General features: G+C 69.9%; 54 protein-coding genes and 6 pseudogenes (2 of these 60 running past the window's edge). 37 read left to right on the top strand and 23 right to left on the bottom strand.

Annotated features, from left to right (window positions below; genetic code table 11):
* A protein-coding gene (locus QEG98_RS37880; protein ID WP_316564789.1) for a hypothetical protein crosses the window boundary here: on the bottom strand, positions 1–84 show its start. 819 nt of this gene lie to the left of the window's left edge; the window shows 84 of its 903 coding nt (coding positions 1–84); it begins with the start codon at positions 82–84; its stop codon lies off the left edge, out of view.
* A gap of 102 nt (positions 85–186) precedes the next feature.
* On the opposite strand from QEG98_RS37880, the gene QEG98_RS37875 reads away from it, so the two are divergent.
* Positions 187–372, top strand: a complete 186-nt coding sequence (locus QEG98_RS37875; protein WP_316564788.1) for a hypothetical protein — start codon at positions 187–189, stop codon at positions 370–372.
* Positions 372–3158 carry a DUF4105 domain-containing protein gene (locus tag QEG98_RS37870; RefSeq protein ID WP_316564787.1) on the top strand — a complete coding sequence of 929 codons (2787 nt, stop codon included), beginning with the start codon at positions 372–374 and terminating at the stop codon, positions 3156–3158. Before QEG98_RS37875 ends, QEG98_RS37870 begins: the two co-directional genes overlap by 1 nt.
* Here the strand turns inward: QEG98_RS37870 and QEG98_RS37865 are convergent.
* Positions 3100–3624, bottom strand: a complete 525-nt coding sequence (locus QEG98_RS37865; RefSeq protein ID WP_316564786.1) for a hypothetical protein — start codon at positions 3622–3624, stop codon at positions 3100–3102. The genes QEG98_RS37870 and QEG98_RS37865 overlap by 59 nt on opposite strands.
* Before the next feature lie 266 nt (positions 3625–3890).
* Here QEG98_RS37865 and QEG98_RS37860 point away from each other — a divergent pair, with 266 nt between their 5' ends.
* The gene (locus tag QEG98_RS37860) at positions 3891–4361 is read left to right on the top strand and encodes a hypothetical protein (RefSeq protein WP_316564785.1); all 471 of its coding nucleotides are present in this window, start codon (positions 3891–3893) and stop codon (positions 4359–4361) included.
* A 25-nt stretch (positions 4362–4386) separates the two neighbouring features.
* Here QEG98_RS37860 and QEG98_RS37855 read toward each other — a convergent pair whose 3' ends face one another.
* The gene (locus tag QEG98_RS37855; RefSeq protein WP_316564784.1) at positions 4387–5061 is read right to left on the bottom strand and encodes a dienelactone hydrolase family protein; all 675 of its coding nucleotides are present in this window, start codon (positions 5059–5061) and stop codon (positions 4387–4389) included.
* Between the two features lie 105 nt (positions 5062–5166).
* On the opposite strand from QEG98_RS37855, the gene QEG98_RS37850 reads away from it, so the two are divergent.
* Complete coding sequence (locus QEG98_RS37850) at positions 5167–5670, top strand: GreA/GreB family elongation factor (RefSeq protein WP_090487671.1); 504 nt, start codon at positions 5167–5169, stop codon at positions 5668–5670.
* A gap of 7 nt (positions 5671–5677) precedes the next feature.
* Here the strand turns inward: QEG98_RS37850 and QEG98_RS37845 are convergent, their stop codons facing one another.
* Positions 5678–6394: a class I SAM-dependent methyltransferase gene (locus QEG98_RS37845; RefSeq protein WP_141588147.1), complete on the bottom strand. Its 717-nt coding sequence runs from the start codon at positions 6392–6394 to the stop codon at positions 5678–5680.
* 126 nt (positions 6395–6520) lie between these two features.
* Here QEG98_RS37845 and QEG98_RS37840 point away from each other — a divergent pair, with 126 nt between their 5' ends.
* The 5 genes from QEG98_RS37840 (at position 6521) to QEG98_RS37820 (ending at position 10233) form a co-directional block, all read left to right on the top strand.
* Positions 6521–6952, top strand: a complete 432-nt coding sequence (locus QEG98_RS37840) for a hypothetical protein (protein WP_228557537.1) — start codon at positions 6521–6523, stop codon at positions 6950–6952.
* Positions 6953–7073: 121 nt separating this feature from the next.
* Positions 7074–7799, top strand: a complete 726-nt coding sequence (locus tag QEG98_RS37835) for an SDR family oxidoreductase (RefSeq protein ID WP_140795766.1) — start codon at positions 7074–7076, stop codon at positions 7797–7799.
* The gene (locus QEG98_RS37830) at positions 7796–8635 is read left to right on the top strand and encodes a dihydroneopterin aldolase (RefSeq protein WP_090487686.1); all 840 of its coding nucleotides are present in this window, start codon (positions 7796–7798) and stop codon (positions 8633–8635) included. The genes QEG98_RS37835 and QEG98_RS37830 overlap by 4 nt, the downstream gene beginning before the upstream one ends.
* A 34-nt stretch (positions 8636–8669) precedes the next feature.
* Positions 8670–9443: an SDR family oxidoreductase gene (locus tag QEG98_RS37825; RefSeq protein ID WP_316564783.1), complete on the top strand. Its 774-nt coding sequence runs from the start codon at positions 8670–8672 to the stop codon at positions 9441–9443.
* Positions 9444–9483: 40 nt separating this feature from the next.
* Entirely contained in the window at positions 9484–10233 is a 750-nt protein-coding gene (locus QEG98_RS37820) for a queuosine precursor transporter (RefSeq protein WP_316564782.1), read from the top strand.
* A 19-nt stretch (positions 10234–10252) separates the two neighbouring features.
* Here QEG98_RS37820 and QEG98_RS37815 read toward each other — a convergent pair whose 3' ends face one another.
* The 4 genes and pseudogenes from QEG98_RS37815 to queD form a co-directional block, all read right to left on the bottom strand.
* Complete coding sequence (locus QEG98_RS37815) at positions 10253–11161, bottom strand: alpha/beta fold hydrolase (protein WP_090487692.1); 909 nt, start codon at positions 11159–11161, stop codon at positions 10253–10255.
* Positions 11158–12726, bottom strand: a complete 1569-nt coding sequence (locus QEG98_RS37810) for an alpha/beta fold hydrolase (protein WP_316564781.1) — start codon at positions 12724–12726, stop codon at positions 11158–11160. Before QEG98_RS37810 ends, QEG98_RS37815 begins: the two co-directional genes overlap by 4 nt.
* 140 nt (positions 12727–12866) lie before the next feature.
* Positions 12867–13615 (bottom strand): annotated as a pseudogene (gene ydfG / locus QEG98_RS37805) (bifunctional NADP-dependent 3-hydroxy acid dehydrogenase/3-hydroxypropionate dehydrogenase YdfG).
* A 42-nt stretch (positions 13616–13657) separates the two neighbouring features.
* The gene (queD, locus tag QEG98_RS37800) at positions 13658–14020 is read right to left on the bottom strand and encodes a 6-carboxytetrahydropterin synthase QueD (RefSeq protein WP_011556793.1); all 363 of its coding nucleotides are present in this window, start codon (positions 14018–14020) and stop codon (positions 13658–13660) included.
* 302 nt (positions 14021–14322) lie between these two features.
* Here queD and QEG98_RS37795 point away from each other — a divergent pair.
* The 3 genes and pseudogenes from QEG98_RS37795 (at position 14323) to QEG98_RS37785 (ending at position 20027) form a co-directional block, all read left to right on the top strand.
* Positions 14323–16085: pseudogene (locus QEG98_RS37795) on the top strand (nitrous oxide reductase family maturation protein NosD).
* An 18-nt stretch (positions 16086–16103) separates the two neighbouring features.
* Positions 16104–18121, top strand: a pseudogene (locus QEG98_RS37790) (PAS domain S-box protein).
* A complete protein-coding gene (locus QEG98_RS37785; protein WP_316564780.1) occupies positions 18111–20027 on the top strand; it encodes an ATP-binding protein in 1917 nt (638 codons plus the stop codon). The pseudogene QEG98_RS37790 and the gene QEG98_RS37785 overlap by 11 nt, the downstream one beginning before the upstream one ends.
* Before the next feature lie 8 nt (positions 20028–20035).
* On the opposite strand, the gene msrA is transcribed toward QEG98_RS37785, so the two are convergent.
* The 3 genes and pseudogenes from msrA to QEG98_RS37770 form a co-directional block, all read right to left on the bottom strand.
* Complete coding sequence (gene msrA / locus QEG98_RS37780) at positions 20036–20488, bottom strand: peptide-methionine (S)-S-oxide reductase MsrA (protein ID WP_316564779.1); 453 nt, start codon at positions 20486–20488, stop codon at positions 20036–20038.
* Positions 20489–20595: 107 nt separating this feature from the next.
* A pseudogene (gene msrB, locus QEG98_RS42515) lies at positions 20596–20994 on the bottom strand (peptide-methionine (R)-S-oxide reductase MsrB); the annotation flags it as partial.
* A gap of 288 nt (positions 20995–21282) precedes the next feature.
* The gene (locus tag QEG98_RS37770) at positions 21283–22173 is read right to left on the bottom strand and encodes a general secretion pathway protein GspE (RefSeq protein WP_090487709.1); all 891 of its coding nucleotides are present in this window, start codon (positions 22171–22173) and stop codon (positions 21283–21285) included.
* Positions 22174–22498: 325 nt separating this feature from the next.
* Between QEG98_RS37770 and QEG98_RS37765 the strand changes: the two genes are divergently transcribed.
* The 8 genes from QEG98_RS37765 to QEG98_RS37730 all read left to right on the top strand — a co-directional run bounded on the left by QEG98_RS37765 (position 22499) and on the right by QEG98_RS37730 (position 27683).
* Positions 22499–23236 (top strand): MotA/TolQ/ExbB proton channel family protein, encoded by a 738-nt coding sequence (locus QEG98_RS37765; RefSeq protein ID WP_011556787.1) that lies wholly within the window; start codon positions 22499–22501, stop codon positions 23234–23236.
* A 122-nt stretch (positions 23237–23358) separates the two neighbouring features.
* The gene (locus tag QEG98_RS37760) at positions 23359–23847 is read left to right on the top strand and encodes an ExbD/TolR family protein (protein WP_090487712.1); all 489 of its coding nucleotides are present in this window, start codon (positions 23359–23361) and stop codon (positions 23845–23847) included.
* A 25-nt stretch (positions 23848–23872) separates the two neighbouring features.
* Positions 23873–24457, top strand: coding sequence for an ExbD/TolR family protein (locus QEG98_RS37755; RefSeq protein WP_090487714.1), 585 nt, complete (start codon positions 23873–23875; stop codon positions 24455–24457).
* Between the two features lie 86 nt (positions 24458–24543).
* Complete coding sequence (locus QEG98_RS37750) at positions 24544–25251, top strand: HAD family hydrolase (RefSeq protein WP_316564777.1); 708 nt, start codon at positions 24544–24546, stop codon at positions 25249–25251.
* Between the two features lie 128 nt (positions 25252–25379).
* Positions 25380–25778 carry a hypothetical protein gene (locus QEG98_RS37745; protein WP_316564776.1) on the top strand — a complete coding sequence of 133 codons (399 nt, stop codon included), beginning with the start codon at positions 25380–25382 and terminating at the stop codon, positions 25776–25778.
* The gene (locus QEG98_RS37740; protein ID WP_316564775.1) at positions 25670–26437 is read left to right on the top strand and encodes a tetratricopeptide repeat protein; all 768 of its coding nucleotides are present in this window, start codon (positions 25670–25672) and stop codon (positions 26435–26437) included. Before QEG98_RS37745 ends, QEG98_RS37740 begins: the two co-directional genes overlap by 109 nt.
* A complete protein-coding gene (locus QEG98_RS37735) occupies positions 26425–26565 on the top strand; it encodes a hypothetical protein (protein ID WP_316564774.1) in 141 nt (46 codons plus the stop codon). The genes QEG98_RS37740 and QEG98_RS37735 overlap by 13 nt, the downstream gene beginning before the upstream one ends.
* Positions 26562–27683: a HupE/UreJ family protein gene (locus tag QEG98_RS37730; protein WP_141618260.1), complete on the top strand. Its 1122-nt coding sequence runs from the start codon at positions 26562–26564 to the stop codon at positions 27681–27683. The genes QEG98_RS37735 and QEG98_RS37730 overlap by 4 nt, the downstream gene beginning before the upstream one ends.
* A gap of 57 nt (positions 27684–27740) precedes the next feature.
* Here the strand turns inward: QEG98_RS37730 and QEG98_RS37725 are convergent, their stop codons facing one another.
* Positions 27741–27962, bottom strand: coding sequence for a hypothetical protein (locus QEG98_RS37725; protein WP_026114050.1), 222 nt, complete (start codon positions 27960–27962; stop codon positions 27741–27743).
* Between the two features lie 131 nt (positions 27963–28093).
* Between QEG98_RS37725 and QEG98_RS42510 the strand changes: the two are divergent.
* Both QEG98_RS42510 and QEG98_RS42505 read left to right on the top strand, forming a co-directional pair.
* Positions 28094–29361 (top strand): annotated as a pseudogene (locus tag QEG98_RS42510) (MASE1 domain-containing protein); the annotation flags it as partial.
* Between the two features lie 186 nt (positions 29362–29547).
* On the top strand, positions 29548–30621 hold the full coding sequence (locus tag QEG98_RS42505) for an ATP-binding protein (RefSeq protein WP_410478096.1): 1074 nt from the start codon (positions 29548–29550) through the stop codon (positions 30619–30621).
* Positions 30622–30651: 30 nt separating this feature from the next.
* On the opposite strand, the gene QEG98_RS37710 is transcribed toward QEG98_RS42505, so the two are convergent.
* Positions 30652–31641, bottom strand: coding sequence for an alpha/beta hydrolase family protein (locus QEG98_RS37710; RefSeq protein ID WP_316564772.1), 990 nt, complete (start codon positions 31639–31641; stop codon positions 30652–30654).
* 52 nt (positions 31642–31693) lie between these two features.
* On the opposite strand from QEG98_RS37710, the gene QEG98_RS37705 reads away from it, so the two are divergent.
* From QEG98_RS37705 to QEG98_RS37665, 9 genes and pseudogenes are all read left to right on the top strand, one after another.
* The gene (locus QEG98_RS37705) at positions 31694–32305 is read left to right on the top strand and encodes a hypothetical protein (protein ID WP_316564771.1); all 612 of its coding nucleotides are present in this window, start codon (positions 31694–31696) and stop codon (positions 32303–32305) included.
* A 46-nt stretch (positions 32306–32351) separates the two neighbouring features.
* The gene (locus QEG98_RS37700; RefSeq protein ID WP_026114049.1) at positions 32352–33008 is read left to right on the top strand and encodes an LON peptidase substrate-binding domain-containing protein; all 657 of its coding nucleotides are present in this window, start codon (positions 32352–32354) and stop codon (positions 33006–33008) included.
* A gap of 78 nt (positions 33009–33086) precedes the next feature.
* Positions 33087–34972: pseudogene (nadE, locus tag QEG98_RS37695) on the top strand (NAD(+) synthase).
* 171 nt (positions 34973–35143) lie between these two features.
* A complete protein-coding gene (locus QEG98_RS37690) occupies positions 35144–35782 on the top strand; it encodes a hypothetical protein (protein WP_316564770.1) in 639 nt (212 codons plus the stop codon).
* Positions 35731–36279, top strand: coding sequence for a hypothetical protein (locus QEG98_RS37685; RefSeq protein ID WP_316564769.1), 549 nt, complete (start codon positions 35731–35733; stop codon positions 36277–36279). Before QEG98_RS37690 ends, QEG98_RS37685 begins: the two co-directional genes overlap by 52 nt.
* A 150-nt stretch (positions 36280–36429) precedes the next feature.
* Positions 36430–36753, top strand: a complete 324-nt coding sequence (locus QEG98_RS37680) for an FKBP-type peptidyl-prolyl cis-trans isomerase (RefSeq protein ID WP_011556774.1) — start codon at positions 36430–36432, stop codon at positions 36751–36753.
* Positions 36754–36766: 13 nt separating this feature from the next.
* Positions 36767–37144 (top strand): thioredoxin, encoded by a 378-nt coding sequence (trxA, locus tag QEG98_RS37675; RefSeq protein WP_090487744.1) that lies wholly within the window; start codon positions 36767–36769, stop codon positions 37142–37144.
* Between the two features lie 195 nt (positions 37145–37339).
* Positions 37340–37900, top strand: a complete 561-nt coding sequence (locus QEG98_RS37670) for a PleD family two-component system response regulator (protein ID WP_316564768.1) — start codon at positions 37340–37342, stop codon at positions 37898–37900.
* Entirely contained in the window at positions 37894–38565 is a 672-nt protein-coding gene (locus QEG98_RS37665) for a HAMP domain-containing sensor histidine kinase (protein ID WP_316564767.1), read from the top strand. The genes QEG98_RS37670 and QEG98_RS37665 overlap by 7 nt, the downstream gene beginning before the upstream one ends.
* Positions 38566–38580: 15 nt before the next feature.
* Here the strand turns inward: QEG98_RS37665 and QEG98_RS37660 are convergent, their stop codons facing one another.
* Entirely contained in the window at positions 38581–39468 is an 888-nt protein-coding gene (locus QEG98_RS37660) for a hypothetical protein (protein ID WP_316564766.1), read from the bottom strand.
* A 116-nt stretch (positions 39469–39584) separates the two neighbouring features.
* Here QEG98_RS37660 and QEG98_RS37655 point away from each other — a divergent pair, with 116 nt between their 5' ends.
* The gene (locus QEG98_RS37655) at positions 39585–42215 is read left to right on the top strand and encodes a TonB family protein (RefSeq protein WP_316564765.1); all 2631 of its coding nucleotides are present in this window, start codon (positions 39585–39587) and stop codon (positions 42213–42215) included.
* The gene (locus tag QEG98_RS37650) at positions 42212–43051 is read left to right on the top strand and encodes a hypothetical protein (RefSeq protein ID WP_316564764.1); all 840 of its coding nucleotides are present in this window, start codon (positions 42212–42214) and stop codon (positions 43049–43051) included. Before QEG98_RS37655 ends, QEG98_RS37650 begins: the two co-directional genes overlap by 4 nt.
* A gap of 7 nt (positions 43052–43058) precedes the next feature.
* Here QEG98_RS37650 and QEG98_RS37645 read toward each other — a convergent pair whose 3' ends face one another.
* The gene (locus QEG98_RS37645) at positions 43059–44306 is read right to left on the bottom strand and encodes a sterol desaturase family protein (RefSeq protein ID WP_316564763.1); all 1248 of its coding nucleotides are present in this window, start codon (positions 44304–44306) and stop codon (positions 43059–43061) included.
* A gap of 65 nt (positions 44307–44371) precedes the next feature.
* Between QEG98_RS37645 and QEG98_RS37640 the strand changes: the two genes are divergently transcribed.
* Entirely contained in the window at positions 44372–44959 is a 588-nt protein-coding gene (locus QEG98_RS37640) for a Crp/Fnr family transcriptional regulator (protein ID WP_316564762.1), read from the top strand.
* Between the two features lie 42 nt (positions 44960–45001).
* Positions 45002–46321: an MFS transporter gene (locus QEG98_RS37635; RefSeq protein WP_316564761.1), complete on the top strand. Its 1320-nt coding sequence runs from the start codon at positions 45002–45004 to the stop codon at positions 46319–46321.
* Between the two features lies 1 nt (position 46322).
* Here QEG98_RS37635 and QEG98_RS37630 read toward each other — a convergent pair whose 3' ends face one another.
* The 5 genes from QEG98_RS37630 to QEG98_RS37610 all read right to left on the bottom strand — a co-directional run bounded on the left by QEG98_RS37630 (position 46323) and on the right by QEG98_RS37610 (position 50318).
* Positions 46323–47306 (bottom strand): Ig-like domain-containing protein, encoded by a 984-nt coding sequence (locus QEG98_RS37630; protein ID WP_410477898.1) that lies wholly within the window; start codon positions 47304–47306, stop codon positions 46323–46325.
* A 114-nt stretch (positions 47307–47420) separates the two neighbouring features.
* Positions 47421–48122 (bottom strand): hypothetical protein, encoded by a 702-nt coding sequence (locus tag QEG98_RS37625; RefSeq protein WP_316564759.1) that lies wholly within the window; start codon positions 48120–48122, stop codon positions 47421–47423.
* A 117-nt stretch (positions 48123–48239) separates the two neighbouring features.
* Entirely contained in the window at positions 48240–48887 is a 648-nt protein-coding gene (locus tag QEG98_RS37620; RefSeq protein ID WP_410477897.1) for a hypothetical protein, read from the bottom strand.
* A gap of 121 nt (positions 48888–49008) precedes the next feature.
* A complete protein-coding gene (locus QEG98_RS37615; protein WP_316564757.1) occupies positions 49009–49614 on the bottom strand; it encodes a hypothetical protein in 606 nt (201 codons plus the stop codon).
* 47 nt (positions 49615–49661) lie between these two features.
* Positions 49662–50318: a hypothetical protein gene (locus tag QEG98_RS37610; protein ID WP_316564756.1), complete on the bottom strand. Its 657-nt coding sequence runs from the start codon at positions 50316–50318 to the stop codon at positions 49662–49664.
* Between the two features lie 314 nt (positions 50319–50632).
* Here QEG98_RS37610 and QEG98_RS37605 point away from each other — a divergent pair, with 314 nt between their 5' ends.
* Both QEG98_RS37605 and QEG98_RS37600 read left to right on the top strand, forming a co-directional pair.
* Positions 50633–51496, top strand: a complete 864-nt coding sequence (locus tag QEG98_RS37605; RefSeq protein ID WP_316564755.1) for a deoxyribonuclease I — start codon at positions 50633–50635, stop codon at positions 51494–51496.
* A 43-nt stretch (positions 51497–51539) separates the two neighbouring features.
* Positions 51540–53213, top strand: a complete 1674-nt coding sequence (locus tag QEG98_RS37600; protein WP_316564754.1) for a carboxypeptidase-like regulatory domain-containing protein — start codon at positions 51540–51542, stop codon at positions 53211–53213.
* Positions 53214–53264: 51 nt separating this feature from the next.
* Here QEG98_RS37600 and QEG98_RS37595 read toward each other — a convergent pair whose 3' ends face one another.
* The 3 genes from QEG98_RS37595 to QEG98_RS37585 form a co-directional block, all read right to left on the bottom strand.
* Positions 53265–53849: a MarR family winged helix-turn-helix transcriptional regulator gene (locus QEG98_RS37595; RefSeq protein ID WP_141588111.1), complete on the bottom strand. Its 585-nt coding sequence runs from the start codon at positions 53847–53849 to the stop codon at positions 53265–53267.
* 159 nt (positions 53850–54008) lie between these two features.
* Positions 54009–54641, bottom strand: a complete 633-nt coding sequence (locus QEG98_RS37590) for an EcsC family protein (protein ID WP_090487784.1) — start codon at positions 54639–54641, stop codon at positions 54009–54011.
* A 3-nt stretch (positions 54642–54644) separates the two neighbouring features.
* On the bottom strand, positions 54645–55037 hold the 3' portion of the coding sequence (locus QEG98_RS37585; RefSeq protein ID WP_316564753.1) for a hypothetical protein. The gene runs 51 nt beyond the window's last position; the window shows 393 of its 444 coding nt (coding positions 52–444); the start codon falls outside the window, past its right edge — the gene reads right to left on this strand; it ends in the stop codon at positions 54645–54647.

Here is a 55037-nt window from a genome sequence, read left to right as displayed (position 1 = left end):
GGCGTATGCCGCGGCGGAGCGGCGCCGAGGGGTGTCTCCGAAAGAGGCGGGCCGCGCCGCCCAGGTGTACCTGCGGGCGCGCACGCACCAGCTTCGTGAGGACCTCGCCCTGGGCGCGGGGCCGACGGTGGAGGACCGGCGGCGGCGGCGCGCATCCGGCGGGAGCACCTGGGCCTCTTCGGGCGCGTGCTGCGCGCGAACCGGAAGGAGCTGCTCGAGATGGCCGAGGCGAACACCCTCACGCCGGACCGCGCGCTCGCGTGGCTGGAGCGGGTGGGAGAGCTGGCGCGGGCCGAGCCGCGGCTGGAGGAAGATCGCCGCGCGTTCCTCGCGGCACCGTCCCAGGAGGGCACCGCGACGGTGGCGCACTGATGCGCTGGCTGCGGCTGCTCGCGCTCGTCTTCGCGCTGCCGGTGCACGCCGACGATGCCCTGTCCGCGCGCGTCCACGCGCTCGAACAGGCGGGCGTGGTCCTGCGGGGCGCCGCGGCGGCCGACGCGGACCTGGTGACGGAGGTGGAGGCGGGGCTGGAGGCGCTGCCCCCGGCGATGCGGCGTCCGCCCGGTGGCCCCCTGGAATTGGTGCTGCACCCGGAGGCAGCGCCGCTGGGCCTGGGCGATGGCTCCCCCGAGCGTCCCGACTGGACGGAGGGCCGCGCGCGGTTCCACCTCTACCAGTACGTCCCATCGGAGGAACGCCGGGCCACGCTGCGTCTGTCTCGACTGACGGACGCGGAGGCGGAGCGGTTGTGGCGCCGGCGCGCGGTGGTGCACGCGGTGATGCAGCGCTGGGATGACGCGAAAGGCTGGAGCGGCACCCCGGCCTGGCGCCGGATATCGGGTTGGATGAAGCCCCTCGAGCGGCCCCTGGTGTGGAAGGAGGAGGTCCGCCTTCGCTACGCCGGAGCCTTCAGCCGCGCCATGGGGCAGCGCAGCGCCTCATTGGATTGGGTGACGTTCGCCGAGGAGCTGCTCGTGCCCGTGGAGTCCCTGCGCGCGGACGCGCTGCCGGTGGATGACCACGTCCGCTGCCAGGAGTTCTCCAAGGCCCGTGCGCTGACGGAGCAACTGGAAGCGTCGGGCCTGGGCACGCTGCCGCCGCGGGGTGACTGCCCCGCCTTTGAAGCCTGGGCGGAGCTGGAGTCCCTGTCGCACTTCGAGGTGCTGCTGGTGGCCTCCACGGGCCGTCAGCCAGAGTCCCTCTTCGGACACCTGCTGCTGCGCCCGGTGTGGAACGAGGGCGAGGTACCACGGGGGCCCACCTTCGAACGGGTGGTGCAACTGGTCGCGCTGACAGGGATGGAGTCCAAGGGCCTGGGCTACGTGGTGAAGGGAATGACGGGGGCCTACGACACCGTCTTCCTCACGGGGACGATGGGCGACCTGTCCCACGAGGCGCTGGAGCTGGAGCAGCGCTCCATCCGCCGCTTCCGCCTGCGCCTGAAGCCCGGCGAGGAAGCGCGGATGCTGGAGCGGGTGTGGGAGCTCGAGCGCCGCGGGTACATGGGCTACTACTTCTTCACGGACAACTGCGCGAGCGCGCTCGTCTTCCTGCTCAACGGCGCGCTGGAGGGGGGGCGGCAGCTGCGTCCTCCCGGCACGCTTTGGGTCCTGCCCACCGCCACGCTGGACACCCTGGCCCAGGTGCAGGTGGAGGAGCCAGGGGGCGAGACGTCCTCCCTCCTGGAGCACATCCCGGATGCATTCGAGTCCACCGGGGACCGCGCGGTGCGTGCGCACTCGGCACAGCAGGAGGCACTGGACGCGCTGGCCGGACATGTCGGCGCAGATGAGCTCGCGCGTCTCCGGGGCGTGCATGCCCGGTTGGAGTCGCCGGAGCCACAGGTCCGCGCCCCGGCCTATGACGAACTGCCCGGAGTGGTGGCCGCGCTGATGCACTCGGCGAAGACGGCGTCCCGGGACATGGTCCGCGCGCACCTGCATGCCTACGTGGCGCACGCGGTGCGAGTGGAGCGCGCCGCAGTGGACCGTGCCGACGGCGAGCGCCTGCGAATCGAGCGCGAGCGGATGCTCGCGATGAAGGTGTCGGTTGCGGGCTCGGCAAGGGCCGGCACGGCCGAGCGCCAACGCGTCTTCGAGACCGAGGACGCGCTCCAACGGAGGCTCGCGGTGTTGGACCGCGCCACCTTGCTGAAGGACGCGCTGGCCTCCGCGGAGCGCCGTCCACCCACGCCCGAGGAGCTGCGGACGCTGGTGTGGGCCGAGCGAACCGAGGCCACCTTCCACCGCGCCACCGACGTGCAGGGCGCGCTCAATGACGGCTTGCTGGCGACCGTGGACCCGGTGGCCTTCCTTCACGAGGACCGGCGCCGCAAGGTGGCGGCGGAGACGGCCTGGGCGGAAGGGGCGCTGCGGGAGTCCGGAGCGGGGCGCGTGATGGTGGCCCTGGGCGTGGACTTTCCCGAAGGGGCCGCGGCCCGGACCCTGGTGGGGCTGCGCACCGCGGGCATGGCCGAGGCGCTGGGCGATGCGCGGCTCCACGGCTTCCAGCCGAGCAGTGAGCTGCGGGTGCTCGATGGCGAGCTGTTTCTCCTGCCGCGCTGGGGGCTGCCGAAGGTGGTGGCCTCGGACCTGACGCTGTTGGGCTACCGCACGCTGCTGCGCGAGCTTCCCCAGTTCCGTGACTCCTTCTGGGATTCGCTCGGCTGGGGTGCCGAGGTCCGCGTGGCGTCGAGCGACGCGCGCCTGCTGCGCTATCGCGCGTCGGTGCAGGCGGAGGCGTTGATGGTGCTGGACGAGGACGCGCGCTTCTCGCGCTTCACCACGGTGGGCGTGGGCGGCACGGCCGCGGTGCACTGGAACCGGGATGTGCTGACGCCGGCGGCGGGGCCGCGCCTGTCACTGGCGCATCGGATGGGGCTGTTCGGCTCGGGTGCCAACGCGGTGCGGCTGGAGGCGGCCTACGCGCCCACCTGGAGGGTGGGGGACACACACTTCACCCACGAGGCGGGCGCGGCGCTCCAGTTGGAGGTGTGGCTGGGGCGCGCGGGGCCCTTCGGCGTGCTCCTCACGCCCCGCGCGCAGGTCCGGTGGGAGGGGGCGATATCGCCCACGCCCCATTGGGAAGCCCTGTCGCCGTCTACGTGGTTGGCCGGCTCGGCGGAGCGGCGTCTGGCACTCGGGTTCGAGGTGCGCTGACAGAGGCGGGCTCGCCGATTGTGTAGCTCGTCCAGAACGGGTGGCTGATGGCTCCCGTCACGGCGCCGATGAAGATGCCGATGACGTAGAGCGCCGTGTACCCCCAGAAGCCCAGGCCATAGAAGATGTGGCCCTGGGTCGCCGAGCCGATGAAGAGGAAGAAGGCGAGGGCGGCGGGCACCGCGACGGCGGAGAGGACGGCCGCGCCGAGCGCGCGGGGCATCCTTCGCGCGTGGAAGCCGCCGAAGGTGCCGGCCAGGAGCCCGTTGAACATGGGCAGGAAGAACAGGGCCAGGCTGATGAACGCCATCACCAGCGTGCTCACGATGAACCGGTTGTGGACCGGATTGATGGTGTCTGGCTTGAAGGTCAGGTCCGCGGGAATCTCCTGGCGGATGTACTCGTAGCGCGGCTTGGGAGCGGCAAGGGCCTTCTCCGGGTCCTGCGTCAGGATGCGCTCGGGCATGTCTGGCTACCTCCCTCGGGGGCAAATCAACGTGTGCCTGATGGCCATGAGTTTGTGACGCCAGCGGGTGTGCGGAAGGGCCGCTGGCCGCATCGGGGGGCGGGCCACCTGCCGGGCCCTGGAATTCTCCCTCCGGAATACTCGCGGAGTCCCTGGATACCCGAGTCGAGGGACCCGAAGATGCGCGCCGGACTTGGCGGACGGTGGCCTCCGGCTATGCTGCCGCGCCCGGCAGCACCTCCATCTCTGCCCGTACGGAATTTTCCATGAGCTTTCGCCGCAAACTGCTGACCCTTGCCCTTGCCTCTTCCTCCCTGCTGGCCGCCTGCGTCGTGCAGCGTCCGTTCTATCGCGACGTCGTCCAGCCCGCGGGCTCGTCGGTGACGGCCGGCACCCTGGTGGACCTCATCGTCCTGGACTCGGACACCAACCAGCCCGTGAAGGGCGCCAAGGTGCTCTGGGGCGAGGACTCCCGTTCGCGCGAGTCCTACGTCACGGACGAGGACGGCCGGGTGTCCTTCGACGTGACGCCGGCGCTGCTGAAGGAGAACCCGCTGGTGGAGGTCGTGCTGCCCAGGGGCGTTCGGAGCTACCGCCTGCAGGTGGTGCCTGCGACGGATGCCGCCGCGCCCGAGGCGTCGGAGGCCTCTGCTGCTCCCGTGACGCCCGAGGCTCCCGCCGTGCCGGAGACGCCGGCGGCGGAGGATTCCGCCGCGGCGCCTGAAACCGGCAACTGAGTCCGTTCTCTCTTCCGCGCGAGGCTCAGCCGAGCTTCGCGTGGAGGAAGTCCACGGTGCGCTGCCACGCCTTCGCGGCGTTGTCCGGTGAGTAGACCTCCGGACGCGTGTCATTGAAGAAGGCGTGCTGTGCGTCGTAGCGGTGAATCTCCATGGGGACGCCGCCGCCCTTCAGCTTCTTCTCCAACGCGTCCACTCGCTCCGGCGAGCACCATTCGTCATTGTTCGCGTAGTGCCCGAGCACCGGCGCGCGGATGCGTGACACGTCCGCGGCCTCCTCCGGGGGGATGCCGTAGAAGGGCACGACGGCGTCGAGCCCCGGCTCATTCGCGGCGGCCAGCAGCGCCAGCGCGCCGCCCATGCAGAAGCCCATGATGGCCACCTGGGTGCCGGGCTTTCGCGCGCGCAGCGCCTCCACCGCGGCGCGCAGGTCCGCCGTGGCCTTGTCCCAAGCCATCGCCTTCAGCATCGCGTTGGCCTCGTTGGCGTCCTTCGTCACGCGGCCTTCGTAGAGGTCCACCGCGAAGACGGTGAAGCCTTCTCGCGCCAGCCGGTCCGCCACGTCGCGCGTGTGCCCGTTGAGGCCCCAGTACTCGTGGATGAGCACCACCGCTCCGGGCGCATCGCCCTTCGGGGCTTCACTCAGATAGCCCGCCAGTGCCTGGCCCTGCTTGCCGATGAGCTGCGTCTGTCCTGTCATGGCTTCACCCTTGCGAGGTTGTGGAAGGGGGCGCAGCTTAACGGCCGATTCCGCGTACGCGCGCGCGAACCCGCCGCCGTGCCCGCTTGGCGACAGAGGACTGGCATGTCGAAGGCATTCACGAAGGAGGACTCGGGCGACGACAGCGTGATGCCCGTCCGTCCACGCGCGTCCTCCGGGGAGAAGCGCTACATCACCCCGGAGGGCTACCGGGCGCTCCAGGAGGAACTGGCGGCGGCGCAGGGGCCGGACCCCAAGGCGGGTGAGTTCACGGAGCTGGAGGCGGGCGTGCGCCGCAAGGAGCGCGAGCGGCGCGTACAGGAGCTGGCGGCGGTGCTGGAGGATGTGCGGGTGGTGGAGCCCGACGCCTCGCAGGCCGGCCGCGTCTTCTTCGGCGCCTGGGTGGAGCTGGAGGACGAGGACGGCGGCCCGGTGCGCTACCGCATCGTCGGGCCGGACGAGTCCGACGTGAAGGCGGGGCGGTTGAGCGTGGAGTCGCCCCTGGCCCGGGCCCTGCTGGGCAAGGAAGTGGGCGAGTCCGTGGTGGTGGAGCGCCCCCGCGGCCCCGTGGAGTACACGGTGACGGCCGTGGACTACGCCGCGTCCTGAGCCGGGCTCAGCGCCTGGTGGCGATGACGGTGCTCAGCACGGAGAAGGGCTCTGGCATCAGGCCGTCGCGCACCTCGACGGTGAAGCCTTCTGCTTCGAGCAGCGCGCGGGCCCGGGGCACCAGGAACGTCAGGTAGTACATGACGAAGGGCGGCTTCCACAGCGCGTTGCGCGCGCGCATGGCGGCGTTGAAGCCCTTGGCCATCCAGTAGCCCGGGCGGAGCTTCGACGGCGGGTGCGCGGTGACGAAGAGGAAGCGGCCCCCGGGGCGCAGCGCGCGGGCGATGCCTTTCACGAGCTTTGGCTCATCCTCTTCGAGGATGTGACCGAAGGCGCCGAAGCTGGTGACGACGTCGAACGCGCCGTCGAAGGGGAGCGCCAGTGCGTCGCCCTGGATGAACTCCAGCGCCGCGGTGCCCGGCGCCTGCGCGAGCTGCTGGCGCGCCTCGTCGAGCATGCCCTGGCTGAGGTCGAAGCCCACCACGCGCTCCCGCGCGAGCGGGCGCAAGAAGCGCATGGCCGCGCCGGTGCCGCAGCACACGTCCAGCGCGCTGCCGACGCTGCCGGGCGCACCCAGTTGGGCAATGGCGGCCTCGAGCACCGCGTCTGGCGTGCGAAAGGGCGTGTACTCGAACTTGGGCGCGAGCAGGTCGTAGCCGTGCTCGACGGACGTGAGGGCCTGCGCGGCCAGCTCCCGGAGGGTGGGGCCCTTGCGGTGGAACATGGTGTCTCGGGGTGTATCGCACCCACACCGGCCCCTCCCTCTGAAAATGCGGCCGGTATCGGGCATTGAATGTTCCGCGGGGTGCCCCGTCAGAAGGTTCAAGCAGGACGACGGAGGAGGACGACAATGGCGCTCAAGACGGGTTTCGCGGTGCTGGCTTTCGGAATGATGTTCCTCGGCTCCACGGCCGCGCATGCGAAGGACGACAACGAGAAGTCGCGGTTCTCCCAGCAGCACCGGCATGACGGCCGTGGCGGCAACTTCGGTGTCCACGTCGACGCCCGCCGCCACCCGGGACCCGCGCCGCTGCCGCCGCCGCACGCTCGGGGCCGCTACGAACTGCAGACGGTGAACCGCTGGGTGCAGGGCCGCTACGAGCAGGTGTGGGTCCCCGAGGTGTGCCGCGAGCGTCACAACCGCCGCTCGCGGGTGACCCGGTGCACCGGCGGCTTCTACGAGCAGCGCTGGGTGCCGGCCCGCTACGAGCCGGTCCAGGAGTGGGTGTGGGTGACCTACGCTCCGGGCCGGGTGCACATGGCCAGCGCCGGCCGCCGCTAGACGATTCGAATCACGGGGGACCGCGCCGCGGGCGCGCCGGGATACGGGGGTAACCCGGCGCGCCTCGCGGCAGCAGGTCCACAGTGCCTTTCCCCGCCGGGCCTGTTACTGAATGCGCCGCATGGCGACCGCATTCATCACCGGGGCTGGCATCCGCATTGGCAGCGCGGTGGCCCGGGCCCTTGGCCGCGCGGGTTATGACCTGGCGCTCCATGCGAACCGCTCCCTTGAGCCGCTGGAAGCACTGGCGGACGAACTCCGAGGCCTCGGCCGTCGCGTCACCCTGCACGCCGCCGACCTGAGCCGCCCGGAGGCAGTGGACTCCCTGGCCGCGCAAGTGCGTGAGGCGTGGCCCGCGCTGGACGTGGTGGTCCACAACGCGGGCCTCTTCGAGCGCACCGACTTCGCCGCCATCTCCCGCGACCAGTACCGCACCATGATGGCGGTGAACCTGGACGCGCCCTTCTTCCTCACCCAGGCCCTGCTCCCCGCGTTGCGCGCCGGCAAGGACCCGTTGGTGGTGCACCTCACCGACGTCGGTGGGGAGCGGCCGGTGAGCCACTACGCGCACTATTCGGTGAGCAAGGCGGGCCTCATCATGCTCACCCGCGCGCTGGCGGTGGAGCTGGCCCCGCACATCCGGGTCAACGCCGTGTCGCCCGGCACGGTGGCCTTCCCCGAGGACTTCGACGCCGAGGCCCGCGACGCGGTGCTGCGCCGCATCCCCATGGGGCGCGAGGGCAACGTCGAGGACATCGCCCGCACCGTCGTCTTCCTCGCCCGCGAGGCGCCGTACATCACCGGGCAGGTCATCGCCGTCGATGGCGGCAGGAGCGCGCAGCTATGAGCGCCGAACACGCATTCCATCCCCCTGTCGTCACGACGCCGGACGGCCGCCCGCTGGACGTCATCGAGCTGCGGGGCCTCACGGTGGACTGCATCGTGGGTATCTTCAACAGGGAGCGCATCGCGGCCCAGCCGCTGCGACTGGACGTGGCCCTGTTCCTGGACACCCGCGCCGCCGCGGTGGGAGGCAGGCTGGCGCACACGGTGAACTACGGCCGGCTCGCGGGGGAGTTGCGCTTCCTGCTGGAGGCCTGCCGCTTCGAGCTGCTGGAGTCCGCCGTCGAGACGGTGTGCCGCTACGTGCTGGCGCCGCCCACCGACGACGTCCCGCGCGCGCAGGTCCACGCGGCCACGGTGCGGGTGACGAAGCCGCTGGCGCTGGGCGGGTTGGCGGTGCCGTCGCTCCAGATTCACCGGACGGCCGCGGAGATGGTGTACGGCCGGGAGGAGAAGGGCTTTGGCCGTGTGGACATCATCCACGAGGGCGCGGGCTATGGCGTCTACCGGCTGCGGGTGAAGCCAGGAGGCTGCATCCCCACGCACGTGCACCAGCAGATGGAGGAGAGCGAACTGGTGCTGGGCTCGGGGTTGCTGCTGCAGTTCAAGCCGGTGGCCCGGGGCATGGCCTTCCACTGGCCGCGCGGCTTCCTGCACCGCTACGACAACCCTTCATCCACGGAGCAGACGGTGCTCTGTGTGGACAGGCCGGGCTTCATCCCGTCGGACGAGGTGGAGACCGAGCCGCCGCCGGAGGGGCTGCTGCCCGTCACCGGCCACTCTTATTACCCGCTGGATGAGCCCGCGGCGCCGGGCTCTCCCGCGGAGCACCAGCCGTGAGCGGGGCCGTGTCTTCAAGGAGCGCCTTTCATGAGTGAGGTGGGCACGCGCAAGGTGCTCGTCACTGGCGGTGGGACGGGCATTGGTCGCGCGGTGGCGGAGGCCCTGCTGCGCGCGGGGGCAGGTGGTGGTGTCGGGCCGGCGCGCGGAGGTGCTGGAGTCGCTGACGACAGCATGGCCGGGACAGGCCTTCGCGCTGCCGTGTGACCTGGCCTCGCTGGAAGCCCGCGAGGGGCTGCTTCGCCGTGCCGCCGGGTTGATGGGAGGGCTGGACGGTTTCGTCCACAGCGCGGGGCAGGTGGTGCACCAGCCGCCGGGCCACATCGGCGAGGACGCGCTTCGCGCGCAGCTCGAGGTCAACCTCATCGCGCCGCTGCGGCTGGGTGAGCAGGCACTGGAGGTGCTGGAGCCGGGTGGGGCGCAGGTCTTCATCGCGTCCACGCTGGCCACGAGGCCCGTCGTCACCAGCGCGGTGTACAGCGCGGCGAAGGCAGGACTCCTTCAGGTGATGAAGGTGCTGGCGTTGGCGGGTGCGGCGCGAGGCGTGCGTGCCAGCGCGGTGCTGCCGGGCGTGGTGGAGACGGACATGGTGCGCGAGGTGCGCCTGGCTCCCGGCGCGGAGCCGCTGTCCGAGCCCGAGTACACGCGGCGGCAGGAGGCGCAGCTGGCGGGCTTGCGGGCGCTGCATCCGCTCGGACGGCTGGGGCGCCCCGAGGACGTCGCCGAGGCGGTGCGCTACCTGCTGGGCGCGTCGTGGATTTCCGGTTCCGAGCTGGTGCTGGATGGAGGGCTCCTGCTGCGGGAGTGAGGCGCGGTATGAGGTGGCCTCGGCTCACGAGAACGATGAGATGCTCCTCGACAGACGGCTTCAGCTCTTCGTGGTGTTGGTGGGGGTGTTCGTCACCTCGCTGGTGGTGGGCGACATCATCAGCGTGAAGCTGTTCGAGGCGAAGGTGGGGCCGGTGGTGGCGGTGATGTCCATCGGCATCCTGCCCTTCCCGGTGACGTTCCTCCTCACGGATATCCTCAACGAGTTCTACGGGAAGAAGGCGGCCCGCTTCGTGACGTGGGTGGGCTTCTTCATGGCCATCTTCGCGGTCGTGGTGATTGCCATGGCCGTGCAGGTGCCGTGGGCGCCGCTGACGCGTGCGCCGGACTTCACGGGGACGGTGGAAGGCTCGTTCAACAACGTCTTCGTCGGCTCACAGCGCTTCCTCGTCGCGTCGATGATGGCGTACCTGGTGGGCCAGTTCTGCGACATCGCCATCTTCAACGGGCTCAAGCGACTGACGCGCAACCGGTTCTTGTGGGTGCGGGCGACGGGCTCCACGCTGGTGTCGCAGCTCCTCGACACGGTGGTGGTGCAGTACGTGGCGTGGACGGGCGTGCTGCCCAACGCCACCATCCTCAGCATCATCTACACGTCCTACGTGGTGAAGTTGCTGGTCGCGGTGGGCCTGACGCCCTTCATCTATCTGGGCCACGCCTTCGTCGAGCGCAAGCTGGGCATCGCGCCCGTGGTGCTGGGGGAGAACGGTGAACCCATTGCCCCGCCCGCGCCGCCCGTCACCCAGGAGGAGCAGCCCCGCGCCGCCTGAGCGCGTGGGGCTCAGTGGCTCAGCTTCCCTGCTGCACCAGCGGCGTGAGGATGTCCGTCCAGTGGGAGAAGATGGAGAAGTGCCCGCCGCCAGGGAAGAAGCGGGGCACCGCGCGCGGAATCCGGTTCGCGAGGTACCGTCCCATCTGCGGCGGGACGATGCTGTCTCCCTCCCAGTACCAGAGGTCCACCTCCGTCCGAATCTCCTCCAGGGGGACGTTCCACGGCTGCGCGAGGATGTGCGCCTCGCGCCGCATGCCCGCCACGCCCTTGCGCGTGGCCTCATACCGCCAGCCCTGCACCTGCGCGGCGATGCGCGGGTCCGCGAGCACCGCGCGGTCATCCGCCGACGCCTGGGAGCGCAGGCCCGCCAGCGCTCGCGCGGGATTGGCGCGCACCTGCCGGTCATGCATGGCCATCAATGGATGCAGTAGCCACTCCGGCCACGCGGCCATGCTGTACGCGTTGCGGTAGTCCCGGTTCACCCCCGCCATGGCGCCCGGCCGGGCCAGGGGCGCCGCGCCGGACACGAGCGCCGCGCGGGTGATGCGCTCGCCCAGCTTCCACGCGGACGCGGCGACGTAGGGCCCGCCCGCGGACACGCCGAAGAGGGCGAAGCGGCCAATCCTCAGCGCGTTGGCCAACTGCTCCAGGTCATCCGGGAAGTCGAGCAGCGTGCGCCCGGGCTGGTAGTCCGACAGGCCATAGCCTGGCCGGTCCGGAGTGATGAGGCGCACGCCCAACGCGTGAGTGAGCCGGTCATCCGGGTGACGCATGTGGCGCGAGCCCGGGTTGCCGTGGATGAAGAATACGGGCAGGCCGCTCAAGTCTCCAGACTCGACGTACGCGAGCCGCCGGCCATCCCGCAGGTGGACGGTGCCTTCGCGGACCTGCACGCCCATGGCTTCGGTGTCGGACGAGGCGTTCATGGTTCCATCGGCTTCGAGCGCGCGCCAATCCACGCGGAAATAGAGGGCCACACCTTCGTCGCGCCCTTGCTGGAGGCGGACAGGCCAATGTGGCCCACGGGGTAGCGCCGCGTCTCACAGTCCTTTGAGCTGACCAGGGAGGGCAGCGGCTCGCTCATCGCCGGCAGCGCGATGGTGTCATGCTCGGCGATGACGTTGAGGATGGCGCACTGGATGCGGCGCAGGTCCACGCGTTCGCCGCCCACTTCCATGAGGCCCTGGGGGAAGAGGTTCTGCTGGTAGCAGTCCTTGATGTACTGCCGGTACACCTCACCTGGGAAGGGCACGGGGTCCGCGCCCCAGCGCTCCATGGCCAGGAACGTGGTGACGAACTCCGGGTCGTCGATGCGGCGGCACACCTCCAGCCACCGGGTGAGGCGCTGCACTGGCGCGGCCATGAGGAAGCCGCTCTCCAGCACCGGCGTGGGCACGTTGCCGTAGGCGTCCACCAGCGAGTCCACGTCGAAGTGGTTGGCGGACGTCCACAGCGTGTAGAGGCCACCCTTGCTGAAGTCCACCGGCGTGGCCTGGGCCACGAGGTTGCGGATGCCCTCGGGGTACAGGGACGTGTACGCCAGGGCCATGGTGCCGCCCATGCAGTAGCCGTAGAGCGTCAAATCCCGGCTCTTGCTCACGCGCAGCGTCCACCGCACCGCCGTCTGGATGAGCCCGCCGAGCAGGTCATCCCACGTGAGCCGCTCCTCGTCCTGTCCCGGTACGCCCCAGTCGATGGCGTAGACGTCATAGCCCTCGCGAGTGAGGTGCTCGATGAGGCTGCGCCCTGGAAGGAAGTCGAGGATGTACCAGCGGTTGATGAGCGAATAGACGAAGAGGATGGGCGTGCGGTGGCGCCGGCGCGGGGCCGCGTAGCGCAGCAGCCGCATGCTGCCGCGCGTGTACACGACGGTGTGCGGCGTGGCGCTGATGGGCGGCTCGCGCACGCCCGAGGCCCTTTCGATGAAGGGCTTGAGGTACGGGTACGGATTGAAGGGCCGCGACTTGAGCGCGTGTGCGACGGCGCGGGTCAGCTCGACCTGCCCGGTGACGAAGGAGCGAAGACGCTGGGGCGTGGACGCGGTCATGTCAGCGGCGGCGCTTGGAGGGCGCGCGCTCCTTGGGCGGGGGCTCGGGGACTCAGGCTCGGGCTCCGCGCCTTCCTGACGGTGGAGCAGGTCCACCACCAGTTCCAACTGGGTGCCGAGCGCCTCCACCTGGTCATTCATCCGGCGGAGCTGGTCGCGCAGGTTTTCCACCTCGGAGGTGGTGGGCAGGCGCAGGGTGCGCAGCGCGCCTTCCACCAGGCCATTGCGGCGGATGCGGGCGTTGAAGCCCTGGCGCATGAGGGAGCCGCTCACGCGCAGGTACGCGGGGCTCTCGGTGACCTTGGCGGCCGCGCGGGTGAGGCCCGCCTCGGCGCGGGTGAAGACCTTGCCAGTGCGCGTGTCCGGGTGGGTGAGATGGCCCAGCAGCTTCAGTCCGCGGGCGAGGAGCCCCAGGGACGGCGGCGGTCGTTCCGGATGACTCATGGCTGGCAGGTTATCTCAAGGCGCGGCGCAGCGGATGCCGCAGCCTGACTCTATCGCTCCCAAAGTGAACCAGGATTCAACTTGCGTGCCTCGAAATGGACATCCTCCGATATGGAGGAAACCCCAGAGGTCCTCCTGGCTCAGCCCTGTCGCTTCACCGGCAGGGGCCCGAAGGACTGTGACACCGGCATCAGCGACATGACGTTGATGTTCACGTGCGCGGGCCGCGTGGCCACCCAGTGCACCGCGTCCGCGATGTCCTCGGGCGTCAGCGCCTGGGTGTTGGCGTAGACGGACGCCGCGCGCGCGTCGTCGCCCTTGAAGCGGACGTTGGAGAACTCCGTGCCGCCCACCAGTCCGGGCTCGATGTCCGTCACGCGCACGGCGGTGCCGTGCAGGTCCGCGCGGAGGTTGAGGCTGAACTGGTGCACGAAGGCCTTGGTCGCGCCGTACACGTTGCCGCCCGGGTAGGGCCACTCCGCCGCCACCGAGCCCATGTTGACGACGTGGCCCCGGTTGCGCGCCACCATGCCGGGCAGCACCGCGTGCGTGCAGTACAGGAGGCCCTTCACGTTGGTGTCCACCATCGTGTCCCAGTCCTCCACGCGCGCCGACTGCGCCAGGTCCAACCCCAGCGCCAGGCCCGCGTTGTTGACCAGCACGTCCACCTCGGCGAACTCCGCCGGCAGCGAGCGGATGGCCCGCTCCACGGCCTCACGGTCCGTGATGTCGAGCGTCAGGGGAGCACCCGCTCGCCCAGCTCCGCGCGCAGGGCCTCCAGCCGCTCGGTGCGCCGCCCGGAGGCGATGACGCGCGCGCCGTCCTGGATGAAGCGGCGGGCAATGGCCAGGCCGAATCCCGCGGTGGCCCCGGTAATCAGAACGTTCATGGCAGTCCCCTCGAGGAGCCAGCCCCGCGAGGGCCCGGCTTGTCAGTCGTCTTCGCCTTGATAGATGCAGCCACTGGTGCACGTCTCGCGGACCACCACCCGGCTGAGCAGGGGCAGGCCCGGACGCAGGCGCTTCCAGATCCACCGCGACAGATTCTCGCTGGTGGGGTTCTCCAGGCCTTCCACCTCATTGAGGTAGTAGTGGTCCAACTTCAGCCGCAGGGGCTCGAAGGCCTCCTTGATGTCGGAGAAGTCCATCACCCACCCGGACTGCGAGCCCACCGGGCCACGCACGTGGATTTCCACCCGGTAGCTGTGGCCGTGAAGCCGGCTGCACTTGTGCCCGGGCGGCACGTTGGGAAGCCGGTGCGCGGCTTCGAAGGTGAATTCCTTGAAGATGTCCAAGGCGTCTCCTGACAGCGGGTGGAAGGCGGCTCATATCCCGCGCGTTCCTCCTGGCGTCAAGGTACGCCCTGCCTCCCTGAAACACCGGCGTGTCTCGCCCCGCCGTGCGCCCACGCGCCCGGGGACGCCCGGCTCGGTCCTTCGCTCTGTGTGAAAAAGCCCCGGGAATATTCCCGCGCGCATTGCACACATCACACTTCAGCTCCCCGCGAAGGCCCACCTGTCGGTGATGCGGAGCATCCGTCCCAACCCCGCGAAACCACGTTTCCTGTCTCCTCCCTCTACGTCCCGGCAGGCAGGGGTTGCCGCGCTCGGGGGGAATGAACAGCGCGGGGCTCGGAATTGGCGGCCGTCCTCGCGAGCGCCTCCCGCGCCGCGACCCACACCAGGAGTCCGCCAGGATGCGCAACCGCTCGCCGTGGTCCACGGCCCTCTGCTCCGCTGCCCTGCTGTCCTTGTTGGCCTGCGATGGGAAGGGGGAGCTCACCCAGGAAGGTGGCTCGCCTCCGGGCTCCAGCGAGACGCCGTCGACGGGCACCCCGTCCGTTCCTGGCACGCCTCCCACCAACGATGACGACGACACGACGAACCCTGGAACGTCGGAGCCTCCGCCCGTCATCGTCGACATCCCGGACCCGACCCCTCAGCCCGAGCCCCAACCCCAGCCAGAACCGGAGCCTCCGCCTGAACCCGCGCCCCAGTACTCGCGCATCCTCTGGGTGGCGCCCAACGGCAGTGACAGTGCTTCCGCCACGGAGGCGGCGCCGCTGCGAACGGTGACGCGCGCGCTGGCGTTGGTGCGGCCGGGCGAGGCCATCTACCTGAAGACGGGCACCTACGCCGAGCGCCTCAAGCTGGAGGAGAAGGGGGCTCGGCGTCCAACCTGCTCACGCTGCGGGCCGCGCCGGGCGCGACGCCGGTGCTGAAGCCGTCCGGCAGTGGCTCCGCCATGGTGGACGTGCGCGGTGCGTATTGGAGCATCGAGGGGCTCACCATCGACGTGGCGGGCACTGCCTCCTTCGCGGTGCTGTTCCGCGGCGTGGGTTCCCACCACGGCGTGCTGCGCGGCTCCACGCTGAAGAACGGCACCGCGGGCGCGGGCGTCAACGTGTGTGAGAAGGCCAGTGATGTCCTCATCGAGGGCAACACCATCTCCCACTTCAACCGCAACGGAGATGACAGCCACGGCGTCATCGTCCAGACGACGGCGCGCAACGTGGTGGTGCGTGGCAACGACATCCACCACAACTCCGGGGACGCGGTGCAGTGCATCGGCCCGGAGGGCGGCGCCACCATCTCCGGCACGCCCTTCGACAACCTCCTGGTGGAGGACAACGAGCTGCACGAGAACCGGGAGAATGGCGTCGACGTGAAGACGTGCACCCGCGTCACGCTGCGCGGCAACATCATCTGGGGCCACAAGACGTCATCCACTTCGCGCGGCGAGGGCGTGGTGGTGCACCTGTCCGCGAAGGACGTCACCCTGGAGGACAACGTCTTCTACAACAACGGCCGCGCCATCAGCATCGGCGGGGTGCGCCAGGGCTCGCCGCCCACCAACATCGTCATCCGCCGCAACCTGGTGCGGGACGGCCTGGGCGGCGGTGAGGAGGGCAGCGGCATCCGCGTGGACACGACGTCGAACGTGAAGGTTCATCACAACACCGTCTGGAACATGCCCGGGCCGTGCCTCACCTTCGGCCATGGCGACACGGGGGCCAGCGCCAGCCTGGATGTGCGCAACAACGTCTTTTCTGGCTGTGGGGTGGCGGTGCGCGGCGGCCCCGGGCGCTCGGGGGCGGTGGTGGACGCCAACCTCTACTTCCGCAATTCGGGCTCGGCCCTCTTCCGGCTGAACGGCGTGGACATGGGCTTCTCGCAGTGGCGCTCGCAGAGCGGGCTGGACGGCCGCTCCCAGGAGAAGGCCCCTGGCTTCGTCAACATCGACACCGGGGACTTCCGCCTGGGGGCGGGTTCCCCCGCCCTCAACGCGGGGCTGTCGCTGGGGTTGACCTGGTGCGGACCAGGCCCGGACCAGGGCGCTTTCGAGTCGGACTGCCCCTGAGCCCTCAGGGCGTGTAGAGTGGGGGCCCCTTCTGCCCTGGACCCCACTCTCCACGTGCCGTCCTCGCTGGAATTCGTATCAGGCATCTCCCTGGTGCCCTCGGACTCACCCGCGCGGGAGCTGCTGGCCGCGGCCGCCGCGCGTGCGGGTCTACGGGTGGTGGGCGGTCTCGAAGAGGCCTCCCTGGCGCTGGTGGACCTCACCGCGCCGGGAGGGCTCGCCGCGGGGCAGGCCCTGGTGGACGCCGCCCTCGCCGCCCACCTCACGTTGGTGGTGCTGGTGGCACCGGGCGAAAGCCACTTCGCCGAGGCGCAGTCCCTCAAGCCGGCGGACGTCCTCACCGCGCCGGTGGCCATGCACGAGCTGGCTGGCGGCTCCAGTGCGCCGCCGAGCGCCACGTGGAGCGCGAGGAACAGGCGCGCAGCCAGGAGGACCTGGCGCTCCTGCTGGAGCTGACGGCGGACTACGCGGAGACGTCGGACGTGGAGGCGCTGCTGCACGGCGTCACCCGGCGGCTGGCGGAGAAGCTGGACATCGCGCGCGCCACGCTGGTGATGCTGGGGCGCAGCGCGGATGAGGGCATCATCGTCGCCGCCAGCGACGACCCCACGCTCAAGGACCTGCGCATCGACCTGTCGCGCTACCCCGAGATTCGCGAGGTGATGCGAACGGGCAAGCCGGTGGTGATGCAGGAGGCCTCCACCCACCCGCTGTTGGGGGATGTGGAGCGGCGCGCGGTAGCCGCCCGGGGCATCCACGCCATCGCCGCGCTGCCGTTGCCCATCCGCGGGCAGGTGCGCGGCGTGCTGCTGCTGCGCGCGGCGGGACGGCGGCGCACCTTCACGCCGCGGGAAATCGACTTCCTCACCACCGTGGCGCACGCCACCGCGGTGGCCCTGCGCAACGCGTCCGTGCTCCAGTCCGTGCGCGGGCAGACGGAGGCGGAGAAGACGGCCCGTCTGGCCGCGGAGGAGCAGGCGGCCTCGTTCAAGCCGTACCAGCTCTTCTTCGCGCACGTCAGTGAAGGCGTGGCCATCCTCGACGACAAGGCCTGCGTGCTGTCGCTGAATCCGTCCGGCGCGGCCATGCTGGACGTGGATGCGCCGGACGCGCGGGGCCGCCACCTGCACCAGGTGACCCAGCCGGTGGATGAGAACGTGCTGATGGAGCTGGTGACCACCGCCGCGCGCGGCGAGGCCCGCTCCGGCGCGGACGTGCAGGTGTGCACCCGCACGGGTCGCCGCCTGACGCTGTCCATGTCCGCGGCGCCGCTGCGCGACGAGGAGGCGGCCACCATCCTCTCCTTCCGCGACGTCACGGACGCGCGAAGGCTGGAGGACGAGCTGCTCCAGACGAAGGACTTCCTGGAGCGGCTCATCGACTCGTCGGTGGACGCCATCATCGCGGCGGACCTGAAGGGGCGCATCATCCTCTTCAACAAGGGCGCGGAGGCGCTGTGCGGCTACACCGCGCAGGAGGCTCTGGGCGGCGGCCTCTCCGTGCACCAGCTCTATCCGCCGGGCGTGGCGAAGCGGGTGATGGCCATGATTCGGGCGCCCGAGCACGGCGGCAAGGGCCGGCTGTCCCTCATCCGGGAGGAGCTGGTGCACCGCTCCGGTGAGCGGGTGCCGGTGAACATGACGGCCTCCATCGTCTACGAAGGGGGCCGTGAGGTGTTCAGCGTGGGCATCTTCACGGACATGCGCGCGCGCATGCAACTGGAGCGCAAGCTGTCCGACGTGGAGACGCGGCTGGAGGAGAGCGAGAAGAGCGCGGTCATCGTCGCGCTCGCTGGCACCGCCGCGCACGAGCTGAACCAACCGCTCACCTCGGTGATGGGCTACGCCGAGCTGCTGAAGCGGAAGCTGAAGGAAGACGACTTCGCCTGGAAGCCGGTGGACATCATCTACCGCGAGGCGGAGCGCATGGCGGAAATCGTCCGGAAGATTGGCAAGATTACCCGCTACGAAACGAAGTCCTACATGGGGGCGCAACAGATTCTCGACCTGGACAAGGCCACCTCCCATGAAGACTGAGACCCGCGCCGTGCGCATCGCCGGCGGCCCTGCCCCCGAGTCCTTCCAGGCCCTGTTCGAGGCGCTCGACGCCCCCGCGGCCATGTGTGACCCGGCCCTGCGCCTGGTCGCCGTCAACGACGCCTTCCGCCGCTTCTGCGCCGACCAGCACGTGTCCGTGGAGGAAGTGGCGCGCACCCTGTCCGGCGCCAGCGTGCCGGCGGATGGCGCCAGCTGCGACGTGGAGCTCTTGCCCGACCTGCCCGGCGTGGTGCTGACGCTGTCCCGCCGGGGCGACGTGGTGGCCGTCCGCGCGCGCAACGAACCGGAGCTGTCTCGCAACCGGCTGGTGGTGGCGGAGCGGGCCCTTCTGGAGCAGGCGCGCACCGAAGGCGTGCTGTTGGACCTGGGCCGCAGCGTGGCCGAGGCCGGCGGCGAGGAGGAACTGGTCGCCGCGGTGGCTCGCGGCGTGAAGGAGCTGTTCCCCGGGCGTTCGTTCTGCATCCGCATCACCGACTCGCGGACGGGCGGCCTCACGTCGCTCTACGCGGAGGGGCGGCTGAAGGAAGGCGCGCACGAACCGCTGGTGCTGATGGAGCGCGCGGTGGAGAAGACGAGCCTGGACCGCGCGTCCCTGCCCGTGGACCGCGTGGCGGTGCTGGGCGAAGTCCCGCTGCTGTTCCAGGACAGCACCCATGGCGTGAGCGCGCCGCTGGTTGCCAGCGGGCAACTCTTCGGCGCCATCAACATGGAGTACCCGGCGGACTTCGTCTCCGACGTGCCGCATGACGAGCGCGTGCTGCTCCAGCTCGCCAACCAGGTGGCGGTGGCGGTGAAGAACGCGAAGCTCATCGATGAGCTGACGTTCGTCCGCAAGTACCTGGAGGACCTGCTGGAGAAGGCCAACGCCCTCATCCTGGTGGCGAACCGGGACAAGCAGGTCGTCGTCTTCAACCAGGCGCTCAGCGCGCTCACCGGCTTCGGCAAGGAAGAGGTGCTGGGCCGGGACTTCTTCTGGCTCATCCCCGAGAGCGAGCACCTGCGGCTCAACCAGCTCATCGCCGCGGCGATTCGCGGCGAGCCGGTGAACAGCTTCGAGACACGGCTGCTGACGAGCAGCGGCGCGGAGGTGCGCGTCTCCTTCGCGACCTCCTCCAAGCTCTCCCAGCACGGGGAGGTGGAGGGCGTCATCGCCATCGGTCAGGACATCACGGTGGTGAAGGAGCTGGAGAAGCGCATCATCCACGCGGAGAAGCTGGCCTCCATCGGTCAGCTCGCCGCCAGCGTGGTGCACGAAATCAACAACCCGATGACGGCGGTGGCCACGTACGCGGACGCGCTGCTCCAGCGCTCGAGGATGACGCCGGGGGCCAACCCGGCGGACCAGGAGAAGCTGCGCAAAATCCTGGAGAGCAGCCACCGCATCCTCCGCTTCACGCGAGACCTGGTCAGCTACGCGCGCCCGGCGCAGGACCGGCCGGAGCGGGTGCAACTCAACGCCATCGTGGACATGGCGGTGGGCTTCTGCGAGCACGTGGTGGCCCAGGCGCGCGTCAGCATCCAGCGCGAGTACATCGACCTGCCGCCCCTGTCCGCCGTGCGCGCCAACCTGGTGCAGGTGTTCGTCAACCTCATCACCAACGCGTGCCACGCGATGCCGCCGGGAGGCTCCGTCATCCTGGCCACGGGCCGTGACGGGCAGGACGCGGTGGTGAAGGTGCGCGACACGGGCACGGGCATCGAGCCCAAGCACCTGCAGCGCATCTTCGAGCCCTTCTTCACCACCAAGCCGGAAGGGCGGGGCACCGGCCTGGGGCTCTCCATCTGCCAGGGCATCGTGGAGAACCACGGTGGCCGGCTGACGGTGGAGAGCACCATGGGCGAGGGCACCACCTTCATCGTGCGCCTGCCGCTCCAGCAGGGCTGAGCCCGCGCTCAGTCCCGCATGTAGTGGCAGGTGTAGCCGCCCGGGTTCTTCACCAGGTAGTCCTGGTGGTAGTCCTCGGCGGGGGTGAAGGCGCCCGCGGGCACAATCTGCGTGACGACGGGCCGGGGCCACTTCTTGGATGCATCCACCCGCGCCTTCACCTGCTCGGCGGCGCGCTTCTGGGCGTCGGACAGGTAGAAGATGGCGGAGCGATACTGCGTGCCCACGTCATTGCCCTGACGGTTGAGCGTCGTCGGGTCGTGCATGCGGAAGAACCCCTGCTCCAGCAGCGTCTCGTACGTCAGCCGGGTGGGGTCGAACACGACGCGCACGGCTTCGGCGTGCCCCGTCTTGCCCGAGCTCACGTCGTGATACGTGGGATTGCGGAAGGCGCTGGAGCCGCCCGTGTAGCCCACCTCCGTCTGGACGACGCCGGGAATCTTGCGCAGCAGGTCCTCCATGCCCCAGAAGCACCCGCCCGCCAGCAGCGCCGTCTCCGTGAAGGGCGAGGCGTCCTGGCGCTTCGTGGCGGCGGCCGGAGCGGGGCGGCCGAAGAGTGGCAGCCGGCCCCATAACCCTCCTTCGCCAGGTCATTCACCGCGACGAAGCGCAGGGCCGCGGAGTTGATGCAGTAGCGCGTCTTCGCGGGCGCGGGGCCGTCTCCGAAGAGGTGGCCCAGGTGTGAGCCCGCGGCCTTCGAGCGCACCTCCACACGCTCCATGCCCTGTGTGCTGTCCCGCTTCTCGACGACGCGAGCGCTGTCCACCGGGCGAGTGAAGCTGGGCCAGCCGGTGCCGGAGTCGAACTTGTCGCGCGAGGAGAAGAGGGGCTCGCCGCTCACCACGTCGACGTAGATGCCCTCATCGTGGTGGTTCCACAGGGGATTGCGGAAGGCGGGCTCCGTGGCTCCCTTCTGCGTCACCTCGTAGGCCAGCGGGGACAAGGTGCGCCGCAAGTCGGCGTCCGAGGGCTTCTCGTAGCGGCGGGTGTCCTGGATGGTGGGGCCTGGCGCGGTGGGCGCGGCCCCGCGGGCCTCGGTGCACGCGGACAGCACGGCGAGCGCGGCAAGGGCCAGGGGCATGAGCCGCAGGGCCAGGGACGAGGAAGTGGAGGCGGTGGGCATGGACGCGGTCTCCGGAAGGTCCCGCGAGCGCGGGTGCTTCTGTGTGTACGCGCGAGGCCCCCAGGTGGTTTCCGAGGCGGTGACACCGGGCCTCGGCCCGCCGGGCATGCAGGCGGGCGCCCCGGCGCATCGTCACGACTCGCCGCTGGCCTTGTCCTCGTCGTCCAGCTCGCGGGTGAACTCCTCGTTCGTGAGCAGGCCCTTGCGCGCCATGATGCGCATCAGCGCCCAGAACTTCCGCTCCAGCTCCTCGACGCGGTCGGGGTCTTCTCGCGCTTGTCCGAAGAGGTAGTCCAAGTCGTCCAGCACGCCGCCCGTGTTCGCCACGGCGGCCTTGGGCTTCGCGGCGCCGCCCTGTCCGCGCTTCTGCCTGCTCTGCTCCTCGCGGGCGCGAATCAGCTCCGCCAGGGACGTGCGCTGCGTCGCCTCGCCGGGCGGCAGCTCCTCGCCGATGATGACCTCCTCGTCGTCATCCTCTTCGGACGGCGGCGCCGTGGGGCGTGTCACCGGCGGCGCGGCCTGCACCGGCTTCGCGGCGGGCCTCGCGGGCGCGGGGCGGCTGGCGGAGGGCGAGGCCACCGGCACCTTGTGGTAGTAGCGGAGGATGGCGCCGCGCACGGTGGACAGCGGCGCCACGCGCGGGCTGACCTTGAGGCCGGTGGTGAACTCAATCTCCTCCACCGCCGTCACGTTGAGCGGATCGCTCATCGCCACCACGAGCTGTTTGCGCCCGCCCGTGCTCTCCAGTGCGATGGGGAACAAGTCGTGCTGTTCGCAGAAGCGCGCGCGCAGCATGTGCACCGCCGCCCACTCCGGCGTGGTGGCCGCGAGGTCCACTCGCGGCAACCCCAGGGCCTGGCTCAGCGCGTCCGCGAGCGTGGCCTCCGTGATGGCACCCTGCGCGATGAGGGTGGCCCCCAGACGCTGTCCTGATTTCCGGTGAGCCGCGAGCCCCGCCTCGAGCTGGGCGACGCTGATCGCCCGCTGCTCCAACAGGAGCTCGCCAATGCGCTTCCTCGCCATGAATCCGGCCTTAACACGCGCGACGAAACCCAGGAAGCAAGCGCGGTGTCACATCTGGAGGCACTTGGGAATACCCCCGAAAATGCCCGCGCTGCTGCTTGGAGGACGGCCTGGCAAGAGGGGGCTCAGCGCAAAATTCCTGTGAGATTTCAGCACTTAACGGCGCTGCCCCTACCTTGACACCCCACACGCCCATTCCTAAAGTCGGCACACCGTTTTCAACATCCATTCCTGCCGCCCAACCGGGTGGACCGTCCGCTCGGGGGGACGTCAGGTCTGGAAGGTCCGCTAGAGCGGGCCAAGCTGCCTGTGGAGGCAACACTCGATGGACCTGGCGTCTGTGACGAACCTGACCGTGCTGGCGAATGTCGGCGGCCCTCAGCGGGGCTTCTTCGAAGAAATCGCCATGCGCTGGGAGGCCGGCCAGTGGGGTATGTACCCCATCGCCGCCTGCCTCATCGTGGCACTCGCCATCATGGTCGAGCGAAGCATCATCCTTTTCGGCAAGGCCTCCATCAACAAGGAAGCCTTCCTGCGTGGCCTGAAGAAGCACATCTACGCGGGTGACCTGGACAAGGCCATCAACTACGTGGCCGGCCAGAAGTCCACGCCGCTGACGAACGTCATCAAGGCCGGTCTGATGAACGTTCCGAAGGGCAACGACGAGGTCCAGGCCGCGCTCGACGAGGCCAGCCTCCGCGAGACGCCGAAGATCGAGGCCCGCACCGGTTACCTCGCCATGCTCGGCAACGCGGCGATGCTCGCCGGTCTGCTCGGAACGGTGTCCGGTCTCATCGCCTGCTTCGAGGCCGTGGCCAACGTGAACCCGGCCGACAAGGCGGCGATTCTCGCCATCGGTATCTCTGAAGCCATGAACTGCACCGGCTTCGGTCTGCTCACGGCCATCCCGGCGCTGATCTCCTTCTCCGTGCTGACGGGCCGCACGCAGAGCCTCATCAACGACATCAACGAGACCAGCGTCTCCGTCCTCAACCTCATCGTGGCCAACAAGGACAAGTTCAAGAACCTGAACGTCCCCACGGCGGCTCGCGACGAGGAGTAGGCAGTCCTTCGGGAACCCGGAGTCCGGGCGCGCTGTCCTGTCCCCACGGATGTGGGGACGCGCGGCGCGCTCCCATCAGTCTCACCGACGCTCACTGAGCGCGGCCGAAGGAGAAGAACGCCATGGCCGGCGGAATGGACACAGGTGGAGGCAAAGGCGGCAAGAAGTCGCTCGACACCTCTATCAACCTCACGGCATTCATCGACCTGATGGCGGTGACCATCAGCTTCCTCATCCTGACGGCGGTCTGGACCCAGATTGGCCGGCTCCAGGTTTCGCAGGCGGGTGGCCCCTCCACGGAGGAGGAGCAGCAGCAGGAAGAGCAGACCAAGACGGTCCAGCTCAACCTGCTCATCACGCCCACGGAGCTGCGGCTGTCCGCGGACCAGAGCGCCTTCGATCCGATTCCCCTCACCAAGGATGCGAAGGGCAAGACGGACCTGTCCAAGCTGGTGGCGCGCTTCAAGGAACTGAAGGCGCAGCTGCCGGACCAGTCCGCCATCACCCTGCAACCTGAAGACAAGGTCCGCTACGAGGACCTGGTCCGCATCATTGACGAGTGCATCGGCGCTGGGCTGCCCCAGGTGTCGGTGTCCGCGGCGATGGGCTAGCCGACCAAGGAGCTCACGACACGTCATGGCCATTCAGGTTCCAGGCAAGCGATACGGCAAGCGGCTCCAGCACTCCAAGGTGTTCGGGCACGGCGGGACCGCGAAGAAGAGCGGTTACTCCGACCTTCTCATCACCCCGCTGGTCGACATGTTCATCATCATCGTGCTCTTCCTCATCGCGAACTTCTCCGCGACGGGTGAGGTGCTGATGATGACCAAGGACATCGAGCTTCCCGAGGCGGTCAACGTCAAGGAAGTGGAGATGCACCCGGTGGTGATGGTCTCCGGTGATCAGATCAGCGTCTCCGGCACCATCATTGGCCGCGTGGAGGACTTCACCAAGGACGAGTACCTCAACATCCCGTCGCTGGAGGAGAAGCTCCGCGACATGAAGAAGCAGTACGAGGACCTCCACTCCATGGCGCAGGACACGGCCAACACCTTCAAGGGCGACATCAACATCCAGGCCCACAAGGACGTGGAGTACTCCATCATCAAGCGGGTGATGTTCAGCTGCGCCACGGCGGGCTACAACAACATCAACTTCGCGGTGATTACGGCGGGCGATGCCGAGGCGGTGAAGGCCGCCAGCACCAAGGCCACTCCGTAGCTTCCAGGTGATTGGGCCTTGGGGCCCCGCGACGCCCTGGTCCTCGTGGCCAGGGCGTTTTCGTTTTTGAAGAAGGACGCGTCTTCATGCTGCTTCGTGCCGTCATCTTCGACCTCGATGGAACCCTGGTGGACTCGCTGGGGGACATCGCCGATGCGACGAACCACGCGCTGGCCCACCACGGTCTGCCCACCCATCCGGAGTCCGCGTACCTGCGCTTCGTGGGCAGCGGTGTCCGGGAGTTGATTCGCCGCGCGGTGCCTTCCGGGCAGGACGCGCTCATCGAGCCGGTGCTGGCCACCTACAAGGCCTACTACGACGACCACCTCTTCGACCGCACCGCGCACTACCCGGGCATCCCGGAGATGCTGACCGCGCTGGCCGCGCAGGGCACGAAGCTGGCGGTGCTCAGCAACAAGTCAGACGACTTCGTGAAGCGCCTGGTCGCGCGCCTGCTGCCGCAAGCCTCCTTCGCCGCCGTGTACGGTGAGCGGCCGGAGCTGCCGCGCAAGCCGGACCCGACGGCGGCGCTGGCGTTGGCCTCGGAGCTGGACGTGCCGCCCGCGGCCTGCGCCTTCGTGGGGGACACGTCCATCGACATGGACACGGCGCGCGCGGCGGGGATGTACGGCGTGGGCGTGGCCTGGGGCTTCCGCGAGGTGGACGAGCTGAAGGCCCACGGCGCGCGCGCGGTGGCCGCCACCGCGGCGGAGTTGCTGGCGGCGCTGCGGGATGCCGGCCTTGAACAGGAGGAAGGCCCGCGCGGGCGCACTCCAGTCCCGCTTCGCTGTTGAGTAGAGGGCGGCGACCCTGAGCGGTGTGTTGCTCCGGCGACCCATGTCCCCGGGCCGCCGCCATTCGAAAAACGGCTGCGTACAGTGCGGAGCCCATGCGAGCTCCGATGTGCCGCCGCCCTTCCGCCGTGAGACGCGCCGTGGTCCTGGCCACGGCGTGGGTACTCGGTTGTGGGCGCTCGCCTTCCTTCGGGGAGCGCGAGCCCTTCATTCCCCGGGACACCGCGGAGGTCCTGGCGCGCGTGCCGGCCGTCGGTGTGGATGCGCGCGCCCGCGAGCGTGCCGCGCTTCGCAAGGCCCTGGCCGGGCACGCCGGACAGTTGGACATGGCGCTGCGCCTGGCGCGGCTGGAAATCGAGGCGAGCCGCGTGTTGGGGGAGCCTCGCTACCTGGGGCGCGCGCAGGCGGCGCTGCGTCCGTGGTGGGACTGGCCACGCCGCCGCCGGGCGTGCGGCTGGTACGCGCCACCTTCCACCACGCGCGGCGCGACTTTCCGGCGGCCTTGGAGGACCTGGACGCGGTGGTGAAGGAGGACCCCGGCAATGTCGACGCGTGGTTGCTGCGCGCGGAGGTGTTGGGGACTCGGGGCGAGCATGCCGAGGCGGCCCGCAGCTGCGCGAGGCTCACCGCGTTGACCTCTTCGTTGACGGTCGCGGTGTGCGAGGCCCGGGTACGAAGCCTCGCGGGGCATTCGCGCAAGGCGCACGCGCTCCTGTCGGAGGCGCTGCGGCGCAGCGAGCGCAGTCAGGAGTCACGCACGCGCGCACTGGCCACGCTGGCGGAGGCCGCCGCGCTGGCGGGGGATGTCGGTCTGGCGGAGCGTTACTTCCTCCGGGCGCTCTCGCTGGATTCGAAGGACTACGCCGCACGCGCGGCCTACGCGGACCTGCTGCTGGACGCGGGCCGCGCGCGGGAGGCAGCCGTCGTGGTGATGGACCACACGCAGGACGACCGGCTGCTCCTGCGCCACGCGTTGGCGGAGAACGCGCTCGGGTCGTCTCGCGCGTCTGAAGTCACCCAAGCCTTGTCCCGCCGGTTCGAGGAGAGCCGCCTGCGGGGGACAGTCTCCTCGCGCGCGAGGAGGCCCGCTTCGCGCTCCAGGTGGAGAAGGCGCCGGAGAAGGCGCTCCGGCTGGCGCAGGCCGTGTGGGCATCACAGCGTGAGCCATGGGACGTGCGGCTGTTGATCGAAGCCGCGCTGGCCGCGGGCAGACCGGAGGCGGCCCGGCCCGCGCTGGACTTCCTTCAAGCTTCGGGCTGCGAGGACCCGGGGCTCGTCTTCCTGGCCGAGCGCGTGCGGAGTCTGCTGCCATGAGCCGCGTTGCCCTGCTGTCGCTCCTGCTGGCCTCCCTGTCCGCCCTGGCGCAAAAGCCGAGCGACAGCTACCTGCAAATCATCGAGGCGGACGGCCAAGGCATCTCCGGCCGGTGGGACGTGTCGCTCCAGGACCTGGATGACGTCCTCGGGTTGGACGCGGGCGGAGACGGCGCCATCACCTGGGGCGAGGTGCTGGCGCGGGAGGCCGACATCCGGAACTATGTGCTCGGCCGGCTGGTGCTCGGGGCGGAAGGTGCGCCCTGTGCGCTCGTTTCCCAGCGCGGGCTGCACATCAGGCAGCACTCGGACGGGGCCTATGCGGTGCTGGACTTCGACGCGCGCTGCACCGGCTCCGCCACGCGGCTGGACGTGGACTACACGCTGCTGTTCGACCGCGACCCGCTTCACCGGGGCATCGTGCGCGTGGGCGCACGCGAGCCGCTCATCTTCTCCGCGTCCCAGCACTTCGCGCGGGTGCGCCTGCGGGACGAGTCTCCCTGGCGCACCGCGGAGCGCATGACGGTGGAGGGGGCGCTGCACGTCGTGACTCGGGCCGACCACTTGCTCTTCCTCTTCGCGCTGCTGCTGCCTTCAGTCCTGCGCCGTGATGCGGACGGGCGGTGGGTGGCCGTCTCGGATTTCGGCACGGCGCTGTGGGACGTGGTGAAGGTGGTGTCCGCCTTCACCGTGGCGCACGCGCTGACGTTGGTCGCCGCCACGCTGGGCTGGGCATCTCTGCCGCCGCGCTTCGTGTCGGTCGCCATCGCGCTGGGCATCCTGGTGGCGGCGCTCGACAACGTCCGCCCGTTGGGGTGGGGGACTCGCTGGACGGTGGCCTTCGTGCTGGGACTGCTGCACGGCTTCGGCTTCGCGTCGGTGCTGGCGGGAATGGGGCTGTCCGCGGGAAGCCTCGCGCTGGCGCTGCTGGGCTTCAACCTGGGCGTGGAGCTGGGACAGGTGGCCTTCGTGGCCGCGTTGCTGCCCCTGGCTTTCGTCTTGCGCGAGGCGCCGCTCTACCGCCGCGCGGTCGTCGTGGGCGGCTCGGTGGCCATCGCGCTGCTGGCGTGCGTCTGGTTGGCGGAGCGCGCCCTGGGCCTGGGCGTGTCGGTTACCTGACACGCGGGCGTGCCGTGTGCTCCGCCCGCGTGTCAGCGGTGGGGCCGCATGGCCGCGTCAGACGACTGTGACTCTGTACTTGTCCTTGTCCTCCGCCCGGTTGTGGGCGGTGACAGCGGCGACGATGTGGCACACCCAGCCCAGGCACCCACCCGTGCCAATCCAGAAGCCTGGGGTGATGATGAGCCAGAACAGGCCCCGGAGCAGGTCCCCGTTGTAGATCTGCCCCACGCCAGGGATGAGAAAAGACAGCAGGGCTGCGATTGCGGGACGCGACATGGTTCGGGTGGCCTCCTTGTCTTCCCCTACGGGCGAGTTCCGAAGCCATTGCACTGCGCCTATCGGCTCCTGGACGGTTGCCTTCCAGTCAACCGGGGGGCAGGTGCAATGCCGGCGGTGCCCCGGCTAGCATGGCCTTCATGGATACCCGCCGGGTCGGCGGGCGGGTGTCGGGGGGAAGGGTCATCTTCGGGCTGCTCCAAGCCAGTGTACGTGGAGTCCAAGGCCGGCATCTGCTGGAGATGCTGGGCCTGGTCGTCGTGTACCTCCTCGCGGGGGCCCTGGGGCTGCAGGTGGCCATCGTGGGCAACATCAGCCCGGCCTGGGCTCCGGCGGGGGTGGCCCTGGCGGCGCTGCTCGTGCTGGGCGTGTCACGCTGGCCCGGCGTCTTCGTGGGCGCGTCGGTCATTTCGGTCCTGGGGGATGCGCCTGTCGTGGCCTCGCTCGGCGTGGGCGTGGGCAGCACGCTGGCGGCCGTGCTCGGCGTGGGCCTTCTGCGGTGGGTGGGTTTCGACAAGAGGCTGGAGCGGATCCGCGATGTCGTCGCGCTGTGCGCGGGAGCGGGCGCGCTGTGCCTGGGCGTGAGCGCATGGGTGGGCGTGGCGAGCCTCGTGCTGGGCGGGCGGCTTCCTCGACGTCCCTGGCCGCGGGCCTGCGGGTGTGGTGGGTGGGGGACTTGATGGGCGTGCTCGTGGTGGCGCCGCCGTTAATGTTGTTCACGCGGTGGTCCTGGCCGCGGCGAGGCGGCGAGGCGGTGGTGCTCGCGGGGCTCACCACGGTGCTGGGCGGCGCCATCTTCTTCGTTCCGGACCTGCCGCACAGCGCGGCGCACGCGGCCGCCTTCCTCCTCTTCCCCATGTCCGCCTGGGCCGCGCTTCGCTTCGGTCCTCGGGGCGCGGCGGCGGCCACGCTGTGCATCGCCGCCGCTTCCATCGTGGGCACCGCGCGGGGGCAGGGGCCCTTCGCCACGGATGACCTGACGCAGGACTTGTTGGTGTTGCAGCTCTTCATCGCCGCCAACGCCGTCACCGGGCTGCTGCTGGCGGCGGCGAGCACCGAGCGTCAGCGCGCCATCGGCCAGCTCCAACTGCTGGGCACCTCCGTGCGGAGCGTGCACGAAGGCGTCCTCATCGCGGAGGTCCGCGCGGGAGGCACGCTGCGCACCGTGTTCGCCAACCAGGCGCTGTGCTCGCTCCTGGGATACCGGCTGGAGGAACTGGTGGGCCAGGACCCGTGCTCGCTCTACGGCGCGGAGGAGCCGGAGTTCCGTCAGCGCACGCGGCAGTCCCTGCTCGCGGGCGAGCCGGTGTTCGCGGAGGTGAAGCTGGCGCACAAGCAGGGCGGCCTCGTGTGGAGCGAGGTGCTGCTGTCCCCGGTGCGCGCCACGGGCGAGGACATCACCCACTTCGTGGCCACCCACCGCGACATCTCCGCGACCAAGGAGCTCCAGGCCCGCCTGGTGGCGGCCGAACGTGTAGCCGCGGTGGGGACGCTCGCGGCCGGTGTGGGGCACGAAATCAACAACCCGCTGGCCTACCTGGTGCTGAACCTGGAGGCCGCCGAGCGCGGCTTGAGCCAGGGCGGCATGTCGGGCATGCGCGACGCGATGGCCAGCGTGCGGGGCGCGTTGGAAGGCGCCGAGCGCATCCGCCTCATCGTCCGGGACCTCCAGGTGTTCAGCCGCCAGGGGAACCAGGAATCGGGGCTGGTGGACCTCAACGCGCTGGTGCCGCCCGCGGTGCGCATCATCAGCCACGCGCTGCGCCACCGCGCCCGGTTGGTGGAGGAGTTCGGTCCGGTGCCGCGCGTGTCGGGGAGCGAGGCGCGCTTGGGACAGGTGCTGCTCAACCTGTTGGTGAACGCGATGCAGGCCATCCCGGAGGGCAACCCGTCCATGAACGAGGTGCGCGTGCGCACCAGCACGGATGCCTCTGGCCGGGCCCGCGTGGACGTGGTGGACAGCGGCGCGGGGATTCCCGCGCACGTGCTGCCGCGCATCTTCGAGGCCTTCTACACCACCAAGTCCAGCGGCGAGGGCACGGGGCTGGGGCTCGCCATCTGCCAGCAGATTGTCCGCGCGCACGGGGGCGAGCTGGAGGTCCGCAGCGAGCCGGGCCGGGGCTCCGTCTTCAGTGTGCTGTTGCCGCCCGCGCGCGTGCAGGCACCCACGCCGCCGCGGCCGTTGCCCCGCGTCAGTCTGCCTCAGCCCTCCGCGGCCCGGCGGGGCCGGGTGCTGGTGGTGGATGATGAGCCGCGCCTCGCGCAGTCCATGCGGCTGCTGCTGGAGCCCTTCCACGACGTCGTCACCACCACGCGGGGCAGCGAGGCGCTGGCGCTGGTGGACGCGGGCCACCGCTTCGACGTCATCCTGTGTGACTTGCAGATGCCAGAGACGGACGGCGCCGCCGTCTACCAGCACCTGTGTGCCCACGCGCCGGACCAGGCCGCGCGGGTGGTGTTCATCTCCGGCGGTGCCTATACGCCGGAGTCCCGGGCGTTCATCGACACCGTGCCCACCCGCGTCTTGGAGAAGCCCGTTCGGCCGGACCTGCTCATGGCCACGGTGGCCACGGCCCTGACGGCAGCAGATGCAATGGGGCCGGAGCCGCGCGTGGATGAGGCGTCGCCCGTGGCGGCCGTGAGCGGCGTGCGGCACTGAGGCATGCGCGCGCTCCGGGCCGCGTCGTGCTCACGTCGTGGCATCCACCCGCGATAGCGCGTCCCGGATGGCGGCGCACAGCGCGGCCCGCTCCGTGAAGAGCGCGGTGACGTGCCCGGCGTCCACCCAGCGCAGCTCGCTTCGGGGCCAGTGCGCGTGCAGCGCGAGCGTTTCATCACCGGGCACGAACCCGTCACGTCGGCAGGCCACCAGGACGGCCGCTTCGGGCTGCCGCGGAGGCGGGAAGCGCGCGAGGTTCGCCAGGTCGAAAATCCGTCCCAGCCGACGCCGGGCCTGCTCCGCGTCGCGCCGGGGGCCATCCAGCAATGCAAAGGCAATGGACCAGGACAGCAGCCCCTGCGTGAAGACGGGGACGGGAGACGCTCCAGCCGCGAGCGCCGCCACGGCGAGCGGCTCCGGGACGACAGCCGCCGTCAGCGCCGCCATGTAGCCGCCCATGCTGTAGCCCGCCACGCCCAGGCGCGCATGGCCCTCACTCCGCAGCCACGCGAGCAGCGCGCGGGCCTCGTCGACCATTCCCAGGTTCATCAAGACGTGGTCGCTGACGGTGCGCAGCGCGCCGCCCTTCTGCCCCACGGGACGGCGCAGGCCGTAATAGGGGTTCTCCAGCAGGAACAGGTCGATGCCTTCCCGCGCGAGCGGCGCGTACATGCGCTCTCGCAGGGAGAAGCCCTCCTCACGGGACGCAGCGAGCACGACGCAGGCACCGCGTGAGGGCCCTTGCCCCGCGCTCAGCCACCGGACATGCGCCGTGCGCGCTGCCGCGTCGAGCCGGGCCAGCGGAGACGGAAAGGTGCCATCCCGGACCTGGAGACCGCGCTGGAGCCGGGGCGCGCTCCACTCGGGGGTGATGGGCGGAGGCCGCTGCTGGAAAGGCGCGGCCGCCGCGACCTCTTCGAGGAACTGCTCATCACCCCAGCCCTGGGAGAAGAGCCGGGCGCGGCGGGACAGGCCCGCGAAGAGGACGTCCACCGGATGGGTTCGCAGCACCCGCGTCATCCTATGCCCCCGCCCTTGACGCCGCGACCGGTTTAATCAAATGATTAAATCAATGGATTCATTCAAGGGATTCTTCCAGTCGCTGCCCCGGGTGGGAGCCTGGTTCCGCCAGGGGGACATCCAGCCCGAGGAAGTCCAGGTGTTCTGGCGGCACATGCAACGGTGCTTCCCCACGGACGCGGTGTGCGGTCACGCGAGCCCCGCGCGGCTCTCCCCGCGCGCCGGCGTGGCCCCGGGGCATTGTCTCCACCTGCCTTTCGAGGTGGGCGTGCCCCGGGCCGGGTGGGACTTGTGGCGTCAGGTGGTCGCGTGCACGCACGCGGTCCAGCACGCGCTCCAGCTCGAAGAGGACGGCCTGGAGGTGTCCCGCGCTTCTTCCGCCGCGCGTGCCCGGAGTGAGGCGGAAGCGCTTCGGTGCGACCTGGAGTTGCACTTCTGGCGCCACGGCACCACGCCGCCGCTTTGGAGTCTGGCCTGGCGGCTGCGCGCGCAGGGCTGTCACGCGGAGGACATCGCGGGGGCGGGGCATGTCCTCGCTTTGTCCGCCGCATCCATCCGGCAGGGGGCCGTGGAGAACGAGGCCTCGCACGTGGCTCTCCAGTGGTTGGAAGCGCACGTGCCCCATTTGCGGTGGGACCGGGCGTATCATTCCCGGGCGCGTTAGGAATGCGGCTGGGGGGAACCGGGCTTATCACTGCAAGGTGCCCCCCATGACCGCTCAAGAACGCATCGAGCGTGCCGCCAGCGCGCTGAAGGTCTTCCCCCTCCCGTCGGCGGTGCTGTTCCCGCACACCGTCATCCCGCTGCACATCTTCGAGCCGCGCTACCGGGCCCTCGTCCGGGACGCGCTCGCGGGCGACCGCGTCCTGGCGCTGTCCCAGCTCGAGCCCGGTTGGGAAGGCAACTATGGGGGCCGTCCGCCCATGCTGCCCATGATGTGCGCGGGCGTCATCGTCTGGGACGAACAGGTGGAGGAGGGGCGCTACAACATCCTCCTCCAGGGCGTGAGCCGCATCCGCATGACGTCCGAGCTGACGACGGAAAAGGCCTACCGGGAGGTGCTCGCGGAGGTGCTGCCGGACGTGCCCTACGAGGGCCCCGAGGAGGAGCAGCTGCGGCAGGCCGTCTTCGAGCTGGCCGGCCGCGTCCCGCCGTCCTTCGCGGAGAACCTGCTGCCGGTGGCCGCGCGGGCCCAGGGCGGCATGCTCGCGGACGTGGTGGCCTCCGCCGTCATCCCGGAGCCGGAGCGGCGGCAGGAACTGCTGGCGGAGCTGGACGTGCGCAAGCGCCTGGAAGGCGTGCTGGAGGACGTGGGGGCGCTCATCGGCAGGCTCCAGCCCCTGCGGCCCACCGGTCCCTTGAACTGAGCGGGTTGCGCTTGCCTTGTCCGGCGGGCCGCGCATTGCTGCGCGCCGGACGCGTCATCGAAAGGGACGGGAGCAACCATGCGGCTCGTGAAGCTCGGGCTTGCCAGTGTGAACACCACCGTGGGGTCCTTCACCCGGAACACGGACAAGGCGCTGGCGTTGGCGGGAAAGATGGCGGCGGAGGGCGTCACGCTGGGCGTCTTCCAGGAGCAGCTCATCGCCGGCTACCCGGCCGAGGACATGGTGCAGTGGCAGGGCTTCATGGACCGCCAGTGGCCGGAGCTGGAGCGCTTCGCGCGTGAGACGGCGTCCCTGCCCACCGTCTTCGTGGTGGGCGTGGGCGTGGCCCACCAGGGCCTGCGCCTCAACTGCGCGGCGGTGGTGGCCGGTGGCCGCATCCTGGGCCTGGTCCCCAAGGAGAAGCTGCCCACCTACAGCGTCTTCTACGAGGCGCGCACCTTCGGCCGCGGTCAGCCGGGCATGGCGGAGGTCCACCGGGGCGTGCCGCTGGGGGACTACCTGTTCCACTTCGACTTCGGCGTGGTGTCCCCGGAGGTGTGCGAGGACATCTGGAGCGCGGACGGCCCCATGCGGCGGCGCACGTACTCCGGCGCGGAGCTGGTGGTGAACCTGTCCGCGTCACCCTTCCGGCTGGGCTTCGTGGAGACGCGGCGCGAGCTCATCGCCACCCGCGCGGCGGACCACCAGTGCACCATTGCCTACTGCAACGCGGTGGGCAGCAACGACGGCCTCATCTTCGACGGCGGCGGCTTCCTCAACCAGAACGGCCGCCACGTCATGGAGACGCCGCGCTTCCAGGAAGGTTACGCGGCGGCGGTGGTGGACCTGGACCGCACCCTGCGCCTGCGCGCCGAGGCCACCACCGGCGCGTGGACCGCGAGTCATGGCTGGCGCAAGGCGGCCAGGCGGTGCCGGTGCTGGACTGCACCCAGGTGGTGCACACGAAGCGCGACGCGCTGACGTACCCGGTGCCTCCCCACCGCAGCTTCTTCCTGCCGTCTCCGGACACGCGCCGCACCGCGCGGGATGCGCTGTGCGAGGACATCCTGGACGCGCTCTCCCTGGGCGTGGGCGACTACTTCGAGAAGACGCGCGCCTTCAAGGTGCTGGGCATCGCGCTGTCGGGTGGACGGGACTCGCTGCTGACGCTGCTCATCGCGCACCGCTACGCGAAGCGCGCGCGGCCGGAGAACCCCGGTTCGCTCATCCAGGCGTTCTACATGCCCAGCCGCTACTCCAGCGACGCCACGCGCGACGCGGCGGAGACGATTGCGCGCGAGCTGGGCGTGGCCTTCCAGGTGGTGTCCATCGACGAGGCCTTCGAGCGCGAGCGCGAAGTCGCGAAGACGATGCTGGGCGGCAAGGACGTCACGCCGATTACCGAGCAGAACATCCAGGCCCGCCTGCGCGCCCAGCGCATGTGGAACTGGAGCAACTCCTGCGGCGGACTCTTCCTGCAGACGGGCAACATGAGCGAGAAGTCCGTGGGCTACACCACCATCGGGGGTGACCTCATGGGCGCGCTGGCCGTCATCGCCAACGTCCCGAAGACGGTGGTGATGTACCTGCTCGACTACCTCCAGGACACCACGGGCTACGAGGGCATCCGCAAGGTGCTCGCCAAGCCCGCGGGGCCGGAGCTGGCGCATGACCAGGTGGGCGAAGAGGAGCTGATGCCCTTCCCCATCCTCGACGCCTGCTTCTATCTGTACGGCAGTGAGAAGCTGACGCCCGCCGAAATCCTCCAGGCGCTCACCGCCATGTTCCCGGAGGTGGCGGCATCCCGGCTGAGCGGCTACGTGGAGAAGTTCGTCCGCCTCTTCCAGCAGTCCATCTACAAGTGGGTGCAGTCACCGCTGTCGCTCCACATCGGCAACCTGGACCTGGACCGGGAGCGCGCGTTGCAACTGCCCGTCGTCACCGGCACGGAGTGGATGCGGTAGGGGTAGCACGCTGCCATCCGCTGCCCGCATCGCGCAGGTGTGGGCAGTCCTCCACGCCCGGTGGCCTGCCCCCCGGGCAATTACCCCCGGGGGTGAGTGCCGTCTCCGCGCCTTGCCGGACGTCGCGCGGGAAACAACCTTCATGTCTGCCACTCGACGATGGAGGCATGGATGAAAGCGAAGATTCTGGCGGGCGCCGTTGCGGCGCTCATGTACGGAGGCGTTGCTGTCGCCAATGACGGCGACTGCCCGCCACCGCAGGCCAGCACCAGCCAGGGCCAGCAGGACGCGATGGTGGCCCAGACACAGCAGGAAGACCTGGGCGGTGATGACCTGCTGCAGGAGGACGACACCATCATCCTGGAGACGGAGCCCGTTCCCGACGTCTCCGGTCAGCAGTCGCAGGACAGCATGGGCATCGGCGGCAGCGGCCAGCAGCCCTCGAACGCGCAGGGCGAGGTCTACATGAACGTGCCCGTCCGCTGCGAGCCGGTGGGCCAGCAGGGCATGGGCGGCAGCGGCCAGGAGTCCATGACACCGCCTCCCGCCGCGCCCCAGGGCACGCATGACAGCGAGCAGCTCGTGGTGCCGCCGGCGCCGCCGTTGGGCACGGGCGGCAGCGGGCAGCCTTCCTCGGAGCCTGTCTACCCGGAGCCGGAGTCCGCGTACCCGCCCCCGGAGGACGCCACGGGCGGTAGCGGCATCGCCACGACGCCGCCTCCTCCAACTTCCAGCCGTCGGCCGAGCGCGCCGAGCCGATGGAAGTGGAGAAGCGCGAGGACAAGGACAAAATCAAAGGCCTCTCGGTGATGCTGGGCGGTGGTGTGGAGGGCTACACCGGCGCGCTGGCTCCGCAGCTCAGCCCCGGTGCCACCGCGGGCGTGCGTGCCGCCATCAAGCCGTCCAAGGTGCTGGGCCTCGAGCTGGGCTACACGGGCGCGCTGAACAACATCCGCCACGCGGAGACGGGCGCGAGCGGACCGGACCTCGTGCGTAACGGTGGTCAGGCCGTCCTGACGCTGGGCATCGCGCCCACGGCGTGGCAGCCGTACCTGCTGGGCGGCATCGGCATCAACGACTACAACTTCCGGGGCGGCGAGTCCCTGGGGTACCGCGATGACACCGTGGGCAACGTGCCCGCGGGCTTGGGTCTGCGAGGCCACGTCGGCCACTTCGTCGTGGACGCGCGCGCCAACTACAACTTCCTCTTCGACAAGGACTTCGCCCCGGGCATCGACCCGGGCGGCGGTGACTTCGAGGGAGGCGGCAGCTACCAGGGCACGGTCAGCATCGGCGGTACCTTCTGACGCGAAGATGAAGCCCCAGGTGGTTTGAGCAGGAATCGGTGGCGCGGTGCCCGGTAGCCAACGGGCCCGCGCCGCTGTGTTTTCCAGGGGGGCATGGGCGCCGAGGTCGCGCTAAGGTGCCGTCCTTTCACGCGGTCAGAGGAGCGTTGGATGGGTTTGAATGTGGAAGACGTGAAGGTGGGCACCGGCACGGAAGCAACGGCCGGCAAGTCCGTTACCGTGCACTACGTGGGGACGCTGACCAGCGGCTCCAAGTTCGATAGCAGCCGGGACCGGGGCCAGGGCTTCACGTTCCGCCTGGGCGCCGGGCAGGTCATCGAGGGTTGGGACAAGGGCGTGGCCGGTATGAAGGTGGGCGGCGTGCGCAAGCTCACCATCCCGCCGGAGATGGGATATGGCGCGCGAGGGTTCCCGCCCGTTATTCCCCCCAACTCCACCCTGCTGTTCGAGGTGGAGCTCCTGGACGTTCGTTGAAAGCGAGGACCTGATGGCGGCGGTCGAAATCACCAAGGACAACTTCAAGGAGACGGTGTCCAAGGAGGGCATCGTCATCCTGGACTGGTGGGCGTCGTGGTGCGGCCCCTGCCGTGCCTTCGCACCCATCTTCGAGCAGACCTCGAACAAACATCCGGACATCGTCTTCGGGAAGATTGATACGGATGCCCAGCAGGAGCTGTCCGGGGCGTTCGAGATTCGCTCCATTCCCACGCTCATGGTGTTTCGTGACGGGATTCTCCTGTTCGAGCAGCCCGGAGCGCTGCCGGCCGCCGCGCTGGAGGACCTGCTCAAGCAGGTGAAGGCCCTGGACATGGAGCAGGTCCGCAAGGAAGTCGCCGCCAAGCGCGGTGAGCCGCCGCAGGCCTGACGGCTGCTACCAGGTGCTGGGTGGGAGGCCGGTGGCATGTTCGCCGCCGGCCACCCGCTGGGTTTCAGGGCCCGTGCACCTGGGGGGCTGGAACGTGAGGGCCCCGGGGTGTGTTGTCGGAGCGTGGCTCGCATCGGTCAGGCCCGGATGGCTCGGCCAGCGGGGCCGCGTATTCCCACCTCACACCTGGATTCGATGCCGCCTTCCGTTATTCGAGACGCCCCGGGTGAGGACGCGCCGCGCGCGCGCATCCTCCTGGTGGACGACACGCCCGCCAACCTGCTGTCCCTGGAAGCCATCCTGGAGCCGCTTGGCCAGGAGCTGGTGCTGGCCCGCTCCGGCGAGGAGGCGCTGCGTGAGCTGCTGCGAGGAGAGTTCGCCTGCATCCTCATGGACGTGCAGATGCCAGGACTGGATGGGCTGGAGACGGCGCATCTCATCCGGGCGCGTGAGCGCACGCGCTACCTGCCCATCATTTTCATCACCGCGTTGAGCCGCGAGGCGGCCTTCGTCACGCGGGGCTATGCCCAGGGGGCGGTGGACTACCTGCTCAAGCCCGTGGACCCGGACATCCTGCGCGCGAAGGTGCAGGTCTTCGTGGCGCTGCACCTTCGCGGCGAGCAGGTGAAGCGGCAGGCGGTGGAGCTCGCGGAGCGGCGCCGGTCCGAGGAAGCGGCGCAGCGGGCCTCCGAACTGGAGCAGCAGCTCATGGGCATCGTCGGCCACGACATCCGCACGCCCTCTCCGTCGTGCTGACGACGGCGAAGAGTCAGCTCGCCAGTGGCGCGTTGGAGCCAGCGCAGCAGAAGGCGTTCGAGCGGGTGGCGCGCAGCGGCGAGCGCATCCAGCACATCGTGGACCTGCTCACGGACTTCACCCGCTCGCGGCTGGGGGGCGGCATCCCCGTCATACCTCGGGCGGGCGACCTCAACGAGCTGTGCCGCGAGGTGGTGGACGAGCTGCAGGTGGCCCGGCCGGGCCGCGTCATCCGGTGCGACTTCTCACGCGACAGCCTGCACGGCGTCTGGGACCTGGAGCGCATGGGGCAGGTGGTGGCCAACCTGCTGGACAACGCCTTGAAGTACAGCCCGGAGCCGTCCGCCGTCCGCCTCGCCACCTGGGAGAAGCCGGACGCCGTCTTCCTGGAGGTCCACAACGAGGGCGCGCCCATCCCTCCCTCGCTGCTGCCGCACCTGTTCGAGCCCTTCCAACGGGGCGAGGACTCGCGGGAGCGGGCCCGCTCCAGCCTGGGCCTGGGGCTCTACATCGCCCGGTCCGTCGTGGAGGCACACCGGGGGCGGCTGACGGTCCGTTCCTCGGAAGCCGAGGGCACCACCTTCCGGCTCTGCCTGCCCCGGCGGGCGGACGCGCGGTTGCCCGCCGGCGGTGCGAGCGACGCGGGGACCTCCCCGCGCCCATGACGGCGTGACGCGCCGTTACTTCACCACGGTACAGACGCCGCCGCCGTTGAGGTGGGCCTGATCCACCACGCTCTGGGTGATGAACTCCTGGAGCGTGCGCACGTCGAACGCGCCAGGCTGGTAGATGACGGGCTGGCCCTGGGCGTCGCGCAGCTCATTGCCGTCGCGGCCCCGGAGGTCGGTGAGCTCCTGGGTGGCGAGCCCCTCGGGGGTGATGACGTGGTCCTCGCCCGCGGTGGCGGCGATGGCCTCGAAGCGCAGCTGCACGCCCCGGTGTGTGCCCAGCCGGTCGTAGAACATGTGCTCGGCGTGGATGGTGACCTCGGGCCGGGCCACGGAGCCCTCGGGGACGATGATGCCCTGCGTTCCGTCCGCGCCGTTGATGCAGTTGTTCATCAACACGTTGACGGGGAAGCCCATGCGGAAGCGCAGCACGGGCTCGTTCTGCTTCGTCGCGTGGCCTTCCACGAAGTAGCTGAAGCCGCGCTCGCGCATCATCGCGAGGTCCTCCTCGGAGACCTGCCCGTCCGCCAGCTCGGTGCGCGCTTCGGGCGGGCTCACCCGGAAGCCCACGTCCCAGCGGCCCGCCGGAACGCCCGTCAATTCCACCAGGGGAATGTCGCCCTTCTGCACGTCCACCAGCACGTGGCGGCTGCTGCTGTGGGTTTCACCAGACGCGGAGGTGAGGGTGACGTCGCCCAGCGACACCAGGTAGCGGGTGAACTGGATGGACCAGCCATCCTGGAAGAGCGTGTCCGGGAGTCCTCGCTGCGTGCCATCACCCCCACTCATCGAGACCTGGACGTCGCCCGTGGCCACGTTGTCACAGGCCGTGCCCGCCAGGCCCCAGACCACCAGGGTCGCGCACCACCACTTCCGGGACTTCCGCCGCTCCGTGTTCATGCAATAAGTAGTTAATTGCAACATGGTTGCGAGTCAATCGGGTCGTGGTGTATCTGGGATGTGGATGCAGCCCGGATGCATGAATTCCGCCCCAGGGCGGGCCGCTCCGGAACCTAGTGAGGTCATCACCCGTGTGGATTCCGACTCTGGTGCTCTGCGTGCTGAGCGCCACGGGCGAGTTGCCTGTGACTCCACCCGTTCCGCTGGATGCGCCTGGGCCCGTGCTGCCCGCGGAGGTGCCTCCGCCCGAGGTGCCCGCCACCGTCCTGCTGCGGCTCACCATCGACCGCATGGGCGAGGTGTCCCAGGTGGAGGTGCGGCAGTCCGCTGGCGTGGCGTTTGATCGCGCCGCGATGAATGCCGCGCTGCGCTGGCGGTTCCAGCCGGCACGGCGCGGCGAGGAGGCCATCGACGTGCGGGTGGATGTGCCCGTCACCTTCGTGCCGCCGGTGCATGGCCACCACATCGAGCCCGTGGCTTCCGGACATGACGCGGCGGATACGCCTCCGGGCGTGGCGGTGGCGCACGATTCGGGAGATGCGCGTGCCCCAGGTGGCGCCGTGTCGGGGACGGAAAGCCCGCCAGCCGCGTCGGCGGGGACGAGCCGGGGCGCCTCTGGGACGGAGCACTCGGAGCTTCTCGGGCCCGTGGCGCCGCAGCCACCATCCTTCTCCACCACGGTCCGTGGCGCCTCCCAGGCACCGCCGCCGGTCGCCGTGGGTGACTTCCACATTCCGGTGGGACAGCTCGCGGACGTGCCGCGCCGCTCCGCGTCCGACCTGATGTTGCTGGCGCCCGGCGTCATGCTGGCCAACCACGGCGGCGAGGGCCACGCGGAGAGCATCTACATCCGAGGCTTCGACGCGGGAGAGGGCAAGGACGTGGAGTTGCGCCTCAACGGCGTCCCGCTCAACGAAGTGTCCCACGCGCACGGCCACGGCTACGCGGACACGTACTTCATCATCCCGGAGCTGGTGGAGTCCCTGCGCGTCACCGAGGGGCCCTATGACCCATCCCAAGGCGACTTCGGCGTGGCGGGCACGGTGGAGTATCAGCTCGGGCTGGCGCGGCGCGGACTCACCGCGTCCCTCTCCACGGGCAGCTACGCCGCGCGGCGGCTGTCCCTGCTCTGGGGGCCGCCGGAGGCCAGTGAAGCCACCTTCGTGGGACTGCTGCTGCGTCAGGGCCACGGCTTCGGCCCCAACCGCTCCTATGCCAACGCGGGCATCATGGCGCAGGTGGAGCTGCGCGTCGGCGACGAGTCACGGCTGCGCCTGTTCGGCACCAGCTATGGCTCGCGCTTCGCATCGCCGGGCGTGGTGCGGGAGACGGACGTGGTGGACTCCCGCATGCCGTGCGCTCCAGATTCGGACTCGCAGTTCTTCTGCTCCTACGGCCCCAACCAGGGCGGGGCGGGGCAGCGCCACATCCTCTCCGCTGAACTCCAGTCACGGCTGAAGCGCGGCGGGCGCTTCGTCCAGCAGGGCTACGTCATCCTGCGGCAGACGCGCATCCGCGACAACTTCACGGGCTTCCTGCTGGACACCGCCCCGCCGGACGGAGAGCGCCAGCGCGGTGACAACACGGAAGGGTACTACCGCGGCTCCACCATGGGCCTGCGAGGCCGCTACACGCCGGGGCTCATGCTGCTGGGACAGCCGCAGCCGCTGGAGCTTGGCTACGTGGCCCGCTACGACGACGTGCGCACGCGCTCGCGCCGACTGAGGGACAGTGGTGGTGTGCCCTACGCCACCGTCTTCGACAACCAGGTCCGCACCACGAACCTCGGGGCCTACGCCTCGTTGCGAGTCGCCCCCGTGTCGTGGCTCACCCTGCGCGGCGGCGTGCGCCTGGACACCTTCCTCTTCGGCGTGGACGACCACAACCGGCCCACCGAGGACCGCGATGGTCCCCGCCTCCCCGACGAGTCCCTGGAGGCCTACGGCTTCTTCGCCAGCCCGCGCGCCTCCGCAGAGATTCGCCTGACGCCCCGGCTCACCTGGCTCACCAGCGCGGGCCTGGGCGCGCGCTCCAGCGACGCCGCCGCGCTGTCCGACGCGGAGCTGGCGCCCTACGCCCGCGTGGCCTCGGGCGAGACGGGACTGGGCTGGCGGCTGGACGGGCCGCTGGCGCTGGAGGCACGCGGCGCCTTCTTCGCCACGCGCGTGTCGCAGGACTTCGTGTTCGACGAGACGGTGGGCCGCAACCAGCCCGTGGGTGCATCGCAGCGATTGGGCGCCTTCGTCAGCGCGCGCGGGACGCTGCGGGACCGGGTGGACATCCAGGCCTCGCTGGCCTGGGCGCGCGCCACGCTGCCGGTGCCCGGGGCCTCGGCGTGGAAGCTGTGGGATGGGACGGTGATGCCTTACATCCCGGAGCTGCTGGGCCGCGTGGATGCGTCGCTGCGAGGCACCACCCGCGTCGCGGGGCAGCAGGTGGACTGGAACGTGGCGCTGGGGCACAGCGCCATTGGCCCTCGGCCCCTGCCGCTGGACCGCTACAGCGCGCCCATCTTCCTGTTCGACGTGGGCACACGGGCCCGGTGGAAGGCAGTGGAGGTGGGCCTGTCGGTGGAGAACCTGCTCGACACGCGCTGGCGCGAGTCGGAGTTCAACTACGTGTCCAACTTCCGCGGTCCGGACGCGCCCCCATCGCTGATGGCCACCCGTCACTTCACCGCGGGCGCGCCCCGCACCTTCATGGGCACGCTCACCCTGCACCTGGACCTCCAGGAGGACTCGCCATGACGTCCCCGCTGCACTCCACCCGCCGCGCCTTCACGTGGATGTTGGGCACCGCGCTTGTGGGAGGCGCGTCCGCGTGTGGTCTCTCCGGCACGGGAGGCCGCGGCGTCACCTTCCGCATGGGCCTGCGCACCGCGAAGGCACCCGGGGAGGAATCGCTCGGCGAGTTCACCACCGACACGGGCTGGCGCATCCGCCTCTCGTCCGGGGTGATGGTGCTGGGGCCCATCTACATCTTCGAGAATGCCTCGCCGCTGGAGCCCACGGCTTCGGCGCCGCGCGTCCTGCGACGGCTGGGACAGTGGTTGCTGCCCACCGCGCACGCCCACGACGGGCACTTCTTCTCCGGCGGCACGGTGCTGGGCGAGTGGGACCGCGAGGTGGTGTTCGACCTGCTGGCGGAGGCGGGTGAGGTGCGGGAGCTGGGGCGCTCGCCGGGCATCGCCGGGCTGGCGCGCTCCTTCTCGCTGCTGCTCCAGCCGCCGTCCCGGGCTCTGGGCGCGGAGGGGGCGGCGCTGGGAGGCCGGTCGATGATTCTGGAAGGAACCGCTTCCCGGCAGGAGACGCACGTCCCGTTCCGGGTGGCCCTGGACTTTCCGCCGCCCGTCGAGCTGCAACGCGTGGACTTCGTGCCCATCGCGGCGGAGCTCGACGAGGGCGGCCGCTTCGTCGTGGAGGTGCAGCCGCACCGCTGGTTCGAGGGCGCGCACTTCGACCGCGTGACGGTGCCCGAGGGCGGCGAGGTGGTGGACCTGACGCCCGACACGCAGGTGTACCGGGCGCTGACGCTCAACGTGCGCCGCTACACGGCCTTCGCCGGGACGTGGGAGCCCGCCTGACGCGCGTTCAGCGCGAGCCCTGCGGCACGGGCGTGGCGCCCTGGCTGGCGCCGCGCACCACCCCCAGCCAGACGAGCGACACGCCCATCCACGCCGCGCACAACGCGGTCCAGCTCTGCGGCGCGGAGGTGTGCATCAGCCACCACGTCACCGCTGCCCCCATGGCGAGCACCCGCCCCAGCTCCAGCGGAAGGCTCCAGCGCCGTGACTCCAGCATCCCGCTCCACGCGGTGGCCATGGCCCAGAAGAGCAGGCTGAGCACCAGCTTCTGCCAGCCGGACAGCGGCGAGGCGTGGTGGCTCACCAGCAGCATGAAGGGCATCGCCGCCAGCAACTGGAACACGAGGTAGCCGCGGACGCCGGGCAGCTCGGTGGACTGGAACTTCAGCTCCACGCCGTCCTTTTGCCAGCCCACGGAGGGGCGCGGTGGCAGGTCCGCGGGCCGCCAGCCGGTGGGCATCACCCAGATGCGCAGCCGGTCCCAGTGGCGCTTGGTGGCCACCGCGTCGCTGACCAGCTTCCCCCATGCCTGGAAGTTGATGACGGTGGGGTCCCAGGTGTTGGGTGGGGAGGTGAGGCCGTAGGAGCACGCCTCCTTCTCCTCCTCGAAGGTGCCGAACAGCTTGTCCCAGATGATGAGGAAGCCCGCGTAGTTCTTGTCGATGTAGACGTCATTGCGCGCGTGGTGGACGCGGTGGTGCGATGGCGTGTTGAGCCAGGACTCAATCCACCGGGGCATCTTCGGGATGACGCGCGTGTGGGGGATGAACTGGAGCACCAGGTGGAAGGCCACCATGGCCAGCACGGCCTCGGGCGGGAAGCCCACCAGCACCAGCGGCCAGTAGAAGAGGAACGAGAAGAGGCGCTGCGTCACGCTCGCGCGCAGGGCCACCGCGTAGTTGAGTTCCTCGGTGGAGTGGTGCGGCGAATGGGCGGCCCAGCCGATGTTGGTGCGGTGCCCGAAGCGATGGAACCAGTAGAAGAGGAAGTCCACGCCCAGGAAGAGCGCCACCAGCTCCAGCGGCGACGACGCACCCAGTTGCCAGGGCGCGAACTGCCCCAGTTGGATGAAGAGCGGGAGCACCAGCAGCGCCACCGCCACGTTGACGCACTGGTTGAGCACCGCGGTGCCCATGCTTGCGATGGAGTCCTGGAAGGCGTAGTACCCGTTGCGTCGGATGACGCAGTAGGCGAATTCCCCCAGCGCCAGGACGATGACGAAGGGCGTGGCCACGGCGTAGACGTTGATGCTCATGCCGCCGGTGTATGGCGCCCGGAGGAAGGCCGCCTTAACCTGGGTTAAGCCCAGGTGCCTTCCGCTTGAGATACCCGAAGCTCTTCGAGCACATCACCGCGCTCGCGCCGCTTCCCGCCAGCGAATGGCTGAAGGCGGAGGCGTTGGCGCGGGAGCAGGCGCTGGACAAGCGGGCGCTCTTCCTGCGGCCGGGCGACGCCGCGGACCGCTTCGGGCTGGTGCTCCAGGGCGTCTTCCGCGCGGTGCGCGTCTCCGCTCGGGGCGAGGAGTCCATCAAGGCCTTCCGCTCTGAGGGTGAGTTCATTGGCGCCTACGCGGAGATGTTGCAGGGCCAACCCTCCATGACGGCCATCGAGGCGCTGGAGCCGGGCCGCGTGCTGGCCTTCCAGGCGAATGACCTTCAATCGCTGGAGGCCGGCCACCCCTGCTGGGCCCAGCTCGCCCGGCGGGTGGCGGAGCGTCACTACCTCCTGAAGGAGCGCCGCGAGCAGGAGTTCCTCGACCTGTCCGCGGAGGAGCGCCTGGAGCGCTTCTGGCAGGAGCATCCCCACCTGCACGGGCGTGTCCCTCAGCGGGACGTCGCGGCCTACCTGGGCATCACGGAGGTGGCCTTGAGCCGCATCGTGTCACGACGCCGCAAGCGGGCGGAGTGAGCGCGGCGGCGCGGTCCATGGTTTCATCGAAGGCCGACCGCCATGTCCTCCCTCCCAGCCTCGCAGGACCTCCCGCAGCGGCCGTTGACCCGTGACGACGCCCGGACGCTCACGCTGGCGGCGCTGGGTGGCGCGCTGGAGTTCTACGACTTCATCATCTTCGTCTTCTTCACCAAGGTCATCGGCGAGCGCTTCTTCCCGCCCGATACGCCGGAGTGGCTGCGACAGCTGCAGGCCTTCGGACTGTTCGCCGCGGGCTACCTGGCGCGCCCGCTGGGCGGCATCGTCATGGCCCACTTCGGAGACCGGGCGGGCCGCAAGCGCATGTTCACGTTGAGCGTGTTCATGATGTCGGTGCCCACGCTGCTGATTGGCCTGCTGCCCACCTATGAGACCGCGGGCTACGCGGCGCCCCTGGCGCTGCTCCTGCTTCGCGCGGTGCAGGGTGCGGCGGTGGGCGGTGAAGTCCCGGGGGCCTGGGTCTTCGTGTCGGAGCACGTGCCCACGCGCAGGGTGGGGCTGGCGTGCGGAACGCTCACCGCGGGCCTCACGTTCGGAATCCTGCTGGGCTCGCTAGTGGCCACGGCGGTGAATTCGCTGCTGGGCCCCGAGCAGGTGAATGCCTACGGCTGGCGAGCGCCCTTCGTCATCGGCGGCGTGTTCGGCTTCCTGGCGGTGTTCCTTCGCCGGTGGCTGGCGGAGACGCCCGTCTTCGAGGAGCTGCGGCGGCGCAAGGCGCTGGTGCGGGAGCTGCCGCTCAAGGCCGTGCTGCGAGGCCACGGCGGCACCGTGGTGATGTCCATGCTGCTCACCTGGGTGCTCACCGCCGGCATCGTGGTGGTCATCTTGATGACGCCCACGTTGATGCAGACCCTGCACGCCATCACCGCCACGCAAGCGCTGGTCGCCAGCAGCGTGGCCACGCTGAGCCTCACGTTCGGCTGCGTGGCGTATGGCCTGCTCGCGGACCGTGTGGGCGTGGGGCCGTCGCTGGGGCTGGGCTGCGCGTTGATGCTCTCGGCGACGTATGCGCTGTACCTGGGCGCGGCGTCGTCGCAGGAGGCGCTGGTGCCGCTGTCCGTGCTGGCGGGCTTCTGCGTCGGCGTGGTGGGCGTGGTCCCCACCGCCATCGTGCGCGCCTTCCCCGCGGCGGTGCGCTTCTCGGGGCTCTCCTTCTCATACAACATGGCCTACGCCATCTTCGGCGGGCTCACCCCGCTGGTCGTCACCTTGATGATGAAGGCGTCGCCCCATGCGCCCGCGCACTATGTGGCGGCGGTGAGTGTCATGGGCGTGGGGATCGCGCTGCACCTGCTGCGCGCGGGGCGGGGCTCGGCGCTGCACCCCGCCACCGAGCGCTGACTCAGTAGCGTTCGAAGACGAAGGTGAACGTCTCCCGCTCCGTCGGGCCGAAGGTGAGCCGGAGGAAGCGGTCGCCGCCGGGCGCGGTGAACTTCAGCGTGTGGGTGATGGCGGGAAGGCAGACGGGCCGGGCGGGCTCCAGCGTGGAGGCGACGGCGTCCTCCCCTTCCGTCGTGTCGTGCACCGCCACCGGGATGGGGTGGTTGAGGTACAGGATGACGGGCTCGTCCCGGCTCTCTCCCGACACGACTTCCGTGTAGCCCAGGAAGGATGTGCCGCTGGCGGGGAGCGTCAGGCCGTAGAACTCGTGGGAGCTATCCGTCGCGGGGTAGATGGTGGGGGAGGCGCTCGCGGTGACGGGCACCGGGCTCTCCAGCAGTGCGTGGGCGCAGGCGTGTTCGGTGGTGCCGTCGCGCCGGCCGGTGGTGAAGTCCAGCCGCCCATCACCGAGTCCCGCATGCGACGTGTCCACCGCGTGGCCCTCCGCGCCACGCAGCGCGCCGAGCTCCAGGGTGTACGCCGTCTCCTCCTCCAGCGGCGGCAGGTCGGATTCGGGCCGGGGGATGGCGACCGAGAGCGTCAGGCCATCCTCGGACCAGGTGCCCGTCAGCGTGCGAGGGGGATTGGCCGGCGTCGTCCGGTCGACGAGCGTGACTTCCGCCGCCGTGGTGTCCATGGGCGTGTCGAAGGTGAGCGTGACGAGCTTGCGCACTCCGGTGGTCGTCGCATCCGCCTTGAACAGCTCCACGGGCAGGACGTTCGTCTCTCCCTCCGAGGGCGTGGAGCCGATGACCGTGGGGCCCTGGACCGGACCCGCGTCGGGCTGTGTTCCGGCATCGGGCTGCCTGCCCGCATCAGGTTCGGTCCCCGCATCCGGACGGGTGCCCGCGTCCGGCGTCGGAGGGACGGGGTCGTCATGGTCACAGCCGGCCAGAGCCAGCAGGGCGCACGTGGCGAGCAAGGTGGTGGTGGCGACGGTTCGCATCGGAGGGCCTTGGTGAGGTGGGGCGGGGAGAAGGTCCGGAGCGCCCCCCGAGGTGAGCGGGGCGCCCCGGTGGAGGGGCTGCGGTGATGCCCAGGTCACCCCGAGGGTGACGGGCTAGCAGTTGAAGATGGCGGGGTTGGTGTCGTCGCAGTCGAAGCGTTGGGTGACGTAGCCCGCGGGCGCCTCACACGCGAAGCGGTAGAGCGGGCTGTTGGCGCCGTAGCCATCTCCGTCCGCGTCCCGGTAGTAGCGGCCGCGGTTGTCAAACAGGTACTCGGGCACGATGCCGACCGAGGTGGTGGGCGCGGTGATGTTCAGCTCGTAGGCGTGGCCGACCGTGAGGTCGAACACCCGTGCGTGGTGCAGCGTGCAGGTGCCCTCGGTGATGCCGTTGGTGCTGACCAGCGCGGTCAGCGTGACGTTGGGCGTGACGCTCTTGTCCACGGCGGTGATGGTGACGTTCTGCGTGGCGTAGAACGCGACGGACTCCACGGTGGAGCCCGCCGAGGCCCTGGCCACGGGGATGTACGTCACCTTGCCCGTGCCGCTGCCGGACAGCGTCACGGTGTAGTGCTTGTGCTGGGTGCTGATGTCGGGCGCCCCCGTGGCGCCATTCACGTTCACGTTGTCGCCAGGGTTGGACGCATGGGCGCACGCGTGCGTCGTCATGGCCGTGTTGTCCACGCTGGCGCAGGTGGCCTCCAGGGGCCGCTCCTGCTCCGACGTGAAGTCCTGCCCTGTGTCGTCCATGGGGCCGCAGGCGGCCAGCACCAGGCCGAGGAATGCACTGCAAAGGGGCCGCTGGGTCAGCTTCATGATGAGGCTTCCTTTCGTGAGCCGGGCCCCGCGAGTCGCGGGCACCGGCAGTCCCCACTCATGATGTAAACGCAACTTAATTGCAATAACGCGGGAGGTCGGTTCGTCCCGGATGCGTTACTGCACGTGCTCGATGACCATGTGGAGTTCGGGCAGCGACGTGGGGCCGAGCTGGAGCGTGTACTGGACGCGGTCCGTCAGTTCGTAGCCGACCATGTGCTTCAGCCCGTCGCAGAAGCCGCCGGTGGCCTGGGCGCCGGCCTGGGGCACGGTGGTGCTGATGGCCGTCTCGGTGAGGGTGACGGGCACGTCCGGGCTGCTCAGGTAGACGACGAAGTTGCCGGTGGCGAAGGCCTTGTAGCTGAACGTCCCCACGTACTGGCCGTTCTCCGGGAGGAGCTTCACCGTGTAGTAGGTGTGGAAGTCGTCCACGCGGGGATGACGGGCGGTGGTGGCGTTGACGGTGACGAAGGGACCGTTCGTCACGTGCCAGCAGGCGTGCTCGCCGTCGTCACCGAAGTCGAAGCCGTCGCCAGGGACGTGGTTCGGGTCCGGCACGCAGGCCAGGCCATCATCAGCGGCCACGTAACCCTTGTTGCAGTGGCACCAGTCGCCCGTGGGCTCTCGGTGGATGTGGCCGTTGGGCTCGCAGGGGTCGCCGGGCGCGATGGGCGCGGGGTCATCGTCACCACCGCAGGCGACGGCCGCCGCGGCACACGCGGTCAGGAAGAGGACTCGGAGGGTCGGGCGCATGAGGTGCTTCATATGTGTTTCCTGGATTCAAATGCAACTAAAGTACAATTGAGTCCAGGTGTGTACGGGCGAAGGCCCACGGCGGGAGGAGGACGCTCCCGCCGTGGGCCTTCAAGATGCTCCGCGGGTCAGGTCAGTGGTGGTGACCCGCCTCCTCGATGATGAGGGTGAAGGCGGCGTTGGAGGGGAGGATGGAGCGGAACTCCAGGTAGTACTCGGTGTCGGCCTCGAGGTCCGCGACGTAGGCCGTCTTCAGGCTGGAGCAGACCTCGGTGGGGACGGTGTAGCGGCACTCGCGCGCCACCTCGGTGCCGGTGGCGGCCTCGAAGATGCGCAGGCCTCGCTGACGCGACAGGATGAAGGCGAACTCACCCGACTCGTCCGCGAGGAACGAGACGCGACCGGCGTAGTTGAACGGCGAGCGCTGCGGCAGGGTGACCTGGTAGGCGGTGTGGGCCTGGCTGACATCCACCAGGACGGGCGCGCCCAGGGCGGCGGCGGTGATGGGTTCGAAGGGGCCGTATTCGGCGTGGTAGCACGCGTGCTCCACGACGTGCTCCAGCTCCTCGGGCTCCTCGCAGGCGGGGAGCATGCTGAACAGGGCGTCCTCGCTGCTCTCCAGCGCGGCGGCCTCGGGCGCCACGGGGGACTCCTCCTCGACGGGGGTGCCGCAGCCGGCGATCAGGACGGCCACGCTGGTGGCGAGCAGGGACTGCTTGAAGGGGAACTCCAGCTTCATGGTGGTTGCTCCTTGGAGGGGTACTGCGGGGTGACAGGGGTGTGTGTTCAGGGCATGGCGGGACGCAGGACGAGCCACGCGGCCACGACCTCGCCCGAGGCCCGGCGCTCGGGGGGTAGCTGCATGTGCGTGGTGTCCTCGCCGAGCCGCAGGTCGGCGGTGCGGCGGAAGGACTCCTGGAATGAGTCGCTGTCCGGGAAGGTGACGCGGGCGACGCAGCCGGCCGCGAAGCATCGAGGTGGCTCGGCCTGGACGGGCAGCACGTCGGCCTCCACCTGGGCATGCCACTTCGCCAGCGCCGCCCGGGCCTGCGCTGTCCAGGGCTCGTGGCTTTCGCCGGAGGCCGTCAGCTCCGCCAGCACCGCGTCGCGGCGGGCTTCAGGCGAGGGGTATGTGCCGCGCAGGGTCGTCACCAGCCGCAGGCGCTGGGCAGGGGGCGTGCGCCGGGAGCGTGCGGAGCGCTCTGCATCGGACGCCGAGGTGGGCCTGGTGATGAGGCGAGAGTCCGGCTGTGCGGGGGCGACAGGCGTGGAAGGCCGGGGCACGACGGAGCGCGGCCGCGGTGTGGGGGCCTGGGCGAACGGGGTGGAAGCCTCGGGTTCCGCGGCCTGGGACGGAAGCTCCACTGGCCGGTGAAGCCAGGCTGCGACGGCGCAGGCCAGCGCCAGTCCCGTGAATCCCATGCTCCAGATGAGTCGGCTCACGATGACGCGCCCTCCGTCGCGGCAGGACAGAGCTCTGCCGTCCCCGCCAGGTCCCCATTCCAGGAACGCTCGCGATAATGTGCCATCGTGAGTCAGTTGCAATCAAGTTGCGTTTTCGGGGTGGGGCGGTGGCGTGGGGACGTGCGCGGAGGGGGAATCGCGCCGCGTGGTGGGTCTTTTGGGACCCTGTATTTCTTGTTTTTCAGGAAGGTTGGTTGCCGGTCACGAACCTCATCCACTAGGACCGTTGCACGTGCCTGGTCCGCGCGTGCGGCCGCCCCGCATGGCCGCCCCTCTCACGCCGAGGTCACTCCATGGGATTTCCGTCCTTCTTGTTGCGCGTGGTGGTGCTGGTCGTCCTGGCTGTTCCCACGTGGGCCCAGGCGGGCTCGTATCTGCGCGTCGTCAGCTGGAACCTGCGTCACGAGGGGTGGACCGCGGAGCAGACGTATCGCGAGGACGCGGAGCAGATCTGGCGGCAGTACGGCGCGAACAGCAATTCCAACAACGGCTGTGACCTGGTGTTCCTGCAGGAGGTGATGAATACCAGCGTGGTTCCGGCCATCGTGGCGGAGCTCAACGCGGTCTCCGGCGTGAAGTGGCGCTATGCGCAGACGCCGCTCATCGGGCGCTCATCGTACAAGGAAATCTACGCGGTGTTGTACCGGGAGGACACGGTGTCACTGCTGTCATCCAGTGTGTACGAGGACACCGGCGACACGTTCGAGCGCGAGCCGCAAATCATCCGCGTGCGGCACACGCCCACGGGCGCGGACTACACGTTCATCAACTGGCACACCGTCTGGGGCAATCCCTCCGACCGCGACGCCGAGGTGAAGCAATTCGGCGCGGTGTTCAAGGCGGTGCAGGACGCCAGCCGCACCGACCAGGACGTCATCCTGGTGGGAGACCACAACATGGCGTGCACGACGGCGTCCTGGGCGAACCTGGTGGCGCTGTCTCCCACGGTGGCTTGCAAGCTGAACGTAGCCACCACCATCAACCTCAGTGGTGGCTACGTGAATGCCTATGACCACTTCTGGATGCAGCCCGAATACGTGACGGAGTTCTCCTCGGCGGGGCGCGACTACATCGGGAACACGCGGGACTTCGTCACCCGCCTGGCGGACCATGCGCCCATCTACCTGACGCTGTATTCCTCCAGCGATACGGATTGAGAAATTGAAACGTCGCGCATGGGGTGTGGGGGGCGCCGCGCTGGTGTTGGCCGCGTTCGTGCTGTGGTGGCTGTGGCCCGCGGACGCCGCCGCGCCGGTGACGCCCGCGCGCACGCCTGTTGTCCGCACGAAAGCCCCAACCCCCGTGAGTCCGCCGCCGCCTGAGGATCTGGAGCCCGCGCACTCAGAGGGACTGGTTCTGCGCGTGGTGCTGCAAGGGGATGTTCCCTTCCAGGGAGAGGCCCGCGTGGGCGAGGCCTCCATCTCTGATGCGGACCGGCACCTGTGGGAAGTGTCGAAGCGCGAGGGGCGCGAGGGCGCCGGGCCTGCGCGGCTGGAGGACCTGGCCAACGTGTTGGAGTGGCGGCCCGTGGAGGTGACGCCGTCCGCGACGGGGGGGACGTTGGGACCGGTGCTCGTTCCAGTGGTACCGCTCTACCGGGTGGTGGCCTGGGCAGCGGATGGAACGTTCTGGCTGGGCGACGTGGTGCTTGAGGAGGGGGTCACCACGGGCGTCGTGGAGGCCGTGCTGTCTGCCCGGGCGCCTACCGGTGTGCGGGTGCGGCTCGCGGGAGTGCGACCCGAGCATGGCCCGTTCTCCCTTCGTGTGGTGCGTGGCGTATCCCGGGATGTTCGCGACGCGGAGCGCGCGAGCGAACTGTTGCCCGTGATTCGGCATGTCGCGCCGGACATCGCCTCCGCGCTCGCGGACGGTACGGCGCTGCCGCTCCCCGTGGGGAAGTCGCTGGAGTTGCTGCCGTTGCCCACGGACCCCGCGGTGGGGTTGGTGCTCCGGAGCGCGGCGGGACGGGAAAGCGCGTGGGTGGAGGTGCCTCTGCGCGAGGGGCGTGTGGAGCCGGTGGTGCTGGACGTGGGTTCGCTCTTTCCTGAAGGCGTGGGTGAGGCGGTGACGCTACGGGGGAAGGTGGAGTTGGAAGGAACGTTCCGTCCACCGGAAGGCACGAGGCTCCTGGGGCCGGGGGACGTGGAAATCCCGCTCGCGCAGGATGGGCGCTTTGTCGTGTCGGGGCTACCGTCCTGGGAGCCGTCCCGCTTCCGCGTCGAGGTGGCATCGCCCGTTGCCAGACGTCCGGTGGCCGCGGCGGAACAGGCTTTCGATTTCAGGCCCGCGCCGGGTGTGCGGGACGCCGAGGTGACGTGGCGCGTGAAGGCCTACCGGTGGCTCGTGCTGCGCATGGATGCCGCCATGCGGGCACAGATAGAGGCACGGACCCAGAAGCCCTATCCCGTGTTCGTTCTCCAGCGGTGGCGCCACGAGAACCAGTGGGAGCTGGCCTCCGCCGGCGCATTCATCCAGGAAGAGGATGGGATGGCCGTGTCCATCCTGGAGCCGGGGCGCTATCGGCTGCTGGTGTCTTTCTCTGTTCACGAGGTCTACACCAGCACCGCCGCGGACGTGGGCGAGGACATGGCGGATGGCACCGTCACCTTCCAGGTGGACGTGGAGGGGAGCGATTGCGAGGTGCTCGTCACGGATGGGCGCAAGCCGGTGTTCGGCGCGCGAGTCACCGCATCCAGTGACGTGAGCTCACTGCCTCCCGCGTGGGGACTCACGGATGCGCAGGGACGTTGGCGGTTGGGGCGCGTGAGGCCGTTCGGCCTTCACCTGGAGGTGGAGGCGGAGGGATACGCGCCCTGGACAGGGGAAGTCGCCGAGGCCTGCCGGCGAGGGGGCGAGGTCCGCGTCCAGCTTTAGGGGAGACCTCGCTCGCGGCGATGGCCACGAGCAGGGCCTGGGCCGCACACGTCAGGCCGCGTTGGCGGTGATGGCCATCAGCTCCGTGCGAGTACGCCTGGGCGCCGCGGCGGGCTCCAGCTCATCGGCCACCGGGGCATCCGTCTCGCCCCCTTCGGTGGCCAGCTCCGGCGCGCGGTTCTTGCCGCCCAGGGCCTCCACCCACCCCTCCAGCAGGTCCATCAGCGCGCTGCGCTGCTCGCCTTCCAACGGCATCAGCAGCCGGGCCATGCGCTCCTGGACCACCGAGTCCGCCTGCTCCGCCAGGGCGCGGCCCTGTTCCGTGAGCCTCACCCGAACGCGCCGCCGGTCATGCCGCACGGAGCGCTCGCGCTGGACGAGCTGCGCGGCCTCCAGCCGGTCCAGCAGCCGGCTCAGCCGGGGCGGGGCAATGCCGCCCAGCCGCTCCGCGAGGACGTTGACGGGAAGGAGGCTCTCCGCCTTCAGCCACCAGACGGCCTGGACCTCCATCGGGTCCAGCTCGGTATGGGGTAGGGCACCCAGGGGGCTGCCCAGCGCACCGCAGCGCGCTACGTCGATGAGCAGATTCCTCAACCGCGCCACCTGCACCCGCACTTCCGCCGAGAGCTCGGACATCCTGGTCGCCTCCGTCTCTCGGGCGTCATCGTCCCTCCGGCCGAGGAGTCCCGATGACCGCCCGTCTTCCAAGGGGGCAAAGGCCCCACCCGGGCGATCAACGGTCCGGCGCGGAAGGCATATCGGACCCACCGAAAGAAATGTGCGGGGCGCGGTCCGTCAGGCGCCGCTGGCCTTCTTGCGTTGGGCCTTCGCCTTGGCGTGGGCCTTGTCGAAGCCCTCGTAGAAGCGCACGGCCTGCTCGCCCACCATCTGGATGTGCTGGTTGTTGAAGTAGGCGGTGACGGGCGCGGCCACCAGCGGCATGGCTCGCCCCAGCGTCTGCATGCCGCCCTTCTCCAGCAGCATGGCGGCCAGCTTCCCCAACACCTTGGGACCCGCGCGAGGCAGCGGACCCAGGCCGTTGGCGTAGCCGAACAGGTCCAGCATCTCCCCGCGCGCCCGCTCCGTCTTGAGGTTCACCTTGTAGAGGGTGGCCACGTCCGTGAGCAGGATGATTTGCAGGTACGCCATGAAGAGCAGGTCCGCCGGCAACGCCACCAGCCCGAACACCCCGCTCACCCCGCCCACCATGCTGGCGAGGTTCTTCTTTTCGTCCACGATGCGCTGGGCCAGCTCCCGCGGCGACGCCTGCGGGTAGCGCTTCTCCAGGGTCGTGATGCGCACACGCGAGCGCGCCACCTCCTGGAGGACGATGTCCGACAGCCGCGCCGAGCCGAGCTTCTTCAGCTCCGCCGGAGTCATCTTCTTCATGAAGGCCAGCCGCTCGGCCACGCTGTCGTAGAGACCCATCCCTCAATAACCCCGCTCGGACAGGTAGAGGTCCACCAGCGCGCCTTCTTCGTACCAGGCGTGCCGCATCTCCACGTTGAACCAGCGCGAGTCCGGCTTCGGACCGCGCACCTCCAACTTCACCTGGTTGGGCGAGGTGTCGATGATGGCCGCGCGCGCCTTGCACGCCGCGCCCGGGTCTTCGCCGTAGCCACCCTCGAGGCAGATCTCATCCCCCACCGAAAGCCGGCGGGTGTACTCGGTGGCCAGGTAGAGGGCGTCGTCACACGAACCCCGCGCGGAGGACGTGCCGAGCGCATCGCACCGGTTCTGCGGGGGCGCCTTCACGACGGGGATGACCCCGTAGAGCGGGTCGTCGTTGTTCGGATCCGGACGGAAGGCCCCCGTACCCGTACA

Origin of the sequence: Myxococcus sp. MxC21-1 (assembly GCF_032612255.1) — a bacterium.
GTDB lineage: Bacteria > Myxococcota > Myxococcia > Myxococcales > Myxococcaceae > Myxococcus > Myxococcus virescens.
The sequence above is the reverse complement of the archived record's forward strand: the minus strand, read 5'-3'. Positions and strand labels throughout refer to the sequence as shown.

Coding starts and splice junctions, on each gene's coding strand:
- QEG98_RS37870 (WP_316564787.1), top strand. CDS start 372: ATGCGCTGGCTGCGGCTGCTCGCGCTCGTCTTCGCGCTGCCGGTGCAC.
- QEG98_RS37865 (WP_316564786.1), bottom strand. CDS start 3,624: ATGCCCGAGCGCATCCTGACGCAGGACCCGGAGAAGGCCCTTGCCGCT.
- QEG98_RS37860 (WP_316564785.1), top strand. CDS start 3,891: ATGAGCTTTCGCCGCAAACTGCTGACCCTTGCCCTTGCCTCTTCCTCC.
- QEG98_RS37855 (WP_316564784.1), bottom strand. CDS start 5,061: ATGACAGGACAGACGCAGCTCATCGGCAAGCAGGGCCAGGCACTGGCG.
- QEG98_RS37850 (WP_090487671.1), top strand. CDS start 5,167: ATGTCGAAGGCATTCACGAAGGAGGACTCGGGCGACGACAGCGTGATG.
- QEG98_RS37845 (WP_141588147.1), bottom strand. CDS start 6,394: ATGTTCCACCGCAAGGGCCCCACCCTCCGGGAGCTGGCCGCGCAGGCC.
- QEG98_RS37840 (WP_228557537.1), top strand. CDS start 6,521: ATGGCGCTCAAGACGGGTTTCGCGGTGCTGGCTTTCGGAATGATGTTC.
- QEG98_RS37835 (WP_140795766.1), top strand. CDS start 7,074: ATGGCGACCGCATTCATCACCGGGGCTGGCATCCGCATTGGCAGCGCG.
- QEG98_RS37830 (WP_090487686.1), top strand. CDS start 7,796: ATGAGCGCCGAACACGCATTCCATCCCCCTGTCGTCACGACGCCGGAC.
- QEG98_RS37820 (WP_316564782.1), top strand. CDS start 9,484: ATGCTCCTCGACAGACGGCTTCAGCTCTTCGTGGTGTTGGTGGGGGTG.
- QEG98_RS37815 (WP_090487692.1), bottom strand. CDS start 11,161: ATGAACGCCTCGTCCGACACCGAAGCCATGGGCGTGCAGGTCCGCGAA.
- QEG98_RS37810 (WP_316564781.1), bottom strand. CDS start 12,726: ATGAGTCATCCGGAACGACCGCCGCCGTCCCTGGGGCTCCTCGCCCGC.
- QEG98_RS37785 (WP_316564780.1), top strand. CDS start 18,111: ATGAAGACTGAGACCCGCGCCGTGCGCATCGCCGGCGGCCCTGCCCCC.
- msrA (WP_316564779.1), bottom strand. CDS start 20,488: ATGGAGGACCTGCTGCGCAAGATTCCCGGCGTCGTCCAGACGGAGGTG.
- QEG98_RS37770 (WP_090487709.1), bottom strand. CDS start 22,173: ATGGCGAGGAAGCGCATTGGCGAGCTCCTGTTGGAGCAGCGGGCGATC.
- QEG98_RS37765 (WP_011556787.1), top strand. CDS start 22,499: ATGGACCTGGCGTCTGTGACGAACCTGACCGTGCTGGCGAATGTCGGC.
- QEG98_RS37760 (WP_090487712.1), top strand. CDS start 23,359: ATGGCCGGCGGAATGGACACAGGTGGAGGCAAAGGCGGCAAGAAGTCG.
- QEG98_RS37755 (WP_090487714.1), top strand. CDS start 23,873: ATGGCCATTCAGGTTCCAGGCAAGCGATACGGCAAGCGGCTCCAGCAC.
- QEG98_RS37750 (WP_316564777.1), top strand. CDS start 24,544: ATGCTGCTTCGTGCCGTCATCTTCGACCTCGATGGAACCCTGGTGGAC.
- QEG98_RS37730 (WP_141618260.1), top strand. CDS start 26,562: ATGAGCCGCGTTGCCCTGCTGTCGCTCCTGCTGGCCTCCCTGTCCGCC.
- QEG98_RS37725 (WP_026114050.1), bottom strand. CDS start 27,962: ATGTCGCGTCCCGCAATCGCAGCCCTGCTGTCTTTTCTCATCCCTGGC.
- QEG98_RS42505 (WP_410478096.1), top strand. CDS start 29,548: ATGTCGGGCATGCGCGACGCGATGGCCAGCGTGCGGGGCGCGTTGGAA.
- QEG98_RS37710 (WP_316564772.1), bottom strand. CDS start 31,641: ATGACGCGGGTGCTGCGAACCCATCCGGTGGACGTCCTCTTCGCGGGC.
- QEG98_RS37705 (WP_316564771.1), top strand. CDS start 31,694: ATGGATTCATTCAAGGGATTCTTCCAGTCGCTGCCCCGGGTGGGAGCC.
- QEG98_RS37700 (WP_026114049.1), top strand. CDS start 32,352: ATGACCGCTCAAGAACGCATCGAGCGTGCCGCCAGCGCGCTGAAGGTC.
- QEG98_RS37690 (WP_316564770.1), top strand. CDS start 35,144: ATGAAAGCGAAGATTCTGGCGGGCGCCGTTGCGGCGCTCATGTACGGA.
- QEG98_RS37685 (WP_316564769.1), top strand. CDS start 35,731: ATGGAAGTGGAGAAGCGCGAGGACAAGGACAAAATCAAAGGCCTCTCG.
- QEG98_RS37680 (WP_011556774.1), top strand. CDS start 36,430: ATGGGTTTGAATGTGGAAGACGTGAAGGTGGGCACCGGCACGGAAGCA.
- trxA (WP_090487744.1), top strand. CDS start 36,767: ATGGCGGCGGTCGAAATCACCAAGGACAACTTCAAGGAGACGGTGTCC.
- QEG98_RS37670 (WP_316564768.1), top strand. CDS start 37,340: ATGCCGCCTTCCGTTATTCGAGACGCCCCGGGTGAGGACGCGCCGCGC.
- QEG98_RS37660 (WP_316564766.1), bottom strand. CDS start 39,468: ATGAACACGGAGCGGCGGAAGTCCCGGAAGTGGTGGTGCGCGACCCTG.
- QEG98_RS37650 (WP_316564764.1), top strand. CDS start 42,212: ATGACGTCCCCGCTGCACTCCACCCGCCGCGCCTTCACGTGGATGTTG.
- QEG98_RS37645 (WP_316564763.1), bottom strand. CDS start 44,306: ATGAGCATCAACGTCTACGCCGTGGCCACGCCCTTCGTCATCGTCCTG.
- QEG98_RS37635 (WP_316564761.1), top strand. CDS start 45,002: ATGTCCTCCCTCCCAGCCTCGCAGGACCTCCCGCAGCGGCCGTTGACC.
- QEG98_RS37630 (WP_410477898.1), bottom strand. CDS start 47,306: ATGCGAACCGTCGCCACCACCACCTTGCTCGCCACGTGCGCCCTGCTG.
- QEG98_RS37625 (WP_316564759.1), bottom strand. CDS start 48,122: ATGAAGCTGACCCAGCGGCCCCTTTGCAGTGCATTCCTCGGCCTGGTG.
- QEG98_RS37620 (WP_410477897.1), bottom strand. CDS start 48,887: ATGAAGCACCTCATGCGCCCGACCCTCCGAGTCCTCTTCCTGACCGCG.
- QEG98_RS37615 (WP_316564757.1), bottom strand. CDS start 49,614: ATGAAGCTGGAGTTCCCCTTCAAGCAGTCCCTGCTCGCCACCAGCGTG.
- QEG98_RS37605 (WP_316564755.1), top strand. CDS start 50,633: ATGGGATTTCCGTCCTTCTTGTTGCGCGTGGTGGTGCTGGTCGTCCTG.
- QEG98_RS37595 (WP_141588111.1), bottom strand. CDS start 53,849: ATGTCCGAGCTCTCGGCGGAAGTGCGGGTGCAGGTGGCGCGGTTGAGG.
- QEG98_RS37590 (WP_090487784.1), bottom strand. CDS start 54,641: ATGGGTCTCTACGACAGCGTGGCCGAGCGGCTGGCCTTCATGAAGAAG.